The sequence below is a fragment of the Streptomyces sp. NPDC037290 genome (assembly GCF_055603245.1).
In genome coordinates this window covers 581,435-636,352 of record NZ_JBVJVZ010000002.1, presented here as the reverse complement: position 1 = coordinate 636,352, position 54,918 = coordinate 581,435, and the positions used below count along the sequence as shown (strand labels likewise).

The 54,918-nt window shown below is 71.3% G+C and carries 54 protein-coding genes and 3 pseudogenes (1 of these 57 running past the window's edge); 25 read left to right on the top strand and 32 right to left on the bottom strand.

Going from position 1 to position 54,918, the window contains the following annotated elements; all coding sequences use genetic code 11:
* Window positions 1-839: the 5' portion of a Y4yA family PLP-dependent enzyme gene (locus ACZ7HQ_RS08535; protein ID WP_470986482.1), read on the bottom strand. 649 nt of this gene lie to the left of the window's left edge; only the first 839 of its 1,488 coding nucleotides appear in the window; its start codon is at window positions 837-839; the stop codon falls past the left edge of the window.
* A gap of 253 nt (window positions 840-1,092) precedes the next feature.
* On the opposite strand from ACZ7HQ_RS08535, the gene ACZ7HQ_RS08530 reads away from it, so the two are divergent.
* The 5 genes from ACZ7HQ_RS08530 to ACZ7HQ_RS08510 all read left to right on the top strand — a co-directional run bounded on the left by ACZ7HQ_RS08530 (window position 1,093) and on the right by ACZ7HQ_RS08510 (window position 5,257).
* Window positions 1,093-2,070, top strand: coding sequence for a metal ABC transporter solute-binding protein, Zn/Mn family (locus ACZ7HQ_RS08530; protein ID WP_470986481.1), 978 nt, complete (start codon window positions 1,093-1,095; stop codon window positions 2,068-2,070).
* Between the two features lie 120 nt (window positions 2,071-2,190).
* Window positions 2,191-3,021 carry a metal ABC transporter ATP-binding protein gene (locus tag ACZ7HQ_RS08525; protein ID WP_470986480.1) on the top strand — a complete coding sequence of 277 codons (831 nt, stop codon included), beginning with the start codon at window positions 2,191-2,193 and terminating at the stop codon, window positions 3,019-3,021.
* Complete coding sequence (locus tag ACZ7HQ_RS08520) at window positions 3,008-3,919, top strand: metal ABC transporter permease (protein WP_470986478.1); 912 nt, start codon at window positions 3,008-3,010, stop codon at window positions 3,917-3,919. Before ACZ7HQ_RS08525 ends, ACZ7HQ_RS08520 begins: the two co-directional genes overlap by 14 nt.
* Complete coding sequence (locus tag ACZ7HQ_RS08515) at window positions 3,916-4,785, top strand: metal ABC transporter permease (protein ID WP_470986476.1); 870 nt, start codon at window positions 3,916-3,918, stop codon at window positions 4,783-4,785. The genes ACZ7HQ_RS08520 and ACZ7HQ_RS08515 overlap by 4 nt, the downstream gene beginning before the upstream one ends.
* 13 nt (window positions 4,786-4,798) lie before the next feature.
* The gene (locus ACZ7HQ_RS08510; protein WP_470986473.1) at window positions 4,799-5,257 is read left to right on the top strand and encodes a Fur family transcriptional regulator; all 459 of its coding nucleotides are present in this window, start codon (window positions 4,799-4,801) and stop codon (window positions 5,255-5,257) included.
* Window positions 5,258-5,292: 35 nt separating this feature from the next.
* On the opposite strand, the gene ACZ7HQ_RS08505 is transcribed toward ACZ7HQ_RS08510, so the two are convergent.
* Together ACZ7HQ_RS08505 and ACZ7HQ_RS08500 are read right to left on the bottom strand one after the other, a co-directional pair.
* Window positions 5,293-6,015: a cation efflux transmembrane domain-containing protein gene (locus ACZ7HQ_RS08505; RefSeq protein ID WP_470986471.1), complete on the bottom strand. Its 723-nt coding sequence runs from the start codon at window positions 6,013-6,015 to the stop codon at window positions 5,293-5,295.
* A 2-nt stretch (window positions 6,016-6,017) separates the two neighbouring features.
* Window positions 6,018-6,353 (bottom strand): ArsR/SmtB family transcription factor, encoded by a 336-nt coding sequence (locus ACZ7HQ_RS08500; protein WP_470986468.1) that lies wholly within the window; start codon window positions 6,351-6,353, stop codon window positions 6,018-6,020.
* Between the two features lie 113 nt (window positions 6,354-6,466).
* Here ACZ7HQ_RS08500 and rpmF point away from each other — a divergent pair, with 113 nt between their 5' ends.
* From rpmF to infA, 4 genes are all read left to right on the top strand, one after another.
* Entirely contained in the window at window positions 6,467-6,637 is a 171-nt protein-coding gene (rpmF, locus tag ACZ7HQ_RS08495; RefSeq protein WP_470986465.1) for a 50S ribosomal protein L32, read from the top strand.
* Window positions 6,638-6,640: 3 nt separating this feature from the next.
* Complete coding sequence (locus ACZ7HQ_RS08490) at window positions 6,641-7,825, top strand: GTP-binding protein (RefSeq protein WP_470986462.1); 1,185 nt, start codon at window positions 6,641-6,643, stop codon at window positions 7,823-7,825.
* 251 nt (window positions 7,826-8,076) lie between these two features.
* Window positions 8,077-8,874 carry a GNAT family N-acetyltransferase gene (locus tag ACZ7HQ_RS08485; RefSeq protein WP_470986459.1) on the top strand — a complete coding sequence of 266 codons (798 nt, stop codon included), beginning with the start codon at window positions 8,077-8,079 and terminating at the stop codon, window positions 8,872-8,874.
* Between the two features lie 73 nt (window positions 8,875-8,947).
* Window positions 8,948-9,172 (top strand): translation initiation factor IF-1, encoded by a 225-nt coding sequence (gene infA, locus ACZ7HQ_RS08480; RefSeq protein WP_470986456.1) that lies wholly within the window; start codon window positions 8,948-8,950, stop codon window positions 9,170-9,172.
* An 86-nt stretch (window positions 9,173-9,258) separates the two neighbouring features.
* Here the strand turns inward: infA and rpsR are convergent, their stop codons facing one another.
* From rpsR to rpmG, 4 genes are read right to left on the bottom strand one after another with little or no spacing between them, the layout of a single operon-like run.
* Window positions 9,259-9,501 carry a 30S ribosomal protein S18 gene (gene rpsR / locus ACZ7HQ_RS08475; protein ID WP_470986453.1) on the bottom strand — a complete coding sequence of 81 codons (243 nt, stop codon included), beginning with the start codon at window positions 9,499-9,501 and terminating at the stop codon, window positions 9,259-9,261.
* Window positions 9,502-9,521: 20 nt separating this feature from the next.
* Window positions 9,522-10,691: a CobW family GTP-binding protein gene (locus ACZ7HQ_RS08470; protein ID WP_470986450.1), complete on the bottom strand. Its 1,170-nt coding sequence runs from the start codon at window positions 10,689-10,691 to the stop codon at window positions 9,522-9,524.
* The gene (locus tag ACZ7HQ_RS08465; protein WP_470986447.1) at window positions 10,688-10,945 is read right to left on the bottom strand and encodes a type B 50S ribosomal protein L31; all 258 of its coding nucleotides are present in this window, start codon (window positions 10,943-10,945) and stop codon (window positions 10,688-10,690) included. Before ACZ7HQ_RS08465 ends, ACZ7HQ_RS08470 begins: the two co-directional genes overlap by 4 nt.
* A gap of 5 nt (window positions 10,946-10,950) precedes the next feature.
* Window positions 10,951-11,115: a 50S ribosomal protein L33 gene (gene rpmG, locus ACZ7HQ_RS08460; RefSeq protein ID WP_014150502.1), complete on the bottom strand. Its 165-nt coding sequence runs from the start codon at window positions 11,113-11,115 to the stop codon at window positions 10,951-10,953.
* 80 nt (window positions 11,116-11,195) lie between these two features.
* On the opposite strand from rpmG, the gene rpmB reads away from it, so the two are divergent.
* Both rpmB and rpsN read left to right on the top strand, forming a co-directional pair.
* Window positions 11,196-11,432, top strand: coding sequence for a 50S ribosomal protein L28 (gene rpmB, locus ACZ7HQ_RS08455; RefSeq protein ID WP_470986444.1), 237 nt, complete (start codon window positions 11,196-11,198; stop codon window positions 11,430-11,432).
* Window positions 11,432-11,737, top strand: coding sequence for a 30S ribosomal protein S14 (gene rpsN, locus ACZ7HQ_RS08450; RefSeq protein WP_470986442.1), 306 nt, complete (start codon window positions 11,432-11,434; stop codon window positions 11,735-11,737). The genes rpmB and rpsN overlap by 1 nt, the downstream gene beginning before the upstream one ends.
* 201 nt (window positions 11,738-11,938) lie before the next feature.
* On the opposite strand, the gene ACZ7HQ_RS08445 is transcribed toward rpsN, so the two are convergent.
* On the bottom strand, window positions 11,939-14,008 hold the full coding sequence (locus ACZ7HQ_RS08445; RefSeq protein WP_470986439.1) for a putative Ig domain-containing protein: 2,070 nt from the start codon (window positions 14,006-14,008) through the stop codon (window positions 11,939-11,941).
* A gap of 466 nt (window positions 14,009-14,474) precedes the next feature.
* Here ACZ7HQ_RS08445 and ACZ7HQ_RS08440 point away from each other — a divergent pair, with 466 nt between their 5' ends.
* Both ACZ7HQ_RS08440 and ACZ7HQ_RS08435 read left to right on the top strand, forming a co-directional pair.
* Window positions 14,475-16,052 (top strand): YibE/F family protein, encoded by a 1,578-nt coding sequence (locus ACZ7HQ_RS08440; protein ID WP_470986436.1) that lies wholly within the window; start codon window positions 14,475-14,477, stop codon window positions 16,050-16,052.
* A gap of 108 nt (window positions 16,053-16,160) precedes the next feature.
* Window positions 16,161-16,259 (top strand): annotated as a pseudogene (locus tag ACZ7HQ_RS08435) (enoyl-CoA hydratase/isomerase family protein); the annotation flags it as partial.
* A 101-nt stretch (window positions 16,260-16,360) separates the two neighbouring features.
* Here ACZ7HQ_RS08435 and ACZ7HQ_RS08430 read toward each other — a convergent pair.
* Window positions 16,361-16,978, bottom strand: a complete 618-nt coding sequence (locus tag ACZ7HQ_RS08430; protein WP_470986433.1) for a TetR/AcrR family transcriptional regulator — start codon at window positions 16,976-16,978, stop codon at window positions 16,361-16,363.
* A gap of 125 nt (window positions 16,979-17,103) precedes the next feature.
* Here ACZ7HQ_RS08430 and ACZ7HQ_RS08425 point away from each other — a divergent pair, with 125 nt between their 5' ends.
* Together ACZ7HQ_RS08425 and ACZ7HQ_RS08420 are read left to right on the top strand one after the other, a co-directional pair.
* Window positions 17,104-18,096, top strand: coding sequence for a substrate-binding domain-containing protein (locus tag ACZ7HQ_RS08425; RefSeq protein WP_470986431.1), 993 nt, complete (start codon window positions 17,104-17,106; stop codon window positions 18,094-18,096).
* 114 nt (window positions 18,097-18,210) lie between these two features.
* Window positions 18,211-18,384, top strand: a pseudogene (locus ACZ7HQ_RS08420) (helix-turn-helix domain-containing protein); the annotation flags it as partial.
* Window positions 18,385-18,447: 63 nt separating this feature from the next.
* Here the strand turns inward: ACZ7HQ_RS08420 and ACZ7HQ_RS08415 are convergent.
* Together ACZ7HQ_RS08415 and ACZ7HQ_RS08410 are read right to left on the bottom strand one after the other, a co-directional pair.
* Complete coding sequence (locus ACZ7HQ_RS08415; protein ID WP_470986428.1) at window positions 18,448-18,654, bottom strand: three-helix bundle dimerization domain-containing protein; 207 nt, start codon at window positions 18,652-18,654, stop codon at window positions 18,448-18,450.
* Between the two features lie 49 nt (window positions 18,655-18,703).
* Window positions 18,704-19,078 (bottom strand): annotated as a pseudogene (locus tag ACZ7HQ_RS08410) (luciferase domain-containing protein); the annotation flags it as partial.
* 282 nt (window positions 19,079-19,360) lie between these two features.
* Here ACZ7HQ_RS08410 and ACZ7HQ_RS08405 point away from each other — a divergent pair.
* Window positions 19,361-19,513 (top strand): transposase, encoded by a 153-nt coding sequence (locus ACZ7HQ_RS08405; RefSeq protein ID WP_470987131.1) that lies wholly within the window; start codon window positions 19,361-19,363, stop codon window positions 19,511-19,513.
* A gap of 93 nt (window positions 19,514-19,606) precedes the next feature.
* Window positions 19,607-20,599, top strand: coding sequence for an immunity 49 family protein (locus ACZ7HQ_RS08400; RefSeq protein WP_470986425.1), 993 nt, complete (start codon window positions 19,607-19,609; stop codon window positions 20,597-20,599).
* Between the two features lie 281 nt (window positions 20,600-20,880).
* Here ACZ7HQ_RS08400 and ACZ7HQ_RS08395 read toward each other — a convergent pair whose 3' ends face one another.
* From ACZ7HQ_RS08395 to ACZ7HQ_RS08380, 4 genes are all read right to left on the bottom strand, one after another.
* Window positions 20,881-21,405, bottom strand: coding sequence for a hypothetical protein (locus ACZ7HQ_RS08395; RefSeq protein ID WP_470986422.1), 525 nt, complete (start codon window positions 21,403-21,405; stop codon window positions 20,881-20,883).
* 710 nt (window positions 21,406-22,115) lie between these two features.
* Window positions 22,116-22,841: a peptidylprolyl isomerase gene (locus ACZ7HQ_RS08390; protein WP_470986419.1), complete on the bottom strand. Its 726-nt coding sequence runs from the start codon at window positions 22,839-22,841 to the stop codon at window positions 22,116-22,118.
* Between the two features lie 298 nt (window positions 22,842-23,139).
* Window positions 23,140-24,120: a helix-turn-helix transcriptional regulator gene (locus ACZ7HQ_RS08385; protein WP_470986416.1), complete on the bottom strand. Its 981-nt coding sequence runs from the start codon at window positions 24,118-24,120 to the stop codon at window positions 23,140-23,142.
* A 182-nt stretch (window positions 24,121-24,302) separates the two neighbouring features.
* A complete protein-coding gene (locus ACZ7HQ_RS08380; protein WP_470986413.1) occupies window positions 24,303-24,587 on the bottom strand; it encodes a hypothetical protein in 285 nt (94 codons plus the stop codon).
* Between the two features lie 458 nt (window positions 24,588-25,045).
* On the opposite strand from ACZ7HQ_RS08380, the gene ACZ7HQ_RS08375 reads away from it, so the two are divergent.
* The 4 genes from ACZ7HQ_RS08375 to ACZ7HQ_RS08360 all read left to right on the top strand — a co-directional run bounded on the left by ACZ7HQ_RS08375 (window position 25,046) and on the right by ACZ7HQ_RS08360 (window position 32,663).
* Window positions 25,046-26,701 carry a C40 family peptidase gene (locus tag ACZ7HQ_RS08375; RefSeq protein WP_470986410.1) on the top strand — a complete coding sequence of 552 codons (1,656 nt, stop codon included), beginning with the start codon at window positions 25,046-25,048 and terminating at the stop codon, window positions 26,699-26,701.
* Window positions 26,702-26,793: 92 nt separating this feature from the next.
* On the top strand, window positions 26,794-29,127 hold the full coding sequence (locus tag ACZ7HQ_RS08370) for a glycoside hydrolase domain-containing protein (RefSeq protein ID WP_470986407.1): 2,334 nt from the start codon (window positions 26,794-26,796) through the stop codon (window positions 29,125-29,127).
* Window positions 29,128-29,154: 27 nt separating this feature from the next.
* A complete protein-coding gene (locus ACZ7HQ_RS08365) occupies window positions 29,155-30,666 on the top strand; it encodes a transglycosylase family protein (protein ID WP_470986405.1) in 1,512 nt (503 codons plus the stop codon).
* A 122-nt stretch (window positions 30,667-30,788) separates the two neighbouring features.
* Window positions 30,789-32,663: a bifunctional metallophosphatase/5'-nucleotidase gene (locus tag ACZ7HQ_RS08360; protein WP_470986403.1), complete on the top strand. Its 1,875-nt coding sequence runs from the start codon at window positions 30,789-30,791 to the stop codon at window positions 32,661-32,663.
* A 37-nt stretch (window positions 32,664-32,700) separates the two neighbouring features.
* On the opposite strand, the gene ACZ7HQ_RS08355 is transcribed toward ACZ7HQ_RS08360, so the two are convergent.
* The 8 genes from ACZ7HQ_RS08355 to ACZ7HQ_RS08320 all read right to left on the bottom strand — a co-directional run bounded on the left by ACZ7HQ_RS08355 (window position 32,701) and on the right by ACZ7HQ_RS08320 (window position 43,205).
* Window positions 32,701-34,719: an SWIM zinc finger family protein gene (locus ACZ7HQ_RS08355; RefSeq protein WP_470986400.1), complete on the bottom strand. Its 2,019-nt coding sequence runs from the start codon at window positions 34,717-34,719 to the stop codon at window positions 32,701-32,703.
* Window positions 34,716-37,568: an SNF2-related protein gene (locus tag ACZ7HQ_RS08350; RefSeq protein ID WP_470986398.1), complete on the bottom strand. Its 2,853-nt coding sequence runs from the start codon at window positions 37,566-37,568 to the stop codon at window positions 34,716-34,718. The genes ACZ7HQ_RS08355 and ACZ7HQ_RS08350 overlap by 4 nt, the downstream gene beginning before the upstream one ends.
* A 97-nt stretch (window positions 37,569-37,665) precedes the next feature.
* The gene (locus ACZ7HQ_RS08345; RefSeq protein WP_470986395.1) at window positions 37,666-38,247 is read right to left on the bottom strand and encodes a sugar kinase; all 582 of its coding nucleotides are present in this window, start codon (window positions 38,245-38,247) and stop codon (window positions 37,666-37,668) included.
* Window positions 38,244-39,389, bottom strand: a complete 1,146-nt coding sequence (locus ACZ7HQ_RS08340; protein ID WP_470986393.1) for an ROK family glucokinase — start codon at window positions 39,387-39,389, stop codon at window positions 38,244-38,246. The genes ACZ7HQ_RS08345 and ACZ7HQ_RS08340 overlap by 4 nt, the downstream gene beginning before the upstream one ends.
* A 117-nt stretch (window positions 39,390-39,506) precedes the next feature.
* Complete coding sequence (locus tag ACZ7HQ_RS08335) at window positions 39,507-40,277, bottom strand: ATP-binding cassette domain-containing protein (RefSeq protein ID WP_470986390.1); 771 nt, start codon at window positions 40,275-40,277, stop codon at window positions 39,507-39,509.
* A complete protein-coding gene (locus tag ACZ7HQ_RS08330) occupies window positions 40,274-41,302 on the bottom strand; it encodes an ABC transporter permease (RefSeq protein ID WP_470986388.1) in 1,029 nt (342 codons plus the stop codon). Before ACZ7HQ_RS08330 ends, ACZ7HQ_RS08335 begins: the two co-directional genes overlap by 4 nt.
* Complete coding sequence (locus ACZ7HQ_RS08325; protein WP_470986385.1) at window positions 41,299-42,303, bottom strand: sugar ABC transporter substrate-binding protein; 1,005 nt, start codon at window positions 42,301-42,303, stop codon at window positions 41,299-41,301. Before ACZ7HQ_RS08325 ends, ACZ7HQ_RS08330 begins: the two co-directional genes overlap by 4 nt.
* Before the next feature lie 164 nt (window positions 42,304-42,467).
* Window positions 42,468-43,205, bottom strand: a complete 738-nt coding sequence (locus tag ACZ7HQ_RS08320) for a GntR family transcriptional regulator (RefSeq protein WP_470987129.1) — start codon at window positions 43,203-43,205, stop codon at window positions 42,468-42,470.
* A gap of 130 nt (window positions 43,206-43,335) precedes the next feature.
* Here ACZ7HQ_RS08320 and ACZ7HQ_RS08315 point away from each other — a divergent pair, with 130 nt between their 5' ends.
* Entirely contained in the window at window positions 43,336-44,352 is a 1,017-nt protein-coding gene (locus ACZ7HQ_RS08315) for a Gfo/Idh/MocA family protein (protein WP_470986383.1), read from the top strand.
* Window positions 44,353-44,634: 282 nt separating this feature from the next.
* Here ACZ7HQ_RS08315 and ACZ7HQ_RS08310 read toward each other — a convergent pair whose 3' ends face one another.
* The 3 genes from ACZ7HQ_RS08310 to ACZ7HQ_RS08300 all read right to left on the bottom strand — a co-directional run bounded on the left by ACZ7HQ_RS08310 (window position 44,635) and on the right by ACZ7HQ_RS08300 (window position 47,843).
* Window positions 44,635-45,819 (bottom strand): cytochrome P450 family protein, encoded by a 1,185-nt coding sequence (locus ACZ7HQ_RS08310; RefSeq protein ID WP_470986380.1) that lies wholly within the window; start codon window positions 45,817-45,819, stop codon window positions 44,635-44,637.
* A gap of 72 nt (window positions 45,820-45,891) precedes the next feature.
* A complete protein-coding gene (locus ACZ7HQ_RS08305; protein WP_470986378.1) occupies window positions 45,892-46,563 on the bottom strand; it encodes a response regulator in 672 nt (223 codons plus the stop codon).
* A 62-nt stretch (window positions 46,564-46,625) separates the two neighbouring features.
* A complete protein-coding gene (locus ACZ7HQ_RS08300) occupies window positions 46,626-47,843 on the bottom strand; it encodes a sensor histidine kinase (RefSeq protein WP_470987128.1) in 1,218 nt (405 codons plus the stop codon).
* Between the two features lie 236 nt (window positions 47,844-48,079).
* On the opposite strand from ACZ7HQ_RS08300, the gene ACZ7HQ_RS08295 reads away from it, so the two are divergent.
* Window positions 48,080-48,280 (top strand): hypothetical protein, encoded by a 201-nt coding sequence (locus ACZ7HQ_RS08295; protein WP_470986375.1) that lies wholly within the window; start codon window positions 48,080-48,082, stop codon window positions 48,278-48,280.
* Window positions 48,281-48,331: 51 nt separating this feature from the next.
* Here ACZ7HQ_RS08295 and ACZ7HQ_RS08290 read toward each other — a convergent pair whose 3' ends face one another.
* The 5 genes from ACZ7HQ_RS08290 to allB all read right to left on the bottom strand — a co-directional run bounded on the left by ACZ7HQ_RS08290 (window position 48,332) and on the right by allB (window position 53,030).
* Window positions 48,332-48,745 (bottom strand): guanyl-specific ribonuclease, encoded by a 414-nt coding sequence (locus ACZ7HQ_RS08290; protein WP_470986373.1) that lies wholly within the window; start codon window positions 48,743-48,745, stop codon window positions 48,332-48,334.
* A gap of 138 nt (window positions 48,746-48,883) precedes the next feature.
* The gene (locus tag ACZ7HQ_RS08285) at window positions 48,884-49,510 is read right to left on the bottom strand and encodes a dihydrofolate reductase family protein (protein ID WP_470986371.1); all 627 of its coding nucleotides are present in this window, start codon (window positions 49,508-49,510) and stop codon (window positions 48,884-48,886) included.
* A gap of 74 nt (window positions 49,511-49,584) precedes the next feature.
* Window positions 49,585-50,394 (bottom strand): AIM24 family protein, encoded by an 810-nt coding sequence (locus ACZ7HQ_RS08280; protein WP_470986368.1) that lies wholly within the window; start codon window positions 50,392-50,394, stop codon window positions 49,585-49,587.
* Between the two features lie 122 nt (window positions 50,395-50,516).
* Window positions 50,517-51,632: an allantoicase gene (gene alc, locus ACZ7HQ_RS08275; RefSeq protein ID WP_470986367.1), complete on the bottom strand. Its 1,116-nt coding sequence runs from the start codon at window positions 51,630-51,632 to the stop codon at window positions 50,517-50,519.
* 57 nt (window positions 51,633-51,689) lie between these two features.
* Window positions 51,690-53,030 (bottom strand): allantoinase AllB, encoded by a 1,341-nt coding sequence (gene allB, locus ACZ7HQ_RS08270; protein ID WP_470986365.1) that lies wholly within the window; start codon window positions 53,028-53,030, stop codon window positions 51,690-51,692.
* Between the two features lie 273 nt (window positions 53,031-53,303).
* Between allB and ACZ7HQ_RS08265 the strand changes: the two genes are divergently transcribed.
* The gene (locus ACZ7HQ_RS08265; protein WP_470986362.1) at window positions 53,304-54,095 is read left to right on the top strand and encodes an IclR family transcriptional regulator; all 792 of its coding nucleotides are present in this window, start codon (window positions 53,304-53,306) and stop codon (window positions 54,093-54,095) included.
* A 48-nt stretch (window positions 54,096-54,143) separates the two neighbouring features.
* Here the strand turns inward: ACZ7HQ_RS08265 and ACZ7HQ_RS08260 are convergent, their stop codons facing one another.
* Window positions 54,144-54,458 (bottom strand): DUF5955 family protein, encoded by a 315-nt coding sequence (locus ACZ7HQ_RS08260; protein ID WP_470986360.1) that lies wholly within the window; start codon window positions 54,456-54,458, stop codon window positions 54,144-54,146.
* A gap of 130 nt (window positions 54,459-54,588) precedes the next feature.
* Here ACZ7HQ_RS08260 and ACZ7HQ_RS08255 point away from each other — a divergent pair.
* Window positions 54,589-54,918, top strand: a 330-nt coding sequence (locus ACZ7HQ_RS08255) for an NTP transferase domain-containing protein (RefSeq protein ID WP_470986357.1), incomplete at its 3' end; no start/stop codon positions are given.

The following is a 54,918-nucleotide window of genomic DNA, read 5'->3' as shown; positions in this document are numbered from 1 at the left end:
TAGCCGTACCCGCCCCAGGTCAGCGGAGGCCGGGTGCCCAGAACCGCGCCGGTCAGCTCGGTCGTGTACCGCTCCCACTGCTCACCGTCGTCCAGGTAGTCGACGCCGAATCCACCACCGACGTCCACGATCGACGGTCGCAGGCCCCGGCTCCGGCACTCCTCCAGAACCCGCAGGCAGCCCTCCAACGCCGTCGCCTTCTCCGTGACGCTCGTCGTGTCCAGGTGATAGGCCACACCCGTCAACTCGACTTCATCGCCGTATCGTTCGACCGCTTCCAGCAGCCCCTGCCGCTCCTTCAGCGGCGTTCCGAAACGGCTGCGTCGGCTCAGCACCCGCACGCCGGACGCCTCGAACCCCGACAGCCGGAGCAGGACACGACTGCGGGGGAGTGCGAACTTGCCGATGAGCAGGGCGAGTTGATCCAGCTCGTCCCGGCTGTCGACAGCGACGGTGACCGAGCTGCGCGCGGCCAGCCACAGGAACTCCGGGTTCTTCGGGCCGGTGGCCGTGATGCGGTCGGGGGTGAAGCCGGCGCCGAGCGCGTGCTGGAGCTCCCCCAGTGACGAGACGTCCACGCCGGCATCGGTGGCCGCCAACCGCCGCAGCAGGGCACTGGACCCATTGGCCTTGTGAGCGAAGAACACCTGCCCCGGCAGACGACGTCTGCCGTACACCGACCGGAACTGCTGCAGATTGGCGGCGAGCTGTTCGGGCACGACCATGTTCAGCGGAGAGCCGAGAGCGTCGGCGAGGGTGTGCAGCAACTCGCGGGACTCCAGCAGCGAGCGCAGCCCTTCCCCCAACCGTGGTGCGAGATACAAGGGCTGCCCGCCCATACCCGGCCCTCCCCCAGCACGGTCGGGCCCGGCTCTTCCGGGCACGGCCTCCCAGTCCCCGCGGCGCGCCGTAGAGCACCCTTCCCGCCCTCAGGTCGGTTTACCCGCGACCGCAGTCGTACAGCCGGTCAAGAGATGGCAACGGTTTTCATTTACCGTTGATCTGAAAATCGTTTCTATCTAGCGTGGAAGTGTCGCCCCGCCGCCGGCCCGTGCCTGCCGCGCGCCCGGCATCGCCCGAAGGAGCTCCCGCATGTCCACCGCCCCCGCCACCCGTTCCGCCCGGCCGACCGCGAGGATCGCACTGGTCACCGCGACGGCCGCCCTGACGGCCGTGACGGCGACCGCCTGCTCGACGTCCTCCCCGCATACCACTGGCACCGCCACGACCGGCAGCGGCCGCGGCTCGGGCAAGACGATCCAAGTCGTGGCGGCGGAGAACTTCTGGGGCAGCATCGCCTCCCAGCTCGGCGGCAGCCACGCGAAGGTGACCAGCATCATCAACAACCCGGCCGCCGACCCCCACGACTACGAGCCGACCGCCGCAGACGCCCGCACCGTGGCCGGCGCCCAGTACACGATCGTCAACGGCATCGGCTACGACGCCTGGGCCGACAAGCTGCTGGCCGCCAACCCCGGCAGCGGACGCACCGATCTGAAGGTCGGCGACCTGGTCGGCATCAAGCCGGGCGGCAACCCGCACCGCTGGTACTCCCCGGACAACGTCCGCCAGGTCATCGAGAAGATCACCGCCGACTACAAGAAGATCGACCCGGCTGACGCGGCCTACTTCGACCAGCAGAAGAAGACCTTCGAGACGAAGACGCTCGGCGATTACAACAAGGTCATCGCCGACATCAAGGCGAAGTACGCCGGCACCCCGATCGGCGCTTCCGAGTCCATCGTCACGCCGCTCGCCGAGGGCCTGGGGCTGAAGATGCTCACCCCGGAGACGTTCCTGGACGCGATGAGCGAGGGCTCCGACCCCACGGCCAAGGACAAGGCCACCATCGACCAGCAGATCAAGAACAAGAAGATCAAGATCTACGTCTACAACTCCCAGAACTCCACGCCGGACGTGCAGGCGCAGGTCAAGGAGGCCAAGGCCCAGGGCATCCCGGTCGCCACGGTGACCGAGACCCTCACCCCCGCCGGGGCCTCCTTCCAGCAGTGGCAGACCACCCAGCTGCAGGGCATCGAGCAGGCCCTGGCCAAGGCCACCGGGAAGTGAGCTGAAGCCATGAACCCGATAGCGAAGGCCCGAGAAGCCGTCACACACACCAGCGGCCACACCGTCCCCAGCCGTCGAAGCGGAGGGCACGACACGGCCACAGGAACAGGAAGCGATCCGGTGGTCGCCCTGCACGGTGCCGCCGTGCGGGTCGGTGGCCGTACGTTGTGGTCGGGGGTGGACCTTCGCATCGGGGCCGGCGAGTTCACCGCCGTGCTCGGCGCCAACGGCGTCGGCAAGTCCACCATGATCAAGGTCCTGCTCGGCGCCCTGCCCGCGGCGGCCGGCGAGGTTCGGGTGCTCGGCGCCCGGCCCGGGCAGGCCAACGAGCGCATCGGCTATCTGCCGCAGCGCCGCAGCTTCGACGCCAATCTGCGGATCCGCGGCGTGGACGTGGTGCGCATGGGCCTGGACGGCGACCGCTGGGGGGTTCCGCTGCCGTTCCCGAGTGCGCGTCGGCGGGCCGCCCGCGCGCGGGTGGACGAGGTGATCGAGCTGGTCGGGGCGTCGGCGTACGCGCACCGGCCGATCGGGCAGTGTTCCGGCGGCGAGCAGCAGCGGCTGCTGATCGCCCAGGCGCTGGTCCGCAGGCCCGAACTACTGCTGCTGGACGAGCCGTTGGACAGTCTCGACCTGCCCAACCAGAGCGCCGTCGCGGCGCTGATCGGGCGGATCTGCCACCAGGAAGGCGTCTCGGTGGTCATGGTCGCCCATGACGTGAACCCGATACTCCACCACCTGGACCGGGTCGTGTACCTGGCCAGGGGCGGCGCCGCCACCGGCACACCGACCGAGGTCATCACCTCCGAGACCCTGACCCGGCTGTACAGCACACCGGTCGAGGTACTGCGGACCTCGGACGGGCGGCTGGTCGTGGTGGGCCAGCCGGAGGCACCGGCCGTGCACACCGACCGCCACGACACCCCGGGGAGCGGTCATGCTGCTGGCTGAGACAGGGGCACCCACCTGGTCGTGGAACCTCCTGACCGACTTCCAGGACATGTGGTCCTACCCCTTCATGGTCAACGCGTTCCGCGCCGGCGGGGTCGTGGCCGTGGTCTCCGCGGTCGTGGGGTGGTTCGTGGTACTGCGGCGGCAGACGTTCGCCGCACACACCGTCTCCGCCGTCGCCTTCCCCGGCGCCGCCGGGACGCTCCTGCTCGGGTTCAGCGCGGTCTACGGCTACTTCACGCTGTGCGTGGCCGCCGCGCTGGTCATCGCCGCCCTGCGGGGCGGCGGTGAGCACGAGGAGTCGGCGCTGACCGGGACCGTGCAGGCGTTCCTGCTCGCGTCCGGGTTCCTGTTCACCGCCCTGTACCGGGGGCTGCTGGAGGGGCCGCAGACCATCCTCTTCGGCACCTTCCTGGGGATCACCTCCTCCCAGGTGACGGTGCTGACGGTGGTCGGCGCGGTGGTGCTCGCGGTGCTGGCGCTGATCGGTCGGCCGCTGCTGTTCGCGTCCGTCGATCCGCAGGTGGCCGCCGGGCGCGGGGTGCCGGTCCGCGCCCTGTCGGTGGTCTTCCTCGTCCTGCTCGGTGCGGCCACCGCCGAGGCGAGCCAGATCACCGGGACCCTCCTGGTCTTCGCCCTCATGGTGATCCCGGCCGCCACCGCGCAAGTCCTCACCGCCCGCCCGGCGTTGAGCCTCGTGCTGGCCGTCCTGCTGGCCTTCGCCGCGACCTGGCTCGGGCTGACCGCCGCCTACTACTCGCCCTACCCCCTGGGCTTCTTCGTGACGACCATCGCCTTCGCCGGATACCTGCTCGCGCTGGGCCAGCGCTCGCTGCGCGAGGCACTCGGTCGCACCCGGGCCGGGGCCACGCCCACCGCCAAGGAGGTGATCGCATGACCGTCCTGCTCGCCGCCTCCCCGCTGTCCCACCCGTTCTTCCTGCACGCCTTCCTCGCCGGTACCGCCATCGCCGCGGCCTGCGGACTGGTCGGCTACTTCCTGGTGCTGCGGGCCCAGGTCTTCACCGGCGACGCGCTCAGCCATGTCGCCTTCACCGGCGCGATGGCCGCCCTCGCCTTCGGCGCCGACCTTCGCCTCGGCCTGTTCGCCGCCACCATCGCCATGGCGCTGCTCTTCGGCACCCTCGGCCGCAAGGCCCGGCCCGACGACGTGGTCATAGGGAGCGTCTTCTCCTGGATCCTGGGCCTGGGCGCCTTCTTCATCACGCTCTACACCACCTCCCGCAGCACCACCAACGGCACCGCCGGGGTGAGTGTGCTGTTCGGCTCCGTCTTCGGCATCTCCTCCAGTAGCGCAGTCGTCGCCGCTCTGGTGGCGGCCGGGGTCGGCCTGCTGGTGGTCCTCATCGCCCGACCACTGCTGTTCGCCACGCTCGACGAGGCCGTGGCCGCGGCCCGTGGAGTACCGGTCCGCCTGCTCGGATACGGCTTCCTCGCCCTGGCCGGGATCAGCGCCGCCGAGGCCACCCAAGCGGTCGGCTCCCTCCTCCTGCTCGGCCTGCTCGCCGCCCCCGCGGGCGCCGCGATCCGCCTCACCGACCGCCCCTACCGTGCGCTGGCACTCTCCGCCGGCCTGGCGGTGCTGGAGATGTGGGCGGGGCTGTTCGCGTCGTACGCGGTGCCGAAGATGCCGCCCAGCTTCGCCATCATGGCCGCCGCCACGGCCGTATACGCCGCCACCTTCCTGATACGACACCCGGTTCCCGGTCCCCGTATGCACACCGCCGCCCCCACCGGCACATGAGCGAAGGCACCCGATGGCACCCGACCGCCAGTGCACCCCCACCCCGTCGCACGACGTCACGCTGATCGGCCGCCTCACCCAGCAACGCACCGCCGTGGTCGAGGCACTCATCCGGGCCGACGGCTTCGTCGGCGCCCAAACCCTCCACAACCAGCTCGCCGCCGACGGCTCACCGGTCGGCCTCTCCACGGTCTACCGCACACTGGCCGGCCTGGCCGGCGTCGGCCGGGCCGACATGGTCCGCGACACCAGCGGTGAACGCCTCTTCCGCTACCGCCCGGGACCCGAACACCGCCACTACCTCATCTGCACCGAATGCGGCCTGAGCCGCCCCGTCGACTCCGGCCCGGTGGAAGACTGGGCCGACACCATCGCGCAGACCTCCGGGTTCGCGAACGTCCGGCACACGGTGGAGTTGTCCGGGGTGTGCCCGGACTGCGGCCGACGACAGGCGGCGGACGAGCCCCGGTGAACCCCGGCACCACTCCCCCTCCGGTGTGGTCTCCGTCAAGGGCAGCAGCCGCACCCCGCAGCACAGCCGCAGGCATCCGCCTCCCGCCGGCCCGCACCCGGCGCTACGGCCGCCGGCGTCGCACAACACCCCTCCCCACGCCAGGCGCCGCGCCCCTCCTTCACCGCGACCGCGGCGATGACCAGGGCCGCCAGCGGATCGGCCCACGACCAGCCGAACACGGCGCCCGCGACCAGACCCGCCAGCAGCACCGCCGACAAATAGGTGCACAGCAGGGTCTGCTTGGAGTCGGCCACGGCCGACGCGGAGCCGAGTTCCCGTCCGGCGCGGCGCTGGGCCGCCGACAGGACCGGCATGACCACGAGCGAGAGGGCAGCCAGCACGATCCCGGGCAGGGAGCGCGTGGCCTCACCCGTGCCGGTCAGGGCCCGCACGGCATCGACGGTGACGTAGGCGGCGAGCGCGAAGAACGACAGCGCGATGACCCGCAACGCGGTCTTCTCCCGGGCCTCGCGCACCGCGTGCTCGCGGGCGGAGAACTGCCAGGCGACGGTGGCGGCCGAGGAGACCTCGATGACGGAGTCGAGGCCGAAGCCGACCAGCGCGGTGGACGAAGCCAGGGTCCCCGCCGTAAGGGCGACGGCCGCCTCGACGGCGTTGTAGCTGATCGTCGCGGCGACCAGCAGCCGTATCCGCCGGGCAAGCACGCCGCGTCTGGCCGGGTCGGGGCCGAGGGACAGGGATGTCTCCGTGCTCATGGTCAGCAGCACCCCTTGTCGTCGGCATCGACGCACGTGCGGTCGCCCTCGACGGCGACCACCGCTCTCCGCAGATCGTCGAGCGCGTGGCCGAGGCGCTCGTCGGCGAGTTCGTAGCGGGTTCGTCGGCCGTCGGGGACGGTGACGACCAGGCCGCAGTCACGCAGGCATGCCAGGTGGTTCGACAGCCTGGTGCGCGAGACGTCCAGCGCGTCGGCCAAGTCGGCGGGGTACGCGGGTGCCTCCCGCAGGGTGAGCAGGATGCGGCAGCGGATCGGATCGGCGAGCGCCCGGCCGAACCGAACCAGGACCTCGATGTCGGAAGCGACAGTCAGCACACCACCAACGGTACACAGTTTTCTGAATTCAGGAGAGCGTGAACCGTAGGCATTTAGCAATGGTGTTCATTTTCATGTAGCCTCTACTCGCCATCCCAACCAGGAGGACTCCCATGGCTGTTCCCAAGCGGAAGATGTCCCGCAGCAACACCCGCCACCGCCGCGCCCAGTGGAAGGCGAGCACGCCGGCACTCGTGCCGGTCACCGTCGACGGAGTGTCATACCTGGTACCGCAGCGGCTGGTGAAGGCGTACGAGCGCGGGCTGCTGAGCCCCGAGGGCTGAGCGTTGACGACGTCCGATCCCCTTGGCCGACTGCCCGTCACGGTCCTGTCCGGATTCCTCGGCGCGGGCAAGACCACTCTCCTCAACCACGTCCTCGGCAACCGCGAGGGACTGCGCGTCGCGGTCATCGTCAACGACATGAGCGAGGTCAACATCGACGCGGCCCTGGTGCGGGGCGGCGAGGCGGCCCTGTCGCGTACCGAGGAACGCCTGGTCGAGATGACCAACGGCTGCATCTGCTGCACCCTGCGCGACGACCTGCTTGAGGAGGTCGACCGGCTGGCCCGCGAGGGCCGCTTCGACCACCTGCTCATCGAGTCGTCCGGCATCTCCGAACCCATGCCGGTCGCCGCGACGTTCGCCTTCGCCCGCGACGACGGCGCCACCCTCGGCGACGTCGCCCGCCTGGACACCATGGTCACGGTCGTGGACGCCGCGAACTTCCTGCCCGGGCTGGCAAGCGGTGACGAACTCGCCGAGCGCGGCCTGGACCAGTACGAGGACGACGAACGCACCGTCAGCGACCTGCTGATGGACCAGATCGAGTTCGCCGACGTCATCGTCCTGAACAAGCTCGACCTCGTCGACGAGGAGTCCGCCGACCGGCTGCGGGCCACGCTCACCCGCCTCAACCCGGCCGCGCGTCTCGTCCCGGCCGTCCACGGCCGCGTGAAGGTGAGCGACGTACTGGGCACCCGGCTGTTCGACCTGGAACGCGCCCAACAGGCCCCCGGCTGGGTGCGGGAGCTCAACGGCGACCACGTCCCCGAGACGGAGGAGTACGGCATCTCCTCCACCGTCTTCCGCTCCGGACTGCCGTTCCATCCGGGCCGGTTGTGGAGGTTCGTGACCGAGGAACTCGACAGCGGCCCATACGGACAGATCCTGCGCTCCAAGGGCTTCTTCACCCTCGCCAGCCGCCCGCACGTGACGGGCCTGTGGTCACAGGCCGGCTCCGTCGCGCGCTTCGAGCCCTCAGCCACACGCGACACCGACAGCCCCGAGTGCCAGGAACTGGTCTTCATCGGCACGCACCTGCACGCGGACGCACTGCATGCGGCACTGACCGGCTGCCTCATGGCCGACGGCGAGAGCCTGCCGCCAACGGACCCGTTCCCCGTCTGGGACACCTACGGCATCGACGACACCTGCGACCACGAGCATCCCGAACTCGTGGCCGGCCCCTGAAGACACCGGGTCGGGCGGCGAACACGGCCACGGCGCCGACCGGCCCGGTAGGGACCCCAAGAGCTCCGGATAAATGCGTTGGACTGACCGGCCCCCGCTGATAGCGTCTGGGCAGCCGTGAGAGAACGCGAGGAGGTGACACCCATGAAGGCTGTATCCATGTGGGTGCTCCCCCATGTCGTCACGGTGGGCGATTGACGCAGGTGTCGCCGGGAGCGCCTCGGACAAGGCACTCCTGAAGGGCAACACCTATGAACTCTGTGCATTCCACTCCGGGCACGGACAACCATCCGGTCGTGGTCACGCGGGTCTCGGACACGCAGTGGCACGCCGTGGAGGACGACCTGACGGTCGGCCGCGGCGTCGCTTCGCGTCGGCCCGACGGGCGGCTCTTCGTCAGCATCGACGCGTGGCACGGCGCGGTCTTCGACCGCATCGCCGACGCGATGCTGACGGACCTGCCGACACCGCTGTACACCGTCGTCGACGAGACCGACCACGACACGAGGTCCGCCTGGGAGCGGGCCGGCTTCGCCACCGCACGCCGCGAGTGGGGCCATCTCGTGCCCACCGACCCGCACATCACCGGTCTCGGCTCGGTGCGGCCCCCGTCCGGAGTGACGATCGTGCCCGCCGGCGAGGCGGAGGAGGGCCCGCTGCGCGCCCTGGACCGCCTCATCCGCGACGAGGTCGAGGCCACCGTCGGATGGCACACGATGCCGGCCGAGGTGCTGCCACGCCCGGCGGGCACCACCTTGCTCGACCCATCGAAGTACGCCGTGGCACGGCACGGGGACCAGTACGTGGGACTCATCCGGGTGGCACCTCTGACCCGCCAGCCCCGGATCGGGTTGATCGCCGTCCGGGCCGACAGACACCGCCGCGGCATCGCCCGGACGCTGCTGGCCCACGCGCTGGATTCGCTGCACCACTCCGGGACCGATTCGGCATGGGCCGAGGCGGACGAGTCCAACGCGGCGGCCACCGCCCTGTTCGAGAGCATCGGTGCCCGGCGCATGGCCGGCACCCTGGAGCTCGTCAACCGCTGACGCTCCGCCACATCGCACCGGGCGACCGTTTCCTACCGTGTTCGCCGTCACAGAACGGGAGAAGTGAGAGACCATGACCAAAACATCAGGGGGCGTAGAAGCCGAAGGCACCGTCGTCGAGTGCCTGCGCAACGCCACCTTCAAGGTGGAGCTCCAGAACGGGCACACAGTGCTCGCCCACATCAGCGGGAAGATCCGGAAGAACCGCATCAAGATCCTCCCGTACGACCGGGTGCTCGTGGAACTCAGCCCCTACGACCTCACCCGCGGCCGGATCCGCTACCGGTACCGGGCGTAGCGGAAGGAGCCGGCGCCTCCGAGACCACCCGGTAGGACCATCAAAAGCCGCAGTGGTCCGGCTGCCTCCCGCACGTTGCCATCGCCCTATCGGGAGCTGTAGGGCAGGAGCGCCATCTCGCGTGCGTTCTTGACGGCCTGCGCTATCTGCCGCTGCTGCTGACGCGTCACGTGGGTCACCCGGCGGCTGCGGATCTTGCCGCGGTCGGAGATGAACTTCCGCAGCACGTCGGTGTCCTTGTAGTCGATGCAGGTGATTCCGGCGGCGTCCAGCGGGTTGGTGCGCTGACGCTTGGCGGTCTGACGCCGGATGCTTGTGCGTCGGGTCATGGTGGGGTCGGTCCTCTCTTTCAGGTCACGGGGTCGAGCAAGTCGTCAAAGGCGTGCGGGAGTTGTTTCCAGCGGTCCCTGCCCGCCGCGTACTCGTCGTCGGTGAGCAGGCACGAGTCGAGCAGGGCCCGTAGGCCGTCGCGGTCCAGGCCGGGCGAGGTGAAGGTGAGGTACTGGCAGCGGTCGCCGTGTTCCGGGTGCCAGTCCACGGAGGCGGCGAGGCGGCGCTCGGCGGGCACCATCTCCCAGGCGGCGTCGGGCAGAGCTGCCAGCCAGGGCCCGGCCGACTCCACGCACAGCGCGCCGCCGGCGGCGTCCCACGACAGCAGGGTGTCGGGGCGGTCCGCCAGCCAGAACCGCCCCCGGCTGCGCGCGGCGGCGCAGGTCAGGTCCTCCAGCGCCGCGTACAGGCGCTGCGGATGGAAGGGCCTTTCGCGCCGCCAGACGAAGGTGCTCACACCGTGCTCGTCGCACGACTGCGGCAGCAGCGCGCACGCGGGATGCACACGGGCGGCGGCCGCTGCCACGTCGAAGCCCGCCGACAGCGCTGCCCCCAGGGCACCGTCGCTCTCCACCCGTACGCTTCGTGCGCCTGGTGTGAGCTGGGCGAGCAGCGCGTGGTCGGTGTCGTCGGCGACCTCGTCGCAAGAATCGTCGTCGCCGAGGGCGATCACCGTGGGGTACTCCAGCTGCCGGGCGAAGGTGTCGGCGACCGTGCGCTGGTCGGTCGGCGCGGCGGCGAGGCCGACGTCGGCCAGGTCGTCGCCGTTGGACAGGTACGGCAGCACGAGTGCCGGATCGACCGCGGTGGCGACCCCGGTCAGGGCCAGCGGTGCGCCCGCGGCGGCGATGACTCCGGCCATGGCCTGGGGCTCGACGGAGTCCCACAGTTCCACGACGGCCAGCCGGTACCTCCCCTCCCCCGCGAGTCGCAGCAGTTCGGGGACGAGATCCTCGCGCAGCGCGCAGCACGCGCAGTCATTCACCAGGGGTGCCTCGCCACTGCCCAGCAGGCCGTGGGCGTCGCGCACCGTCCGGTGCACCGCGCTGTCGACGGCGGACGTCAGGTCGTGGTGCAGTGCGACCGAGCCGGGGACCGTACGCAGGATCTGGTCTACGGCGGCCCTGCGGGCGTCGGCGTGCAACCCGGCGACGACCGCGACCGGCAGCCGTGCCTCGTCCCGGTTCACCGCTTGCTCCGTCCGCGTCCGTAGCGCCGCTCGAAGCGCTCGACCCGCCCCGCGGTGTCCAGGACCCGCTGGGTGCCGGTGTAGAAGGGGTGGCTCGCCGAGGAGATCTCGACGTCGATGACCGGGTAGGTGTTGCCGTCCTCCCACACGATGGTCTTGTCGCTCGTGGCCGTGGACCGGGTGAGGAAGGCGTAGTCGGCGGCCCGGTCACGGAAGACGACCGGGCGGTACTCGGGGTGGATTCCGGGTTTCACGGCGCTCAGCGCTCCTCACGGAAGTCGACGTGGCGGCCGGCGACCGGGTCGTACTTGCGCAGCGTCAGCCGGTCGGGGTTGTTACGGCGGTTCTTGCGGGTCACGTAGGTGTAGCCGGTACCGGCGGTGGACCTCAGCTTGATGATCGGGCGCAGTTCGTTACGGGCCATGGACAGCACCATACAAGAGATTGGTTTTCATTTTCATCTGGCGCTAGTGTGCTGCTGCATCCACCCAAGGAGGAACAGCCATGTCCGCCCACTGCCAACTCACCGGCCGACAGCCCGGCTTCGGCCATCGCATCTCCCACTCCCACCGGCGCAGCAAGCGCCGCTTCGACCCGAACGTCCAGAGCAAGCGCTACTGGCTGCCGAGCGAAGGCCGCCACGTCCGGCTCGTGCTTTCCGCCAAGGGCATCAAGACGGTCGACACCATCGGTATCGAGGCCGCGGTGGCCCGCATCCGCGCCCGGGGAGGGAAGGTCTGATGGCGAAGAAGAGCAAGATCGCGAAGAACGAGCAGCGGCGCCTCATCGTGGCCCGCTACGCCGCGCGCCGCGCCGCATTGAAGGCGATCATCGCGTTCCCCGGAAGCTCCGACGAGGACCGCGCCGCCGCCCAGCGGGAACTACGCCGGCAGCCGCGCGACGCCAGCGCCACCCGCCTGCGCAATCGCGACGCCGTGGACGGCCGCCCCCGCGGCTACCTGCGCGCCTTCGGCCTGTCCCGCATCCGCGTACGCGAGATGGCCCACGCGGGCGAGCTCCCTGGCGTGACCAACAGCAGTTGGTAACCCGGCACGCCAGGGGCTCACAACGGGCGCGCCGGCGACGCAGCCCGAGTCTGTGTCCGGTTCCGAACGCGCCTTCCGCCACTCCGAACGGCGGGCGGCCGGCGGCGCCTGCTCGTGGCGTTCAGCCACGAGCAGGTGGGTACGGCGTACCCCGCACGCGGACGGTTTCCGCGTGCGGGACCGGTCGTTCGGGTGCGGGGATCAGCTGGTCGTCAGGGCGGTGTCGTCCACGACGAAGCTGGTCTGCAGCGAGGAGTCCTCCACGCCGTTGAACTTCAGGGTGACCGTCGAGCCCGCGAAGGACGACAGGTCGAAGGTCTTCTGCGCGTACCCGGAGTTGTGGTTGAGGTTCGAGTACGACGCCAGCGTCTTCGAACCCGCGGTCACCGTCAGCTTGTCGTACTGCGTGCCGGTGGTGGTCTCCGCGGTGTCGATGTGCAGGTAGAAGGTGAGCGTGGCCTTGCAGCCGGCCGGGATCGTCACCGACTGGGACAGCGTGTCGGTGTGGCTGGAGCCGTAGCCGTCGAGCCAGGCGTAGTACGAGCCGCCGTGGGCCGCCTCACCGGTGTCGTTGGTGATGACACCGCTGGTCGCGGTCCAGCCGGTGCTGCCGGACTCGAAGCCGGGGTTGGCCAGCAGCTGGGCCGAGGTGCAGCCGCCACCACCGCCACCGACGGTCCAGGTGAAGGAGGTCGAGCCGGAGGCGCCGGTGGAGTCCTTCGCGGTGACCGTGACCTGGTAGGTGCCCGCGGTGGAGGCCGTACCGGAGATCAGCCCGGTGGAGCTGTTGATGGACAGGCCGGTCGGCAGACCGGAGGCGCTGTAGGTCAGGGCCGCACCGCCACTGTCGGTGGCCTTGATCTGCAGGCTGACCGAGCTGCCGGTGGTGGTCGACTGGCTGCCCGGGTTGGTGACGGTCACCGTGTTGCCGCCGGTGGAGCCGGCGGTGAAGGCCGCGGTGCCGTTCGGGGTGCCCCAGCCGGTCGGGCCGTCGTAGCCGGTGCCGGCGGTGCAGAAGTACGACGGGGAGCAGCTGCCGTTGTTGCCGCTGGTCACGTCGTACAGGTTGCCGGTGTGCTGGTAGGGGTACTTCGCCGGGTAGTCGCTCGCGCCTGGGGCACCCGCGAGGGCGTAGACCGAGGCGATGATCGGCGAGCTGGCGCTGGTGCCGCCGTAGACCGCCCAGCCGGAGCCGCCGTAGGTGTCGTAGACCGCCACGCCGGTGGCCGGGTCGGCGACCGCGGAGACGTCGGCCTCCATGCGCTTGGAGCAGCCGGAGTCGGTCTGCCAGCTCGGCTTCGGGTCGTAGGCCGAGCAGCCGGAGCCGGTGCCCTCGGTGGAGTTGGTGTGCCACACCGACTCGGACCAGCCGCGGGAGTTGGAGGCGGTGGTGAGCGCGGTGCCGCCGACGGCGGTCACGTACTGGGAGGTCGCCGGGTACTCGGCGCCGTAGGCGGAGTCACCCGAGGAGACGGTGATCGCGACGCCCGGGTGCTTGAAGTACGAGATGTCGTCGCCGGTCTGTGAGGAGTCCTCGGAGCCGCCCCAGCTGTTGGAGACGAACTTGGCGCCGAGGGAGACGGCCTCGTTCTCGGCCGTGCCGAGGTCGGCCATGCTCGCGGAGTTGGCCTCCACCAGGATGATGCTGCAGTTCGGGCAGACCGCGCTGACCATGTCGATGTCAAGCATCTCTTCACCGGCCCAGCCGCTGTCGTTGGTCGGCAGCGAGGTGGTGGAGCCGGTCTGGCTGACCTGCTTGAAGCAGCCGTTGGCCTTGGTGCAGGCGGACAGGCCGTAGGTGGAGCGGTAGGTGCCCAGGTCCGACTCGGCGTTCGGGTCGTTGTAGGCGTCCACGATGCCGACCGTCATGCCCGAACCGGCCGCGGTGGGCAGGTTGTAGGCGCTGTGCAGGTTGGCCGGGGAGAGGCCGGAGGGTGCCGCGGCGGCGAGGGCGGCGGCGAGCCGCTGCTTGATGTCGGTGCGGCGCTGGGCGAAACAGGACGCATGGCCCGGCCCGGCGGTGGCGCACAGGTGCTGGGTCGGCACCTTCTGGCCGGCCTTGCCGGTGGAGTGGTAGGTCTGCCGCCCGGGGGCGGTCAGTGCCTTGTTGTTCTGTGTGACCTTGGAGGTGTGCGGGTGGGCCGCTACGGGCTGGGCGCCGGCCGTCGGTGCGGCGGTGAAACCGGCGATGATCAGAGTGAGGGCGGGGAAGGCGACGGTGAGGAGTCTTCGCATACTCCGTCTCCGCCGGCTCGGGTGTGACTCACGCATGGGGTACTGCCTCCGGTTGACGTGGGGTATCGCACTGGATGGGCAGGCCCGTGATTGCGCGTGGCGGCGGTGGAACCGCGCAGTCATGAGCATGGCACTCACAGCGCCCTGCCACGCCGGGTGAGCGTGACATGACAGGGTGCGGGGGGAACGTAGACCGGAACGGGTCGTACCGGGCAGTACCCGGTCGCATTCTTTGCTTCTCCATAGAGTGCGATTGGCCCTCCCATGGGGGCCGGTACGCGCAGGGCAGGTCCCTGGACGAGCCACATGACGTCAGCCGGCCGCGCACCGCCGCGCCGCCTCCGGCCAAAGAGGTTCATGATCCCGGCACAGGGAGCGGAACGCTCGATCTTCCGGCGCTGCTCGGACTGAGACCACGGGACAGCTGTTCCCGTACTCTTCCTCAGAGCCGCCGAGCAGGACCGGCTCCGGAGGGGGCACGGACAACCGCGAGGGAGACGGCATGGGAACCGCTGACCAGCAGAGTGCCGGAGACTGGAACCGGGTCGGCGACCCGCCCCGCCCCAGAGACGGTCGTGCGAGCGAGTACGGCCACGACTACGGGTACGGGCATCCTCCCGAACCGATACCTCACCCCGGCCACGGTCCCGTTGCCGGCGCGGGCTACCTCCCCTCCGAAGAGAGTGGCCACGGGCACACACCAGTGACCGGTGCCGGACACGGCTCCGGTCACGGCCCCGGAGCGAGCGCCGACCGTCACGGACAGGCGCACACCCACGGACACAGCCACAGCCACGGCCCCGCCGCCCCCGTCTCCCGGCACCTGCGCAAAGTCATCGCGGCAATCCTGATCCCCTTCACCGCCGCCGTCGTGGTCGGGCTCGTCGTGCTCTGGCCCGGCGGCGCCCCGCCCCACAAACGCACCGGTGTCGGCTTTGACCAGCAGACCCAGCAGGCCACGGTCACCAAGGTCCTCGAGGTGAGCTGCAAGTCGCTGAACGCCTCCGGCGAGACCCCGACCGGTGACACCTCCACCGCCGAGGGCACCTCTGCGCAGCAGGAGGCGAACGGCACCTGTCACAAGGCCACGATCCGGATCGACACCGGCAAGGACAAGGGACGTACGTTCACCGAGATCGTGCAGCCCGACCAGGCGCGGCAGCTGCACCAGGGCGAGAAGGTCGTCACCGCCTACGAGCCCTCCGCGCCCAAGGACCTGCAGTACTCGGTGACCGACGTCAACCGCCGCTTTCCCATGGGCCTGCTGGCCGGCATCTTCGCGCTCGCCGTCGTGCTGGTGGGCCGGCTGCGCGGCGTGATGGCGCTGGTCGCGCTGGCCATCAGCTTCCTGGTGCTGAACTTCTTCGTCCTGCCGGCGGTCCTGCAGGGCTCGAATCCACTGCTCGTGGCGGTGGTCGGCTCGAGCGCCATCATGCTGATCGCGCTGTACATGTGCCACGGCCTGTCGGCCCGTACATCGGTGGCGGTGCTCGGCACCCTGCTCTCGCTGGCGCTGATCGGCCTCCTGGGCTCAGCGTTCATCGGCTGGGCCGCCCTCACCGGCAACACGGACGACAGCACCGGCCTGATCCACGGCCTCTATCCGAAGCTCGACATGAGCGGTCTGCTGCTCGCCGGCGTCATCATCGGCTCCCTCGGCGTGCTCGACGACGTCACCGTGACCCAGACATCGGCCGTCTGGGAACTGCACGAAGCCAACCCGACGATGGGCCGGCGCGGACTGTACCGGGCGGGCATCCGCATCGGCCGCGACCACATCGCCTCCGTCGTCAACACCCTCGTCCTCGCCTACGCCGGCGCCGCACTGCCCCTGCTGCTCCTCTTCTCCATCGCCCAGAGCGGCGTGGCCACGGTCGCCAACAGCGAGCTGGTCGCCGAGGAGATCGTCCGCACACTGGTCGGCTCGATCGGACTGGTCGCCTCCGTACCGGTCACCACGCTCCTCGCCGCCCTGGTCGTCTCGGCGGACCGGCCCGGTCCGCAGACGGACACGACCACGGCGGCCGGGCTGGCTGCCGGCCGAGCACCTGTCAAGGGTGGGCGTCGACGGAAGCGTTAGGAGCCAACTCCCCACGGTGCGCCCACCACCGCACTCCTCCAGTCTCCGCCCTCGAAGCCAGGAGCTCCCTGGCCCACGACTTCCGTCTCATGCTTCCGTCTCATGCTTCGTCTCATGCGCGCCGACCGGGGCTTCTGGTGCCTGCCCGAGGCAGAGATCAACATCCCCTTCACTCCCGGCATGTCCGCCCTCATCCAGTCCCGGCTGACGCAGTGAGCTACCGCGACGCGCGCGGCGCGGGGATCAATGCGTCAGTGTCCGTCCGCCGTGATGCCGGTGTCGCGCCGCCTTGGCGCAGTCGTGGCCCATCACAAGATCAGCCCGACGTGCAGGTCGTCTGCGAGGCCAGCCGTGTCCGTGAGACCGAAGGCCACGCGCTGGAGCAGGAGTCCGTGCAGCAGCCCCATCACCACGCGGGCTGCGCGGTCCGGGTCCATGGCGGCGGGCACCGTGCCCGCGGCCCGGCCGCGGCGCAGAGCGTCGGCGACAGTGGCGCGGACCTTTTCGAAGCCCTCCGCGGCCGGGCCGCGTACCTCGTCGTTGCGCAGCACCTCCGCCCACGTCTGCACGACGCAGCGCAGCAGTTCCTCCACTGCGACCTCGTGCCCCGCCGCGTCCCGCACCGTCTCGCCGCTGATCGTGCCGAGCGCGGCGGCCACCAGTTCCGCGACGGACGGGGCGTCCGCGCTCTCGGCCAGCCGCTCAACCGGTTCGAAGATCAGCCGGAACGCGTCGCCCGCGATAGCGAGGATGATCTCCTCCTTGCTGGTGAAGTAGCGGTAAGGCGCGCCGGCCGAGACGCCTGCCTCCGCGGCGATGTCCGGCATGGAGGTCTGGTGGAACCCGTCGCGGGCGAAGCAACGACGGGCCGCAGCGACGATCTCCGCACGCTTCGCCTCGCGGCGCTCGGCTGTGATGCGCGGCATGGTCGCCTCCTTCATCGTGAATGAACATTCATCTTGACAGCTCCACTGCTCCGGGACCACCCTAAAGTGAACGACCATTTACGGAAGCGGGCCACTCCACGGACTCCCGGAGAGGAGATCCACTGATGAGCACCAAGCTGAGCATCGGCGTCTACGCCTACGAGCACACCGAAGCACTGTTCGACGGCCGGGTCACGGTCGACGGGGTGGATGCGACGTTCGAGACGGCACCGCTCGTGTCGGACATCTTCCGCCGCGCCGTCGAGGGACACTACGACCTCGCCGAGTTCGGTCTCACCTACTTCCTGCGCACCTTCGACCTCGACGACGCACCGTTCCTGGCGTTGCCGATTCTGCCGAACCGCAACTTCCGCCACTCGGCGATCTTCGTGAACACCGCGAGCGGGATCGAGAAGCCTCAGGACCTCGCCGGCAGGACGGTCGGCGAGTTCGCGCTCTACGGCCACGACCCCGGGGTCTGGTCGAAGGGCATCCTGGCGGACGAGTACGGCGTGACGCCCGACCGGTGCCGTTGGGTCATCGGCGGCACCAACCACCCCGTCCCCGCCTTCGACTGGGTCCCGCAGCCCGTCCCGGACGGCGTCGACGTCCGCCGCGCGGAGGACGGCCAGACCCTGGGCGCCATGCTCGAATCCGGCGAGATCGACGCGCTGATCTCCGTCGACGTACCGCAGGCGGTGCTGGACGGCTCCCCGAAGGTCGCCCGCCTGTTCCCCGACTACGAGGCCGTGGAGCGCGACTACTACCGCCGCACCGGGATCTTCCCCCCGATGCACATCATCGCGATCCGCAGGGAACTGGCGCATCGGCCGCGCCTCGCACGGGCCGTGTACGACGCCTTCACGCAAGCCAAGGAACTCGCCGAGCGCAAGTACCTCGACGACGCCGCGAAGCAGCACATGAGCCTCATCACGCCGTGGTTCAGCACGCTGTTCGAGGAGAACCGTCGGCTGCTCGGCGACGACTGGTGGCCCTACGGCGTCGCCGCGAACCGCAAGGCCATCGACACCTTCCTGCGCTACCACCACGAGCAGGGCCTGTCGAAGCGAAAGCTGACGTGCGAGGACATCTTCGTGCCGGAACTCCTCGACACCTGAGCCGAGCGGCAACGGCGATTCGGGCTCATCGATCCGAGAAGGCGAGACTGGTCGTCGTCATGGCCACCTGCCGATTGGCTATGACCAGCACGGTCACAACAGGCCCTGCGGTAGCCCGATGGCGGTGGGCCGACAGCCGAGGAGCGGGCTCGGCGTGAGCAAGTCCCGGCTCGCAGCCGCCGATCCGATCGAGGCCGGAGCCGGCGACCGGAGGTGGCCCGACGGTTCAGGGCGGCGCGGATGTCGGCGAACCGCCGGCGGCAGGCGTTGGCGCGACGTTCTCGCCGGCCATCCCGAAGTTGGGTGAGGTTGGCCGGCGACTACCGTCGGCGCCTGACAGAGCCGTGGCCATCACGTGGAAGCCCCGTCCAGGATCCGCCGCGCCCTGCGCTCGACGAGGATCGGAATGAAGTCTCGTACAGGCCGGGCCCTGAACGCGGCACAGGCCCCCGCCACGACCGCCGTGATCTCGTCAGGGCTGTGCGTCTCGCCGTAGGCGGCCTTCAGTCGCTCGTTGACGCCACGAATGGCCTCCTCCTCGCGGGGGTCGGTCGCCACGGCTCCCCCTCGCGTCAGCTGGTGGTGCTGTGTGGTCCAGATCATTGTCGCGGTCCAGCACCGTGACGCGGCGGAAGTTGCACACCGCGGGCGGTGCGTCCACGGGCGGGCACACCGCCTGATGGGCCTGCAGCGCGATGCTGACCAGGCTCATCAGCAGGTCGACGTCACCGTCACAGTCGAGGTGTACGGTCACCCACCGCGAACCGGGCACGAGCCGAACAGCCGTCGTCACTTTGAGGTCTTCCGAGAAGCGCTGGATGACACGCGTCGTGAGGTGCAGGTCCACGTCGCGATCCGAGTGGAAGTGCACTATCTCGTCGTACGGGGAGCGCAGTGCCCGGCCTGTGCCGCAACTGGCCGGAGCCGCCGTGAGGTCGGGCCAGGTCACCAGTTGCTCCAGGGCACGCTGGGCCAGAGTCATGGTCCCATACTCGTCCCCTCACCTGACCGCCACCAGAGGCTGAGCGATCCGTAACCGGAGAGTGGGGCGGACCGTACGCGGTGCGCGACGCCGACTTGTACGAGCGGCGCAAACTGGTCCGAGCCTGCACGACACGGCACAGTTCTGCGGCCGGCACGGCCACGGCGGCCGCGGTCTTCACCCTGCGACTGCTCGCCCGTCGAGTCGAGGAACTCGATGATGAGATCGCCGCTCTCAAGCAGCAGATCACCGACGTGATCAGGCAGCACATTCCGCGGCTGCCTGACTGCCACGGCGTGGGTCCGGACACCGCCGCGGCGCTACTCATCAGGCAAGGCACAGCGCAGAAGGCTCAATAGATGTGGCGACCGTCAGGCCGACTCGGCTCTCCACAGAGCCCATGCTCGGCCCCGCGACCCGGCCCCGGCAGCTTGACCTCCACAGCGGCATCAAGGCCGCCGCCATGCTGTCAATGCCCGTTGATAACGTGCTTCGTCCAGTCGTGGAGTTCATGAAGGGACGGGGTACGTGCGGAATGTGACATGCCATCGGGTCGCCGAGCAGCGGTTGGCCGAGGCGCTCGACGACATCGAGGGGCGGGCCTACACGCGGTGGCACTCGCTGCGGTACGGCAGCATCTCGCCGACGCTGATCCGGGCCATGGCGGACGAACTGCTCGACCATGTCGCCGCGCGATCGGTGACGGAGCCCGGGCTCGACGCTGCGGCCGGCACGGTCGCCGTCACCGCCGCGGAGTGTGTGCACGGAGTGCTGAGCATCATGTGCTTCCCGAACGGGGACCAGGAACTCCGGTTCCCCCTCGTCGGGGAGCGGATCACCACGGACCCGGACGACGACGAGTTCGGGGACGGGCCCATCACCTTCCGGGACGTCGTCAAGGAGGCGCCCACCGCGCGGACCTGGCTCGACACGTTCGAGATGTGTGTCGTCAGCGGGCATGTGTGGGACTGGGAGCGGGTCACCGGGCTGCTGCTGCGCGACGACTACGCGCCCGCTATCCGTGACGGCGTGCCCTACAACCGGTACACCTCCGTCTCCGACCCCGCCGACCTCGCCGCCATGGACGCCCTGTGCCCCTATCTCACCGAGGCGGCCGGGGATCTGCCCCGCGACTGGCCTACGGTTCCGCTGCGCAAGCCGGACGCCGGGGAGCGCGCGGAGGCCGCCCGGCGGCTGGACGAGGTCGGCTACGCGCTGAGCGCGGACCAGCGGCTGCTCCGCGTACTCCTCGACGACGACCAGCATGCCTTCGAGGACGCCCTCGTCGCCCGGCTGGTCGCGTACCGGGAGAGCGTCGAGGCCGATGCCGGTGATCCCGCGCCCCGGTCCCTCCTCCCCCTCGGCACCCTCGCCCTGGCCTGCCTCGCCGTCCAGGTCCATGGGTGGGAACTCGGTGTCCGGTCCGGGTATCTGCCGTACGGTCTGCTGGGATCGCCGGACGCGCCGCGCCGGGCGGCGGAGGAGAACCGGAACAACTTGGGCTGCTGGGCCGCCAAGTAGGCCACCCGGGGTGCGGAGTGGGCCTGGCCCGACATCCAGGACATCGTCGTGGAGACGGACTCGGCCCCACCGAGGCAGCGCGTACGGCTGTGCGACAGCCGAGGACGGAAGACGTCCGTGTCTTTCGCGATGATCCGAAAGACACGGCCTGGCTCATCCTCGGCGCGGAGCCGCGCAGCGGCGGAGTTCTCTGCGCTGTCAGTGGCGTGCACTACGTTGATCACACCAGCGGAAGGGGGATGTTCTCATGCCGCTGACGGCCCCAGTACGAACCAGACGCCTTACCCGGCGGCATCGACGCAAACCGCGTACGCGAAGTATCTGGACACCCCGGAGCCGGCCGGGTTCTCGTTATCAGCGTTGACCACCCATTGGGTCGGGGGTTCGTCGGGGTTCCCCAGGGGGAGGGGGAACGAGGAGGTGTAGCGGACGGGAGGGCCTTCAGCCCTGCCGAAGCCTCCGCCTGTGGCGACTTTGCCTTGTGGGCAGGTCGCGATGGCAGTTCCGGATGTGCCGGGGGCAACGCGAGTGTCACCGATGGCGACTTCGGCCCCCGCCACGCCACCACCATTGCCGTTCGTGGGTGCCGTCACCTCGGCGTTCTGGCCGCAGTTGATGTTCTGGGTACCCGTGAAGGAGTTTCCCTGCCCGACCTGCCCCATCGGGTAGCAGATCTGGATGAGAGGCGAGTTGCCCAGGAGCGGGAGGAGTCCCCCGTCGCCTTTGGCCTGGGCGCCGCCGGCGCTGAGGAGCACCGCTGCCGTTGCAGCGATGCTGATCGCGGCGAACCGCTTGCTGACCTTCACTCGACCAACCTTTCGTCCCTGGTGCCGAAGCTGATGCGTCTACGGACAGGGTTGCGGCGCAGGCATTGGACGATCACGAGGCACGCGGCGGTGTCCACTATTTCCCTCGTACGGCCCCCGAGCCGCCACGGAGAACGGAAAGGGCGCCCCGGACGTGCCCGGCAGGCCGGGAGCTCACGGGGAACCGCGAGCTCCGCCTCGTCGCCGAACCTCCAGATGCGGCAGCGGCTCACAAAGCCGACGTTGATGAACGCCGGGGCCAGGCCAAGGTTGACGGCGCGGGCGGGGCGGCCTGGCAGAGACTGCGTTGGTGCCGCGCCGGTCGCCGAGCAGCGCGGTGCAGTCGGTCAGGCTGGACACCCGACGGACGGAACGCGCCACTGCTCCTGGAGGAGGAGGAACCCCACGGTCTCGACGAGATCGAAGCGGCACGCCAGAAGCGCGTCCGCTGGGAAGCTGCAGCGGACACCGTGGAGCGTCTCGGCCTGCTGGAAACTCCGCCCCGGTTGCCCGACATCCCCGAGCCGCGAGCCGGCGGCCTGAGGCCCTTGCCCGGGCACTGGAGCCCCTGCGGCCCCTGACGCGCCACCCGCCCGACGGTCCGCCCCGCGTCACAGCGAATTGCAGCACGAGGCGTTCAGCAACGGCTACTTCACATCACCGTGAGACCAGGCACACAGCTGGACCCACGGTGACCGCACCACAGTCCATCAGGGCCGGCAGGACGACCGGACGCTGAGCAGCTCGGTCCGCAGCACGGGCGTGCCGTCGACAGGCGCCGGGTCCTGCGAAGTTGGCTCGATACCGCCAGCAGCGATCTTGTCGAGCGTCTCCAGGCCGGCGGCACCGACCGTGCCGAACACCGTGTAGTTCGGCCGCAGCGCAGAGTCGCCGTAGACGACGAAGAACTGCGAACCGTTCGTGTTCGGCCCGGCGTTGGCCATCGCCAGCAAACCGCGCCCGTAAAGGCGACGGACACCGGTCGGATCGCTCGGTGCCGGCGGCAGGTCCACCGGCAGCTCGTCCTTGTACTCGTACCCCGGCCCGCCCTCGCCGGTGCCGGTCGGGTCGCCGCACTGCAGGACCTTCAGCGTCGGATACGCCGTCAGCCGATGGCACACCGTACGGTCGTAGAACCGGTGCCGCGCCAGGTGCACGAAGCTCTGGACCGTGCACGGCGCCTTCGCCCGGTCAAGACGCAGCGGGAGCGGGCCCTGGCTGGTCGGGACAGCCATGTCGACCGTGCCGTGACTGGGGGTGTGCCGCGGGTCGGGCGGCAGGGGAACCGGCCGCGCCGCCGGCTCGTCCGGGGTCTGGGTGTACTGGCAAGGACCGTGCGTGGTTCGCGGCGGGGCATCGGCAGCGGAGGCGGTGGTGCTGCCCCCGGACACGACCAACGCTGCTGCCACCCATGCGGTCATGAGAGCTCGGTTCATCCTGCACACCCTCCAAAAGATCGTAAGATTTCGGAGCGGTCGCAGTCTAAAGCGCGGCCCGGTGGGCGAGTATCCGTCCGCAAGCCACATCCGCACTCGCCCGACCCTCTCACGGGCCAGGAGACCTCCGTCGCCGGGGATGCGGGTCGGTGTGCCGGGCCGACGGCCGGCCGGACCGGGTGTGCGCTCGGGGCCGGTCCCTGCGGGACCTCCCGTCGGGCCCTGCTGCCCGGGTGCCCGATGCGGCGGCCGGCGGCCGCCGCATCGGGCTCGTTTGTCGTCCGTCGCGGTGAGCTCGTCAGATCCATCCGCGCTGGGCGGCCTTGAAACCGGCCTCGAAGCGGCTGGAGGCACCGAGTCGTTCCATCAGGGCGGACATCTGACGGCGGACCGTGCGCAGCGAAACCCCGAGCCGCTTGGCGGCCGCCTCGTCGGTGATGCCCGTGGCCAGCAGGTTCAGCAGCCCGGTGTCGGAGGCCGTCGGCTCGGCGTCGCACGCGGGACGCGTGGCGTCCAGTGGTGCGGCGGTGGCCCACGCGGCCTCGAAGACGGCGGCGAGCGTCCCGACGATGCCCCGTTCCCGCACGCACAGGGCCCCGACCACCGTGGCGGGATCGATCGGCACCAGCGCCGTCTCCCAGTCGATCACCAGCAGCCAGGGTGGCGACACCACCGCCGTGCGCGCCTCGTCCTGCGGGCGGACCAGGCGCTGGACGTACCGCCGGACGGCGCGGTTGCGGCGGACGCTCTCCTGGACCAGCAGCCGGACCCGGACCCCGTCGGACGGCAGTTGCCGCTCCAGCACCTCGGATCCCGTCAGTTCCATCTGCTCGTGGGACCGGCCGGGCAGCACCACGAGGCACTCCTCCCGGGAGCCCTTGAGCAGCACCTCCAGCCGGTCGTGCACGGCGTCGGCCCCGACGAGGGTCTCGACGTTCGCGGACAGCGCCCCGTGGTGGTACCGGCCCAACTCCGTGATGGCCTTCGCGGCGGCCGATCTGCTGATCGCCAACCGCAGTTGCTGCTCGGCCAGTTCGCGCTCCTGCCGGGCGACGATGGCCTCCAGGCCCACCTGGGGGCTCACCGGGCGCAGCCGCCCCGGCGCCTCATGGGACTGCCGGAGCAGGTCGAGGTCGAGGAGTCGGTCGAGCGCCTCCCTGACCTGGGTCTCCGGCAGGGCGAGTCTCTCTCCCAGCGCCCGCACTCCGATGTCCGCATCCACGAGCAGTGCCTGGTACACCTGCTCGGCGACCGTGTCCAGCCCTAACGTTTCAAGCACAGCTTCCCCCGCTGTATCACCACTTGCCCCGTGTTTGGTCACTTGATCTTCACAGCGTCGAACAGGTGAACGCAACGTTTCTTTGCCGGTACTTGGCCGTGTTCATACCGAGACAGGCAAGGCCGCCGAGTAAGGCTCCCGCTCGCCCCGCACCACCGGGCAGACCTGCGCACGGGGCACGGTCAGGATGCGCCGACCATCTCCCACGTGCGGAAACGGGGTGAGCGGGCCAGTGAGCGGTTCCATATCTCCCGGGTCGTGAAACGCGAGCCCAGCAAGCGCCCGGGGTGCCACACGGGACCGGCCCGCAGGAGCACCGCGACGTCGACGTGGCCGGCTTCCGCTCGCGTCCGCACATGCTCCAGCCCCCACCAGGGCCGGGCGTGCGCCCACAGCACATCGCAGATCGCGTGCGCGTCCGCCGCGGCGGGCGGTACCGGGCCGGGCCCTCGGACCGCGAACCGCATCACGTACACGGCACTCGGCCGACACCCGTCCCGGGCGCCTGCGGGCGCACCGCACCCGCGCCTTGCCCACCGTACGCCCCGCACACCACGTCCCCCGATGCCTTCGGCATTCCGCCGCCTTTCCGTTCACGCTGCCGGCTGACGACGTCCACGAAACCCGTGGGCGCCGCCACGGAATTCTGCCCAAGGCGCCCGTTCCGGATGACCGGCGGATCGCGGCAGCAATGGGACTGGCACCAAGGTGCCACGCCCAACTCATTGGCACCAGGCGTCACTTCCGCCAATGTTGCCGACTGTTGTCCGGCGCTGCGCCAGAGCCGAGACCGACCTGGCACTCATTTCGGCGCGCCGGTACCGAACTTGGGGGTTTCGTGTTCCATCACCGAAGAAAACTCGCTTCTGCGGCGTCCGTCGTCGCTCTGGCGGTCGCCACGGCGGGATTTGTGGCGCCCACGGCGATGGCCGCCACGCAGTCCGGCCACAAGGCCGGCGGGGCGGCCACTGCCACCGGAAAGGGCCACGGCCACGACAAGGGCAGCGGTGGACAGGGGCCCGTCAAACCGGTGCCGAACTTCAAGGCGCCGCACAACTCGCATGCGGCAGGCGTCACTTCGCCCGCGATCACGCGCAGCGAGGTCATCGCACGCGCGAAGGGCTGGGTCGGAAAGGGCCTGGATTACGACTGGAACGGCTCGTACCAGGGCTATCGCACCGACTGCTCGGGATACGTCTCGATGGCATGGAATCTCAGTGATTCCGAGACGACCGACACCTTCATCCCCAACGGGGTGGCCGAATGGATCTCCAAGGACGATCTGAAGCCGGGTGACGCCCTCCTGAACGACGCCTCCGGCGCGCACGGGCACGTCGTGCTGTTCGAGTCGTGGACGAGTTCCGCCCACGACGAGTACACCGGCTTCGAGTTCACGCCGTCGGGCGTCCACCACCGCACGATTCCGTATCCCTATTCTCCTGGCTACGGCACCTTCAAGCCGGCCCGGCTGAAGAACATCCAGGACGATGCCGTCACCCCCGAAATCGACCGTCGTGACGTGGCGACGCGTATTCACGGTGACTTCGACGGTGACGGTCATGACGACGTCGCCGCGTTCTACGGCTATCACGACGGCAGCACCGCCCTTTTCACCTTCAAGGGCGACGGAAAGGGCGGCTTCTCGGCCCCTCAGAAGTCATGGGCGGTCGCGCCGGGCCAGTGGACGTACGACAACGCGAAGTTCGTCGCGGGTGACTTCAACGGTGACGGCCGCAGCGACATCGCCGCGTTCTACGGCTATGCGAACGGCTCGTCGGCCATGTTCACCTTCCTCTCCAAGGCGGACGGCGGCTTCTCGGCGCCGGTGAAGTCCTGGACGGCCGGTCCGGGCCAGTGGGTCTTCGACCATGTCCAGCTCGCGTCGGGCAAGTTCGACAAGAGCGGCCGCGACTCCGTGGCCGCGCTGTACGGCTACTCCGACGGCAGCGCGGCGGCGTTCACGTTCAAGACCAACGCCGACGGCACCTTCCAGGCCCCGGCGAAGTCCTGGAACACCGGCGCGGGGCAGTGGTACGGAAGCAGCTCGCAGCTGGTGTCGGGTGACTTCGACGGCGACGGCACCACCGACCTGGCCGCCTTCTACGGCTACGCCGACGGCCGCGCCGCGATGTTCACCTTCAAGGCCGACGGGACCGGCGGCTTCAAGGCCCCGGTCAAGTCCTGGAACGTGCCCGCGAACAACTGGTGGGGCAACAACGTCCAGGTGACCTCGGGCGACTTCAACGGTGACGGCCGCGACGACGTCGCCGCGGTCTACAGCTACTCCGACGGCAAGGTGGCCCTGTTCACCTTCCAGGCCAACACCGACGGCGGCTTCGCGGCGCCGGTGAAGTCCTGGAACGTGCCCGACGGCCAGTGGTACACCGACCACGCCCAGTTCGTCGGCGGCAAGTTCGACGCCAGCGGACGGGACAGCATCGCCGCCTTCTACGGCTACAGCGACGGCCGCGCCGCGATGTTCAACTTCCCCACCGACACCAAGGGCAACTTCGGCGACCCGGTCAGGTCCTGGAACGTCGGCCCCGACCAGTGGTGGGGCGACAACGTGAAGCTCATCTGACCGGTCGACCGCCCGGACCGGCAACGGGCCCCAGGGGCGGCGGAGCCACGCCTCCGCCGCCCCTTCCGTTCGATGGAAGGAATCACCCGCCCATGCTCTCCCACACCGCGCGGGCGCTCGCGGCGACCGGGATGGCCGTGCTGTGCTCGGTCGCCCTGCCCGGCCTCGCCCATGCGGAAACGCCGGCGTCCCCGGCGCCGAAGCGCGTCACCGTCAGCTACCACGGTCTCTCGGTCAAGGTGCCCGCCTCGTGGCCGGTCGTCCGCCTGGACGACCACCCGCACACCTGCGTGCGCCTCGACCGCCCCGCCGTCTACCTCGGTCACCCGGGCAAGCAGCAGAACTGCCCGGCGCACGCCGTCGCCCCGGCGACCGACGCCCTCCTGCTCGAACCCTCCGCCGGCGCCGCGGTGGCCGACCCGGCAGCCGTAGTCCACGTGCCCGCCCATCACAGGATGCCCGGCCACGTCGACCCCACCGCCGGACGTCAGACGGTCGTGGACATCCAGGGGGCCGGCGTACTCGCCACCGCCACCTACGGCACCAGCACGTCCACGATCACCTCCGTCCTCCGCTCGGCGACCGTCTCGCCCACGGCGAAGGCCGCACCGCCCGTCAAGGCCCCCAAGGCCATCCGCGGCGCCGCCGCCGCGGACACCACCTTCACCGGCAAGGCGTTCGACACCTGCGAGGCCCCCTCCTCCTCGGCCATGGACGCCTGGCAGAAGTCCTCGCCGTACTCGGCCGTCGGCATCTACATCGGTGGCCCCGACCGGGGCTGCCGCGGCCAGGCGAACCTGACCCCCGACTGGGTCGGTCACCAGGCGGCCAACGGCTGGCACATGCTGCCCGTCTACGTCGGGCTGCAGGCCAGGGAGATATCCGGCACCAACGGCGAGTCGCAGGGCGCGGCCGCCGCGGACGACGCCGTCTCGGAGATGAAGGCCCTCGGCTTCCCCGCCGGCAGTGTCGTCTACGAGGACATGGAGGAGTACTCGCGCGGCTCCTTGAGCGGGAAGGTCCTGGACTACCTCTCCGGCTGGAGCGACGAGCTCCGCGCCAAGGGCTACCGCGCCGGCGCCTACGTGTCCGGCTCCAGCGGCGTCCCCGACCTCGTCTCCATGTACAACAAGGCCGACTACGCCGACCCCGACGTGATCTGGACCGCCGACTGGAACGGTGCCGGGGACGTGTCCGACTCCGCGATGGACCTGCCCTCCAGCTCCTACTGGCCGGACCACCAGCGCGTGCACCAGTACCGCGGCAACGTGTCCGAGACGTACGGCGGCGTCAACCTCAACATCGACGTCAACTACATGGACGTCAAGGCCGAGGCGACCCCGCAGCCGCCCGTCCACCGGGATGTGGCCACGCGTGTGCACGGTGACTTCAACGGTGACGGTCACGACGACGTCGCCGCGTTCTACGGCTACTCCGACGGCAGCACCGCCCTTTTCACCTTCAAGGGCGACGGAAAGGGCGGCTTCTCGGCACCCGAGAAGTCCTGGTCCGCGGCCGCCGGCCAGTGGACGTACAAGAACGCGAAGTTCGTCGCGGGTGACTTCAACGGCGACGGCCGCAGCGACCTGGCCGCCTTCTACGGCTACGCCGACGGCTCCTCGGCCATGTTCACCTTCCTGGCCAAGGCCGACGGCGGCTTCTCCGCCCCGGTGAAGTCCTGGTCGGTGGGTTCGGGCCAGTGGGTCTTCGACCATGTCCAGCTCGCGTCGGGCAAGTTCGACAAGAGCGGCCGCGACTCCGTGGCGGCCCTGTACGGCTACTCCGACGGCAGCGCGGCGACCTTCACGTTCAAGACCAACGCCGACGGCACCTTCCAGGCCCCGGTCAAGTCCTGGAACACCGGCGAGGGCCAGTGGTACGGAAGCAGCTCCCAGCTGGTCTCCGGTGACTTCGACGGTGACGGCACCACCGACCTGGCCGCCTTCTACGGCTACGCCGACGGCCGCGCCGCCATGTTCACCTTCAAGGCCGACGGGACCGGCGGCTTCGGTGCCCCGGTCAGGTCCTGGAACGTGCCCGCGAACAACTGGTGGGGCCACAACGTCCAGGTCACGTCGGGTGACTTCAACGGTGACGGCCGCGACGACGTCGCCGCGGTCTACAGCTACTCCGACGGTTCGGTCGCGCTGTTCACGTTCGCGAGCGACGCACAGGGCAACTTCAAGGACCCCGTGAAGTCGTGGAACGTCCCGGCCGGCCAGTGGTACACCGACCGCGCCCAGTTCGTCGGCGGCAGGTTCGACGCCAGCGGACGGGACAGCATCGCCGCCTTCTACGGCTACAGCGACGGCCGCGCCGCGATGTTCAGCTTCCCCACCGACGCCAAGGGCAACTTCGGCGACCCGGTCAAGTCCTGGAACGTCGGCCCCGACCAGTGGTGGGGCGACCACGTGAAGCTCGCCTGAGGGGTGATCACCATGAAAGGAGCTCTCATGCCTGCGTCACGGGCCGACGCCGACCTGCTCGACCCCGCACCGCGCGCCGCCGGGAGGCGACGAGCGAGACTCGCCGCGCTGGCGACCGCCTCACTGCTCGGCGCCGCCGTCTCCCTGACCGCCGGGCAACAGCCCGCAGCGGCCGCTTCCGTGAGCACCTGGGAGAAGGTGGCCGACTGCGAGAGCGGCGGTAACTGGAGCATCAACACCGGTAACGGGTACTACGGCGGCCTGCAGTTCTCGCTGTCGACCTGGAAGGCCTACGGGGGCGACGAGTTCGCGGCCTACCCCCATCAGGCGACCGAGAATGAGCAGATCCTCGTCGGTGAGCGCGTCCTCGCCGGTCAGGGTGAGGGGGCGTGGCCGGTATGCGGTCCGCGCGCCGGGCTCGGCGACGACCACGCTGACCCCTACCCGGCCGAACAGCCGACGATCTTCCGCAACGACGTGGCGACCCGTGTCCACGGCGACTTCAACGGTGACGGTCACGACGACGTCGCCGCGTTCTACGGCTACTCCGACGGCAGCACCGCCCTTTTCACCTTCAAGGGCGACGGAAAGGGCGGCTTCTCGGCACCCGAGAAGTCCTGGTCCGCGGCCGCCGGCCAGTGGACCTTCAAGAACGCGAAGTTCGTCGCGGGTGACTTCAACGGCGACGGCCGCAGCGACCTGGCCGCCTTCTACGGCTACGCCGACGGCTCCTCGGCCATGTTCACCTTCCTGGCCAAGGCCGACGGCGGCTTCTCCGCCCCGGTGAAGTCCTGGTCGGCCGGGCCCGGCCAGTGGGTCTTCAACCACGTGCAGCTCGCCTCCGGCAAGTTCGACAAGAGCGGCCGCGACTCCGTGGCCGCGCTGTACGGCTACTCCGACGGCAGCGCCGCGGCGTTCACCTTCAAGACCAACGCCGACGGCACCTTCCAGGCCCCGGCGAAGTCCTGGAACACCGGCGCGGGGCAGTGGTACGGAAGCAGCTCGCAGCTGGTGTCGGGCGACTTCGACGGCGACGGCACCACCGACCTGGCCGCCTTCTACGGCTACAGCGACGGCCGCGCCGCCATGTTCACCTTCAAGGCCGACGGGACCGGCGGCTTCAAGGCCCCGGTCAAGTCCTGGAACGTGCCCGCGAACAACTGGTGGAAGGGCAATGTCCAGGTAGCCGCCGGTGACTTCAACGGCGACGGCCACGACGACGTCGCCGCGGTCTACAGCTACTCCGACGGCAAGGTGGCCCTGTTCACCTTCGCCGGCGACGCACAGGGCAACTTCAAGGACCCCGTGAAGTCCTGGAACGTGCCCGAAGGCCAGTGGTACACCGACCACGCCCAGTTCGTCGGCGGCAGGTTCGACGCCAGCGGACGGGACAGCATCGCCGCCTTCTACGGCTACAGCGACGGCCGCGCCGCGATGTTCAGCTTCCCGACCGACACCAAGGGCAACTTCGGCGACCCGGTCAAGTCCTGGAACGTCGGCCCCGACCAGTGGTGGGGCGACCACGTGAAGCTCGCCTGACGCCCGGGCGGTGAAGACGCCCTCGCCGCGCCCCGTGCCCCGTCCGGGGCGCGGCGGGGGTCACGCCCCGCAGGGGACTCCTCGCGACCCACGCAGGGATCCCCCCTTCCCTGATCCCCCTCATGCGAAAGGCAGGCCCTGCCGTGCACGACTGCCGGCACACCGGACCGGGCATCTCCCGCCGCGCGCTGCTCCTCGGCGGAGCCGTCACGGCGACCCTCGCCCTCGGCGTTCCCGCCTACGCCTCGATGAAGGACGCCCCGAGGCGCCGCTCCGACGCGGCGAACACCGTGGAGGTCCAACTCCTCAGCATCACCGACCTGCACGGCAACCTGCGCACGCCGACCAACGACGACGGTCTGCTGCCGGACGACAACGGCAACAAGACCGTGCACGTGGGCGGCGCCGCCTATGTGGCGGCGCACGCGGCCCGGCTGAGATCCGGGCACCCGAACTCCATATTCTTCTCGATCGGCGACAACTTCTGCGGCGGCGAGCCGACCGACAACAAGATGCTCTCCGACGAGGGCCCCGCCGAGGTCCTCAACAGCCTCGGGCTGAGGTTCTCCACCCTCGGCAACCATGAACTCGACTACGGCACCGACTACTTCCTCTCCCACATGGTGCAGGGAAAGCCCGTCGGCACCGCGGGCCGCGACTCGTCGTTCACCGACTCGACGGGCAAGCCGTACGGCGGTCTGAAGGTCCCGTACTACTCCGCCAACATCGTCCGCAGGGACACCGGCGCGACGATCCTGCCGCCGTACAACATCGAGCACGTCAAGGGCTCGGACGGAACCTCGTACCCCATCGGGTTCATCCACCTCACCCTCCAGCACACGCCCACCGGGTCCAGCTCCTACAACCCGGACCTCGACGGCCTGGACGTCGTCGAGACGGCCAACAAGTACGCCAAGACGCTGAAGGACCAGGGTGTCAACGCGCTGGTGCTGTGCATCCACGACGGTGCGATGCAGCAGGACAACGCCACGGCGCCCATCAACAGCGGAACGGCGGTCGACGGTCCCGCGCTCGACCTGGCGAAGAAGGCGGACCCCGACATCTGCGCCATCATCACCGGGCACTGGCACTGGTGGTTCAACGCCATGGTCCCCGACCCCAGGGGCGTGCCGCGTCCCTTCGTCGAGGCGGGTCACGCCGGGCAGATCATCAACGAGATCAACCTCCACATCGACCCGGCCACCGGCAAAGTCGTACGGGACCTGACGACCTCGACCAATCACGCCGTCACCCTGGACGTGACCCCCGATCCGGCCGTCCAGCGCATCGTGGACTACTGGACCGACCAGGGGAAGAAGCGGTACGCGACGGTCGCCGGCAAGCTGACCGGCGACTTCACCCCGGCCCCCGACGCCGACGGGGAGTCGACGATGGGCAACCTCGGCGCGGACCTGATGCTGTGGTCCGCGAACCGGCACTCCGGCGGGGCGGCGGACTTCGGCCTGGTCACCGCGTCACCGCATACGGGTTCCAACGCCTTCGACGGCACCCTGCGCTATGCCAAGGGTGACAACCCGGCCGACGCGGACGGTGTGCTCCTGTACGGGGAGGCGTACGCGAACCTCGGCTACGAGAACCCCATCCTGACCGTGTCCCTGACCGGCGACCAGATCCGCCAGGCCCTGGAACAGCAGTGGCAGGACGCGGACAGCGCCATGGCGCCCCTGTCGTTCTCGGCGAACGTGAAGGCGTCCTTCGACGTCGGCAAGCCGGTCGGTCAACGCGTGAGTCCGGACGCCTTCCTGATCAACGGGACCCCGCTGGATCCGGCGAAGACCTATCGCGTCGCCGGGCTCGGCTACACCCTGATCGGAGCCGACGGCTACCCCGCGCTGGCGGGCTTCACCAACCCCTTCCGCAACGGGCGGGACCACGAGGAGTTCATCGCCTATCTCCGGGCCGTGTCCCCCCTCACTCCCTCCAAGCTGGACCGGGTGACGCTGCTCGGCGGTTCCGCCGTCTGCCCGAAGACGTGACGGCGGGGGCCGGACCGGCGGCGCGCCGGGCTGCGTCCTAGACGTCGTCCGGTGTGCCGAGGCCGGTCAGGGCGCCCACCGGGTCCAGGTCGGGCGTGCCGCGGGGCCACCAGTCGTCCTTCCCGGCTTCCGACTCGTAGGCGTACCACAGGCCGTCCCGGCCGAGGCGGAGCTGGACGTGACCGCGCGGGTGGGTGAGGCGGTTGCGCCAGGGCCGGAACGCGGGCAGGTCGGCGGCGAGCAGCAGCGGACGGGCCCGGTCGAAGCGGCCGGCCGGCGGGTCCCAGGGCTCCTCCAGGACGGCCAGCCCCGCGAGGCCGCCCTGCCGCCAGGCGGCGACGGCACGCGCGAGGTCGGCCGGGGTGCGGTCCGTGGCCGTGGCGAGTGCGGCGTAGAGGGTGCGGGTGGTGGCCGTGAGCCCGGAGCCGGGACGGCCGGCGGCCAGCCGCACCGCGTCCTGCCACAGCGTCAGCTCGCCCACCGGGTCGCGTCCGGTGCCGAGCAGCGCGTGGGCGCGGGCGGCCGCGTCCGTCGCCAGCTGGTCCAGCGCGAAGGGGTCCGGGCCGCCGGGCGCCGCCGGATACACCGGGGGCTGCTCGGGGTGCGGGAGTGCCGGCAACGGCGGTGGGAGCGGCGGGAGCCCGCGCGGGGCGAGGACGTCGGTGGCGCGCACGCCGGGCAGGGACGCCGGCCGTCGCTCCTGGGCGGCGCGGGCGGCGCTGCGCCGGGACAGGGCGTCGAGCAGGTTCTTCTCGCCCCGGCCGCGCAGCAGGAGCAGCACGAACGGGTCGGCGTCGAGCAGCCGTGCCGTCTGGTAGCAGAGCGCGGCCGCGTGCTTGCAGGGGTGCCCGGAGTCGGGACAGCTGCAGCGTGCGTCGAGGTCTCCGGGGCCGGGCAGCAGGGGCACACCGCAGTCGGCGAGGGACGGGGGCAGTTCCTTGTCGAGCAGTGCGGCGATGTGCCCGGGCCGGTCGGCGGCCGCGTCCAGGATGCGCGCCCAGTCCTCGTCCTCCAGCGTGCGCACCCGCACCTGGACCCGGTACGGCCGGGGCCGGCTCCCGCGCACGTACGCCAGCACGAGCCCCGGAGTCACGGTGATCGCGTCGACGTGCCCCTGGTCGGCGTAACCGCGGCCGCGCGCCACCCTCTTGGCGTCCAGCGCACCCCGCTCCAGCGCCTCGACCCAGGCGTTGCCCCACCAGGTCCCGGCGAACGGCGTCCCCTCGTCGGTGGTCCCGCGGGGCGCGAACTCGGGGAAGGTGCGGCGCAGTTCGGAGTCGCGGTGCGGGGTGGCCATGGTGGCGGGCAGGTGCGGGGACGCCGGCTCGTCCCGCGCCGGCCCCGGCCCGGCGGCAGCGGTGCCGGGGGGCGGCTCGGTGGTGCCGGTCCCGGGGGTCTCGTCCTTCGGGGTGTCGGTCCACTCCGGCATCCGGAAGGCGTTGGACAGGTAGTGCCGCATGTCCTGGGCGGCCTTGACGCGGGCGGCCGGGGACTCCGGCCCGGGGACGGAAGCGGTACGCGGCGGCGGGGAGCCGGAGCCGCCGGTCGCGCGCGGCCCGCGTCGGGTACGCGGCTCCCGCGAGCGCCGGCCACGCGCGGCGGCCTCGTCCGCCTCGGCCTCGGCACGCAGCGCCTCCCGGCGGGCGGACCGCAGGGCCTCCCTGGCCGCGTCGGCGGGGCGCATCCCGGGCCGCTCCCCACGGGCGGGCGCGGGCACGTCGCGGTCGCCCGCACCTGCTGTGTGCGCCGGGGCTCCGGGCCCGGGGCCGTCCGCGGAGCGCGTCATGCCGGCGAGCGCCTCCGCGTCATCAGACCGTGCGGCGGGGCCTGTTGTCGTGCTGCCGTCAGACGCGGCCGGGTCGCCGGGCAGGGCCGACCGGAGGGCCGCCCGCGCGACGTCCGCGGGCCTCGGCCCCACGGTGCCGGGCCGGCCGGCCGCGTGCCCGGACGCCGCCTGCTCCTCCAGGGCCTCCTCCCGCCCTGCTTCCGCCCGCTGCCTCGCCTCCCGCAGAGCACGGCGGGCGGCGTCGCCGGGACGCTGTTCCCCGCTCGTCACGACGGCCTCCGCAGGGAGACGAGGTCGGACAGCTCGCGGTCGGTGAGTTCGGTGAGGGCCGCCTCGCCGGAGCCGAGGACGGCGTCGGCCAGGGCGCGCTTGGCGGCGAGCATCTCGGCGATGCGGTCCTCGACCGTGCCCTCGGTGACCAGGCGGTGGACCTGGACCGGCTGGGTCTGGCCGATGCGGTAGGCACGGTCGGTGGCCTGTTCCTCGACGGCGGGGTTCCACCAGCGGTCGAAGTGGACGACGTGGCCCGCGCGGGTGAGGTTCAGGCCGGTGCCCGCCGCCTTCAGGGACAGGACGAGCACCGGGGTCCGGCCGTCCTGGAAGCGGTCCACCATGCGCTCGCGCTCCGGGACCGGGGTGCCGCCGTGCAGCAGGTCCACGGGGATCGCACGGGCGGCCAGGTGGGCCGTGATGAGACGGGCCATGCCGACGTACTGGGTGAAGACGAGCGCCGAGCCGTCCTCGGCGAGCAGGGTGTCCAACAGCTCGTCCAGGAGGGCGAGTTTGCCGGAGCGGGCGGCGAGCCGGTCGGGGTGTGCCTCCTCCTTCAGATACAGCGCCGGGTGGTCGCAGATCTGCTTCAGCGCGCCCAGCAGCTTCAGGACCAGGCCGCGGCGGGCGATGCCCTCGGCGGTCTCGATGGCCAGCATCGACTCGCGCACCACCGCCTCGTACAGCGCGGTCTGTTCGCGGGTGAGCGGCACGGGATGGTCCGTCTCGGTCTTGGGCGGCAGTTCGGGGACGATGCCGGGGTCGGACTTCTTGCGGCGCAGCAGGAACGGGCGTACCAGGCGGGCGAGGCGCTCGACCGCCTGCTCGTCCTCGCCATTCTCCACCGCTCGCGCGTGCCGGGCGCGGAAGGACTTGAGGGGGCCGAGGAGTCCCGGGGTGGTCCAGTCGAGCAGGGCCCACAGTTCGGAGAGGTTGTTCTCCACCGGGGTGCCGGTGAGGGCCACGCGCGCGGGGGCCGGGATGGTGCGCAGGGCCTTGGCGGTGGCCGAGTAGGGGTTCTTCACGTGCTGGGCCTCGTCGGCGACGACCATGCCCCAGGGCTGTTCGGCCAGGCGGGCCGCGGTGGAGCGCATGGTGCCGTAGGTGGTGAGGACGAAGCCGCCGTCCAGAGAGTCCAGGGTGCGGTCGGGGCCGTGGAAGCGGCGGACGGGGACCTGGGGGGCGAACCGGATGATCTCCCGCTGCCAGTTGCCGAGCAGGGAGGCCGGGCAGACCACGAGGGTCGGCTCGGGGCGGGCGCGCCTGAGGTGCAGGGCGATGAGGGTGACGGTCTTGCCGAGGCCCATGTCGTCGGCGAGGCAGCCGCCGAGGCCCAGGGACGTCATGAGGTCGAGCCAGGCCAGGCCGCGCAGTTGGTAGTCGCGGAGGGTCGCGGCGAGGCCCGGGGGCGGGTCGGCGGGGCCCAGGCCCCCGGTGAGCCGGTCGCGGAGGGCGGCCAGCGCGCCGACCGGGACGGCCTCGACCCTCTCGCCGTCGACGTCGGCGGTGCCGGTGAGCGCGACGGACAGCGCGTCGACCGGGTCGAGCAGGCCCAGTTCGCGCTTGCGGGCCTTGCGGACGAGCGCCGGGTCGACCAGCACCCAGCGGTCCCGCAGCCGCACGACCGGACGGTGGGCCTCCGCGAGGGCGTCCATCTCGGTTTCGCTGAGCGGATCCCCGCCGAGCGCCAACTGCCAGCGGAACTGCAGCAGTTCCTCGCTCGCGAAGAAGCCGGTGCCGTCGGTCGCCGAGCCGGGCGCCGGGCGGACCACGGCTGCGGCCGTGAGGTCGCGGGCGAGGTCCCGCGGCCAGTGCACGGCGACCCCGGCGGCGGCCAGCCGGGTGGCCCCGACACCGAGCAGTTCGCCCAGCTCCTCCTCGGACAGGGCGAGCACGTCGGGCACGTCCTGTGCGGCGAGCCGGTCCAGGGGTGGCCACACGCGTGCGGCGCGCCGCACGGCGAGGGCGGCGTCCACCCGCGCGCGCGGCCCGAACGCGGTGTCGGCCTCGCCCGCCCACAGGGCCGCCGCGTCCGCCACCAGGGTGGGGTCGGCGAGGCTGTGCACCTGTACGACGGCCGCGCCCGCGGCACGGGTGCCGTCGTGCTCGCCGGCGTCGAAGACGTCGTACGCCGACAGGTCCAGGCGGAGCGAGATCCGCACCCCGGCGTCCATGCCGGCGGCGACCTCGGCCGCCCACTCATGGGCCTGCGGCAGCGCCACCGGTTCGTGGGCGGCGAAGGGCCGGCCGCAGGTGTAGGGGGCAGCCGGGGTGCGGGGCAGGGTGTCGGCGACCGCGTCCAGGAAGGAGCGGATCAGGGCCTCGGGCGCGGGCAGCCGAAGCGGCCCGGGGCCCGCGAGCGGCACGGCGTGGCCCTCCGGGGGCAGGGCCGCCGCCACCGCGCGCAGGTGGGCGATGTCGTCGGGCTCCAGCGGGCCGGCCCGCCAGGCGTCGTGCCCGGCCGGGGTCAGGCCCGGCAACAGGCGGCCGCGGGCGACCAGCCGCAGCGCGTGCAGCGCGGCGGCACCCCAGCAGGCCGTGGCCGGATGGGCGGCCGGGTCGCGGCGGGCCCGGACCAGCAGCGGGAGGGCCTCGGCGAGCGGCAGGGTCAGCGCGGGCACCTGCCGGCGGCGCACCCCGGCACCGTGCCGTCGGACGACCGTGAGCTCGGTGGTGCCGCCCTCGACGGAGCCGCCGTCGGGGTCCCAGAAGGCGATGCGGCCCTCGCGCGGGAGGGGCGCGGGCAGGTAGACGGAGGCGAGGCGCACCGGGGCCGGATCCCCGGCCGGGACGGCGCCTCCCGTGCGCTCGGCCACCGCGGCCGCTGCACCGGTCAGCCTTTCCGCCATACGTCCTGCCACCTCCCGCCCGTGCGTCCGATCAGACGTCTTCGACTGTACGGGCGGGGTCTGACAATCGGCCCCGGGGACCGGCCGGGGCCGGTGCTCACGGCACTGTGCGGGAGACGACGTAGACCACCGGGTCCTTCGGGTCGGACAGGTTCACGACCACGTCCTGGGTCGGCGCCGGGTTCTTCTGCTCGTGGGTGAGTCCCCACCAAGGGCCGGGCCCGGTGAAGTGCCAGCCGCTGACCTTCTGGTCGCGGGTGCCGATGGCGATGTCGCCCTTCTTCAGCTCGTCCCGGCGGGCGCCCATGGTCTGCAGGAAGCCGTCCAGGCCGGCGGCGTTGGTGCGGAACCGCACGTAGAGCCGGCTGGTCTTCCAGTTGTTGGTCTCGTAGGAGGCGACCGAGTCGGCGGGGTGCGGGACGCTCACCTGGTAGAGGCGGCGCTGCACCTTCGACGGCCAGCCCGGGGTCAGGCCGGTCGCCGAGTACCTGGCCTCCTTGTCCTTGCCGCTGTCCCGGCTCTGGTTCGCGGAGATCACCAGGTAGCCCGCCGGGACGCCGATCAGCAGGCCGATGATCAGCAGGGTGAGCGCGCGGCGCCTGGCCTTGTGCCCGGGGTTCTCGGCAAGGCGGTCGGGCCCGTCCGGCGGGGCGGCCTGGCGGGGCAGGGAGGCGGTCATGCGGTGTCCTGGTCGCGGCGGGCCTGGGCGTACCGCTCGTAGCGCTCGTACCGCTCCACCCGGCGGCGCTTGGCGCGGCGGAACCGGCGGGCGACCAGCCGGGCCAGGTCGGCGGCGCCGACCATGCCGGCCTCGGGGCCGAGCTGGGCGCGGGTGATGCGGGCCTCGGGGCGGTAGCCGCGGCCGGTGAGGTGGCGTTTGAAGGCGTCCCGGGCGGGGCCGATGAGCAGGTCGTCGGCGGCCGAGACGCCACCGCCGATGACGAAGCAGGAGGGGTCGAGGGCGGCGGCGAGGTTGGCGATGCCGACGCCGAGCCACTGGCCGATGTCCTGGAGCAGTTCGACGCACATGGCGTCGCCCTCACGGGCCAGCTCGGTGATCATCGGGCCGCTGATGTCGTCGATGTTGCCCTTGACGTGCTCGATGATCCCGTAGGCCACCGGCGAGTCGGCGGCGGCCAGCTCCTTGGCCTCGCGGACCAGCGCGTTGCCGGAGCTGTACTGCTCCCAGCAGCCGCGGTTGCCGCAGGGGCAGCGGTGCCCGCCGGGGACGACCTGCATATGGCCGAACTCACCGGCGACGCCGAACTTGCCCCGCTTGACCTGACCGTCCTCCAGGATGGCGCCGCCGATGCCGGTACCGAGCGTGATCATGACGAGGTGGTCCTCGCCACGCCCCGCGCCGAAGCGCCACTCCGCCCAGGCGGCGGTGTTGGCGTCGTTGTCCACGAGGACCGGCACGGAGAGGCGGCCGCTGAGGCGGTCGCGCAGGGGCTCGTTGCGCCAGGACAGGTGGGGCGCGAACAGGACGCGGTTGCGGTCGGCGTCGACCCAGCCGGCCGCGCCGATGCCGACCGCGTGCACGTCGTGCCGGTCGGACAGGTCCAGGACCAGTTCGACGATGGTGTCCTCGACGACCTTCGGGCTCTTGGACTTGTCCGGGGTCTCCGTGCGGAGCTTCTCCAGGATGTTGCCGTCGGCGTCCACGACGCCCGCCATGACCTTGGTGCCGCCGATGTCGATGCCGACCGTCGGCACACGGGGTGCGGTCAGGTGTGACCGGCGCTCTCTCGTGCCGACGGTGCGCAGGACCGGGGCTCGGCGGGAGCCGATGGGGGCGGTGAGGTCGCGGTAGGTGCTCATCGGCGTCGATTGTGCCGCACGCTCTCGCCGAGTGCTGCGCGCGGGCGGGGGGACGGGGTGCGCGATCGTTGCCGCGTGCGGGTGCGTCGTGGCCTCTCGCGCAGGTCCCCGCGCCCCTCAACTCCGCTGCAGTTCGTGGCGCAGAGCGTCCAGGTCGGAGCCGCCGGCCATCTGCCGGGTCAGTTCGTCCAGCGTTGTTTCGTCCCGTGTGTAATTGCCCACCATCGTGCCGCGCCGGAGCAGGACGAAACGGTCGCCCACCAGGTACGCGTGGTGCGGGTTGTGGGTGATCAGAACAACGCCCAGGCCCTCGTCGCGTGCCGCTGCCACATACTTCAGCACCATCCCGGACTGCTTCACCCCCAGTGCCGCCGTCGGCTCGTCCAGGACCAGGACCTTCGCGCCGAAGTGGACCGCGCGGGCGATCGCCACGCACTGGCGTTCGCCGCCGGAGAGGGTGCCGATGGGCTGGTCGACGTCCCGGAGGTCGATGCCCATGCGGAGCAGTGCCTCGCGGGTGGTGCGGCGCATGAGGCCGATGTCGAGGCGCTTGAAGGGGCCGACGCCCTTGCGGGGCTCGGAGCCCAGGAAGAAGTTGCGCCAGACCGGCATCAGCGGGACGACGGCCAGGTCCTGGTAGACCGTGGCGATGCCCCGGTCGAGGGCCTCGCGCGGGGAGGCGAGGTGGGTCTCCTCGCCCTCGATGCGCAGGGTGCCGCCGTCGTGGCGGTGCAGCCCCGCGATCATCTTGATCAGGGTCGACTTGCCCGCGCCGTTGTCGCCCAGGACGCAGGTGACCTCACCGGCGTGGACCTCCAGGGAGACGCCTTCCAGGGCGCGGACGGTGCCGTAGTGCTTGCTGACGCCGGTCAGCTCCACGAGTGTCACTTGGTCGCCTCCGCGCGCCGTCGGACCCAGGCGTTGAGCAGGGTCGCGAGGAGCAGCATCGCTCCGAGGAAGAACTTGAACCAGTCGGGGTTCCACTCGGCGAAGACGATGCCCTTGCTGGTCATGCCGAAGAGGAGGGCGCCCACGGCGGAGCCGATCGCGCTGCCGTAGCCGCCGGTGATCAGGCAGCCGCCGATGACCGCCGCGATGATGTAGATCAGCTCGTTGCCGACGCCCTCGCCGGACTGGACGGCGTCGAAGGAGAAGAGCAGGTGCTGGCCGCAGACCCAGGCGCCGAAGGCCACGCCCATGTAGAGGCCGGTCTTGGTCCGGGCGACCGGGACGCCGAGCGCGCGGGCCGCGTCCTGGCTGCCGCCGACGGCGAAGATCCAGTTGCCGGCGCGGGTGCGCAGCAGGATCCAGGAGGCGAGGGCGACCAGGCCCAGCCACCACAGGATCGTGACCTTGAAGTCGACCCCGCCGACGGTGAGGGTCGAGGCGAAGACGGCGTGGGCGCTCGGGAAGCCCTCCATGTCGGCGATGGTCTTGGTGGAGACCGTGCCGTCGATCAGCTTGGTGAAGCCGAGGTTCATGCCGGTCAGCATGAGGAAGGTGCCCAGCGTGACGATGAAGCTGGGCAGCTTGGTGCGAGTGAGCACGAACCCGTTGAAGGCGCCGATGGCCAGCGTGGTCAGCAGGGACACGCCGACGCCGACCCAGGTGTTCGCCGTCATCTGGTAGCTGAACATCGAGGAGACCAGCGCGGACGACGTCACCAGGACGCCGGCCGACAGGTCGAACTCGCCGCCGATCATCAGCAGGGCGACGGGTACGGCCATGATGCCGATGGTCGAGGACGCGTACAGGACCGTGCTGAGGCTGGAGGCGCGCAGGAAGCCGTCGGCGGCGAAGGCGAAGAAGACGAGGACGGCGAGCGCGCCGACGACCGAGCCCAGTTCCGGGCGGGTGAGCAGCTTCCGCAGCGGGGAGGCCTGCAGAATCCTTTCATCAGAAGCCGTGCTCATCGGGTGCCCCGCTCGGTGTACCCGGCCAGCGCGGAGGCCTGGTCCCTGGTGACGATCTGCGGGCCGGTCAGGACCGGCCTGCCGCCGCCGAGGACGTCGCCGTTGTACCTGTAGGCCCACAGCAGGTCGACCGCCTCGTAGCCCTGGAGGTACGGCTGCTGGTCCACGGCGAAGCCGAGGGTGCCCGCCTTCAGCGAGGCCGCGACCTTGGCGTTGAGGTCGAAGGTGTCGATCTCGGCCTTGCTGCCCGCGTCCGTCCTGGCCTTCACGGCGGTGTCCGCGTAGGGCGCGCCGAGGGTGACGACGGAGTCGATGGAGCTGTCGGCCTGGAGCTTTGCCTCGATGGCGGACTGGACGTCGGGCATGTCGGTGCCGTTGACGTAGAGCTTCTGCAGCGTGCCGTGGAAGGCCTTGGCGACGCCGTCGCAGCGCTGCTCGTGGCCGACGTTGCCCTGCTCGTGCAGCACGCACAGGGCCTTCTTCCTCCCGCGCTTGTTCAGCTCGTCGCCGACGGCCTCGCCCGCGACCGTCTCGTCCTGGCCGATGTGGGTGAGGGCGCCGAAGGCCTTGGACTCCGCGGAGCCGGAGTTCACGGTGATGACCGGGATGCCGGCCTTCTCGGCGCGGGCCACGGCGGCCTTCATGGCCTCCGGCTTGGCGAGGGTGACGATGATGCCGTCGACCTTCTTGTCGACGGCCGCGTCCACCAGCTGGGCCTGCTGCTGGGCCTGGTCGTCGTGCGAGTAGAGGAAGTTGATGTTGTCCTTGACGGCGGCCTGCTTGGCGCCGCTCTGCACGATGTCCCAGAAGGTGTCGCCGTCTCCCGAGTGGGTGATCATCGCGAAGGTCCAGCGGGGGGTGTTCACCGCGGCCCTCCCCTGGGCGGCGGCGGCCCTGCGGGCGTCCTCCGCCCGTTTGCCGCCCGTGCTGCTGCACCCCGCCAGGGACACGGAGAGTGTCCCCGCCAGCGCTATGCCTACCCAGGTCCGAAACCGTGCCACGAGGCCGTGCCCTTCTTGGTGTGTCCGTCCGTACAGAAGGGGCCGGTGATCAGCTCAGCGGCCCCAAATACTTCAGTATCGAACACCATGAACACTCGTGACATGACCGGGGGGCGACAACCCCTCCTATTGTCCGGACATTGTGGCGAATCCGGCGGCGTCCGTCACGGCCGGACGAGCAGCTGGAACTCGAAGGAGTAGCGCGTCGGACGGTAGATGTGGTCGCCGAACTCGACCGCTCGGCCGGTGTCGTCGAAGGTGGTGCGCTGCATGGTGAGCAACGGGGCGCCCTCGGTCTCGCCGAGCCGCTCGGCCTCGGCGGCGGTCGCGCCGCGGGCGCCGATCGACTGGCGGGCACTGTGCAGGGTGATCCCGGCGGAACGCATCAGCCGGTACAGGCCGGTGGCCTCCAGCTGGTCGGTGTCCAGGTCGAGCAGGCCGGGCGGGAGGTGGTTGATCAGGTACGCCATCGGCTCGCCGTGCGCGAGGCGCAGCCGTTCGACGCGGTGCACGTCACTGCCCTCGGGGACACCGAGCGCCGCGGCGACGGCGGCGGACGCCGGCAGCACGGTGTTGACCAGGACCTTGGTCGCGGGGCGCTGGCCGGCCGCCTCCAGGTCGTCGTAGAGGCTGCTCAGCTCCAGCGGGCGCTTGACCTGGCTGTGCACCACCTGCGTACCGACGCCGCGGCGGCGCACGAGGAGCCCCTTGTCGACGAGCGACTGGATGGCCTGGCGGACGGTCGGCCGGGACAGGCCGAGCCGCGCGGCCAGCTCGATCTCGTTGCCCAGCAGGCTGCCCGGGGTGAGGGTGCCGTGCTCGATGGCGGCCTCCAGCTGCTGGGAGAGCTGGAAGTACAGCGGCACCGGGGAGCTACGGTCCACGCGGAGGTCGAGCGACACGGTCGGGTCCACATCTGGTTTCGGCACGGGCCCGAGCGTAGTCCCGTGATCGGTTGACGGGAAGTTGTGAAGTCCGATTGTCCGGACATACACATTGACAGGGTACGGGCTCCGCCCTCACTTTGTTTCCATGCGCATCGGGGTCATCGGTACGGGCCGCATCGGCACCCTTCACGCGAGGACGCTCAGCCGTCACCGCGAGGTCGGTTCGCTGATCCTGACGGACGCGGAACCGGCGCGGGCGCAGGGGCTGGCCCAGCGGCTCGGCGAGACCGCGGCGCCGGGGGTGGACGAGATCTTCAAGTGGGGCGTGGACGCGGTGGTGATCACCGCGGCGACATCGGCCCATGCCGATCTGATCGGCCGGGCGGCACGCTCGGGCCTGCCGGTGTTCTGCGAGAAGCCGATCGCCCTCGACCTGCCGGGCACGCTGCAGGCGCTCGCCGAGGTGGAGACAGCTGGAACGGTTCTGCAGATGGGGTTCCAGCGGCGCTTCGACGCGGGATACGCCGGCGCCCGCGAGGCCGTCCGCGGGGGGCGGCTGGGCCGGCTGCACACCGTGCGCGCGATGACCTGCGACCAGTCGCCGCCCCCGGCCGAGTGGCTGCCGCTGTCCGGCGGGCTGTTCCGGGACACGCTGATCCACGACTTCGACGTGCTGCGCTGGGTGACGGGGCGTGAGGTGGCCGAGGTGTACGCCACCGGCACGGACGGCGGTCTCCCGCTGTTCCGCGACGCCGGTGACGTCGGTACGGGCGCGGCGCTGCTCACGCTGGACGACGGCACGCTCGCCACGGCGACGGCGACCCGGCTGAACGGCGCCGGCTACGACGTGCGCATGGAGCTGGCCGGGGAGCGGGACACCGTGGTGGTGGGCCTGGACGACCGTACGCCGCTCGCGTCCACCGAGCCGACCGGGCCGCCGCCCGCGGACAAGCCGTGGACGGGCTTCCTGGAACGGTTCGGGCCCGCGTACGAGGCGGAACTGAACGCCTTCGTGGACGTGATCCGCGGCGAGCGCCCCAATCCGTGCGACGGCCACGAAGCCCTCCAGGCCCTGCGGATCGCCGAGGCCTGCGAGGTCTCCCGACGGGAGCGGCGCCCGGTGCCCCTCACCGACATCCCGGACCGGGTGCGGGCGTCGTAGCGGGGCCGGTACGGCTGCGGTACGGCGGGCGGCGGGTCCGGCGGACCGTCGGCCGGGGCCGGCCGGGGGCCGGGCCGCTCACCGGCGCCGACAGGGTGCCGCCGCGCCCAACCGTGCCGCCCCGGCGGCACGACTGCCCGCGGCTGCGCGAGGACGACCACCACCGCCGGGCAGGCGCCGGCCCGGCGGCCCCACGGCCCACAGCCACGCCGGTACGACCACGACTCCCCGGCGGGCGCCGGCACCGGCGGCTCGGCGGGGCAGGGTGTCGGCCCCGGGGAACTACCAGCGCACTGGCAGGCTGCGTACGCCTCTCATCAGCAGGCCCGGGAGCCATTCGCCCGGGTCGCCGTCCAGGGCGAGGCCGGGGGCGCGGCGGAGGAGGGTGCCGATGGCCGTGGGGCCCTCCAGGCGGGCCAGGGGTGCGCCCAGGCAGTAGTGGATGCCGTGACCGAAGGCGAGGTGGCCGCGGGTGTCGCGGCGGATGTCGAAGCGGTGCGGGTCGTCGTAGCGCTCGCCGTCGCGCTGGGCGGCGGTGAGGCTGATCACCACATGGGCGCCCCGCTCGATGGCCGTACCGGCGATCTCCAGGGGCTCGGCGGCGAACCGGTAGGTGGCGCTCTGCACCGGGCCCTCGTAGCGCAGCGTCTCCTCGACGGCGCCGTCCAGGAGGCTCATGTCGGCGCGCAGGGCGGCGAGTTGGCCGGGGTGGGTCAGGAGGGCGTGGACGCCGTTGCCGATGAGGTTGACGGTGGTCTCGTGGCCGGCGATCAGCAGCAGGAAGGCCATGCCGCGCAGTTCCTGCGCGGAGAGCCGGTCGCCGTCCTCGGCGGTGGTGCGGATCAGATCGCTGAGCAGGTCGTCGGCGGAGCCCGAGCGGCGCTTGTCCTCGATCAGCTCGGTGAGGTACGCGCCGAGGCTGACGACCGCGTCGTACGCCGTCTGCTCGTTGGTCGGCGCGACCACCTCCGTGGACGTCTTGCGGAACTCCTCGCGGTCCATGTCCGGGACGCCGAGGAGTTCACAGATGACGGTGATGGGCAGCGGGTAGGCGAGGGAGGCGATGAGGTCGGCGCGGCCGGCCGGGAGCATCTCGTCCAGCAGTTCGTCGGTGATCTGCTGGATCCGCGGGCGCAGCTGTTCCACCCGGCGCATCGTGAACGCGCGCGTGACCAGGCCGCGCAGGCGGGTGTGCTGGGGCGGATCGGTGGCCAGCAGGTGCTGGCCGAGCATCTCCTGGTCCATGACGGTCACGCCGATCTTGGCGGTGTCCTTGGCCAGCCGGGTGTCGGCGAGGGCGGTCCGCGCCTCGTCGTACCCGACAACCAGCCAGGCCGGGTCCTCCCAGTCCGGCAGCCGGACGAGGTGGACGGGGCCCTGCTCGCGCAGCCGGGCGTACAGCGGATGAGGGTCCGCGCGCAGGGCGTCCCCGAACTCCCCCAGATCGACCACGTGTTGCCTGTCCATCGCTCCCCTTCCGGACTCCCCCGAGGCTCACCGGGTGCCTCCCGGTACAGGGACAACGGGCGGCGCACGGGCTTAGTGCCCGTCGTCCTCGAGGAGTCCGGCGTCGTAGGCGAGCAGCGCGATCTGCACCCGGTTGTCGAGGCCGAGTTTGGCGAGGATGCGGGAGACGTGCGTCTTGACGGTGGCCACGCTCATGAACAGCTCCGCGGCGATCCGGGCGTTGGCGAGGCCGCGGCCGACCGCTACGGCGACCTCGCGCTCGCGGTCGTTGAGGACGGTGAGCCGCTCACGCGCGCGTGCCTGGCGTGCGTCGGCGGCGCCGCCGGCCGCGTGCCGCATCAACTGCCGGGTGACCGCGGGCGACAGGACGGGGTCACCCGCCGCGACCCGGCGCACGGCGTCGACGATCTCGGCGGGCGGCGTGTCCTTCAGCACGAATCCGGCGGCGCCCGCGCGCAGGGCGTGCAGCACCTGCTCGTCGGCGTGGAAGGTGGTGAGCACCACGACCTGCGGGGCGTCCGCCCGTGCGCGCAGCCGCCCGGTCGCGGTGAGGCCGTCCACGGACGGCATCCGGATGTCCATGAGGACGACGTCCGGCCGGGTCCGCGCGACGAGTTCCTCGGCCTGGGCGCCGTCCGCGGCCTCCCCGACGATCTCGATGTCCTCGGCCCCACCGATCATCAGGGCCAGTCCGGCCCGTACGAGCGGGTCGTCGTCGACGAGGAGAAGTCTGATCGGCGTCATGGCCCTTACGTAATCACGGTGCGGGCGGCGCGCGCGGGCCGTACCGGCGTTCGACGGCATCGTCAGGCCGTCGGTGCGGTCTGTGCCCACGGCAGCCACGCCCGTACCGTGAACCCGCCGTCGGCCGTGGTCCCGTGCTCCAGCCGGCCGCCGGCCAGGCTCGCGCGTTCGGTGAGGCCGATCAGCCCCTGGCCGGAGCCGGGGACGGGCGCGGGCTCGGTGACGGGCGGCGAGTTGGTGACCGCGAGCGTGAGGCCGTCGCCGGGTGTGCCGGTGAGGCTCAGGGTGACCTCGGCGCCGGGGGCGTGTTTGCGGGCGTTGGTCAGGGCCTCCTGGGCGATGCGGTAGGCGGTGCGGCCGACGGAGGCGGGCACGGCGGCCGGGTCGGCCACGCGATGGTCCAGGTCGACCTTCATGCCCGCCTCGCGGCACTCGTCGACCAGGGCGTCCAGGGCGGCCAGCGTCGGGCGCCGCTCGCCGGCCGGTTCCCCGGACTCTCCGGCCCGCAGCACGCCGATGATCTCCCGCAGGTCCTGCAGCGCCTCGTGTGCGCTCTCCCGGATGACTCCGGCGGCCCGGGCGACCTCCTCGCGCGGTGCGTCCGGACGGAACTCCAGGGCACCCGCGTGCACGCTGAGCAGGGTGAGCCGGTGGGCGAGGACGTCGTGCATCTCGCGGGCGATGGCCTCGCGGGCCAGCCGCTGGGCCTGCTCGGCACGCAGCCGGGCCTCGCCCTCGGCGTGCCGGGCGCGGTCGCGCAGGCTGAGCATGAGCTGTCGCTTGGAGCGCACGAACATGCCCCAGCCGACGACGGAGACGGTGAGCAGCAGGGAGAAGACGACGGCGCCGAGGTACGGCAGGTCGGGTTCCGGGCGGAGCCAGTAGTAGAGCGGGAGGAGTGCGAGGTCGGCGCCCCCGATCCAGCCGACGTAGCGGAACGGCCGGTGCACGGCGAGGGAGAACAGCACGACCAGGGCGGCCGGGCCCGCGCTGTCGGAGAGGAAGCCGACGGGGATCATCACGACCGCGAGGCCGACCGGCCAGCGGCGGCGCACCCAGACGGTGGCGCAGGAGAGGGCGCCCAGGACCAGGTCGAGGTCGAGGAGGGGACCGGACACGTCCGGGTGGTCGAGCAGGTTCCCCGCCGTCACCGGGAACAGGACGCACAGCAGCAGGAAACAGCACACGTCGACGGCCCAGTCCCGCGCGGTGCGCCGGGGCCGCCGGCCCTCGGGTCCGGCGTCCGGGTCCAGTTCGTGCAGGACGGCGGACGGGAACATCCATCGGCGGACCCTGGCTGCGTGCCCGGCGGCCGGTCGGGGCCTGTCGTCTCTCACGTTCGTCAAATCTAGGCAATCGCGGTGCCGTTGACCGCACCGGCGGGGCGGATCGCCGACCAAAGTCGCACGGCCATGGACTTTCGGCGGTCCCGCCCGGGCGGGTCGCCTCCTTCGGAAGGGGCAGGCTCGCCCCGCGGCCGATGCGTGGGGGCACGCCGCGGGGCGAGGGTCGTGCCATGAAGAAGGTGATGGAGCTGACCGGGCTGCTCGCCCTGGCGGAGGGTGTACTGGGCCTGGTGCACGGGTTGGCCCACTGGCGTGTGGGTTTCCTCCGCCGGCTGGGCTTCCTCGACGGCTACGAGCTGTACACGAGCGTCACCCTGCTGGTGCTGGGGCTCGCGCTGTGCGCCGCCGCGGAGCGCCGGAGGTCCGGCTGAGCTCGGACCGGACCCCCGGCCGGACGCACCGTTCCCTCGGAACCGACCGGCTCAGCAGCCGAAGTCGACCAGCCTGAACGTGGCGTAGTGGTCGGAGGTGTAGTAGTCCTCCTGGGACTCCTCACCGGTGACGATGCGCCGGGCACCGCGCGTGGGGGAGCCCGGCGTGATCACCGTGTACTCGTGGTAGTAGCCGGACGGCTGGCTGGGCAGGACGCCTTCGCGGTTGGAGAAGACGGTGCCGTCCTGCGAGTACGGGAAGGGGCCGCCCTGGTCGATCAGGTCCAGGGTGTCGTGGGCCTGGGAGGGCAGGGCGCTGTAGCAGACGCTGCCGGCCGACGCGGCTGCGACGGCCGTCGTGGGGGCGGCGTCCGCCGTGGTGGCGGTGACGGTGCCGCCCACGAGGAGGGCGGACAGAAGGGCGACTGCGGCGCCGGTACGAGTGGCGCGTGGGGGGAATCTCATGCCCTCATGATGACGCGCGTAGATGTTGGCATGTCAACGACAAAGTTGAAGATTCTCCCGCCAAGTCCGATGAGTTTTCGGGGAGTTAACCTGACGCGCTCCGTCCCCACACGGTCCCCACAACCACCGGCTCTTCGGCTAGGCGTTTTCCGAGAGCTCGTACGAGCCGTACCGCGGCCTTCCTGCCAGGTCGTAGGACTGGATGGAGACACCGGTGGGGGTGACGTGCCCGGCGGTGTGCGTGAAGGCGGTCGGTACGGCGCCCTCGGCGAACAGGCGCAGGCCGGTGCCGAGCACCACCGGGAAGGTGACCAGGTGGATCGTGTCGATGAGGCCGAGGCCGAGCAGGGAGCGGACCAGGGCGCCGCTGCCGTGGACCTGGAGCTCGCCGTCGGTGCGCTCCTTGAGGGCGGTGACCTCCTTGGCGAGGTCGCCGCCGATGACGGTGGTGCCGGACCAGCCGGGGTCGGTGAGGGTGGACGAGGGGACGTACTTCGGCAGGGCGTTCAGCCTGGCGGCGATCGGGTCGGCGGGGTCGGTCACCTTCGGCCAGTACGACGCGAAGATCTCGTACGTCCGGCGGCCGAGCAGGAACGCGCCCGCGCGCCCGAAGACCTCGGTGACGAACCGGCCGAAGTCGTCGTCGCCGTAGGTGAAGCTCCAGCCGCCGTGCTCGAAGCCGCCCCGGGTGTCCTCCTGGGGGCCGCCGGGTGCCTGGTGGACGCCGTCGAGGGTGACGAAGACGGTGGAGACGAGCTTGCCCATGGCGGGTGCCTTCTTTCCGGGGGCGGGGTCCGTGTCATCGGCTCAGACCCCGCGCGCACCCGCAACTCATCGGTTCAGCCGGAGTGTGTCGAGAAGAGGCCACCCGTCGGGCCCTGCTTGTCGCCGCCCTGGGCCTTCTTCAGCGCGTTGGCGAGGCTCTCGATGGTGAGGGACTGCAGGATCACCCGGCCGTTGCCCTCCAGGGTGGCCAGGGACAGGCCCTCGCCGCCGAACACGGCGTTCATGATCCCCTGGCGGTTGAGGCCGCCGACGCGCTGGACGCCGTACTGGATGCCTTCCTCGAAGGCGACCACACAGCCGGTGTCGACCTCGATGCGGCCGCCGAAGTCCGCCGGGTTGAGGTCGATGAAGTTGCCGGCGCCGGCGATGATCACCGTGCCGTACCCGGTGAACTTCTCCAGGACGAAGCCCTCGCCGCCGCTCATGCCGGTGCGGGCGCCGGCGAAGGCGATGCCGAAGTCGACGGTGGACTCGGCGGCCACGAAGGCGTCCTTCTCGGCGAACCACGCGCGCGTGCCGTCAAGCTCCAGGGCGCGCATCTCGCCGGGGAGCACGCCGGCGAAGCCGACCGTGCCCTGGCCGCCCTGGGAGGTGAAGTACTGGAACGCCAGGGACTCGCCCGCGAGCATGCGCTGGCCCACCTGCATGGCGGTGCCCATGGCCTGGCGCAGCAGGCCGCCCATGCCGCCGCCCTGCCCCTGTTGGCCGCCGTTCGCGGAGGGGCCGGACAGGCGCGTCTCCATCGTGACGTTCGTCGTCTTGAACAGGAACTTTCCGGCCTCGCAGTACACGGTCTGGCCGGGCTGCAGGTTGACGACCGCCATCTGCATGGCGTTGCCGACGATCTCTTGCTGAAGGGTCACGTGGGAAGAACGCGAAAGACGCACCCCTGAGTTCCAGCGGGCCGTACCCGGGGTCCGTACGGGTGACGCGCGGGGGGCCCGGTGCTGTCCAGGCCAGGGCGCCCCGCGCGGGCCGGGGTGGCTCAGCCGCCCAGTTCCTGGTGCCGGGCGGCGAGGCCGGCCGCGCCCTGCTCGGTCAGGGAGCCGTACAGACGCAGGCGGGAGATGCCGCCGTCGGGGAAGATGTCCACGCGCGCGTGCGTGCCGACGGCCGGCTCGGGGAGCACGAAGCGGTGGTTGGTGTCGGGCTGGAGACGGGTGCGCGGCAGGATCTCCGTCCACTCGCCGCTCTCGCCGTCCTTCACCGACACCGACGCCCAGCCGGCGCTGTTGCCCTTCAGGTAGGCCGTGTCGATCTCGATCGCGCGGATCTGCGCCTGGGCGGCCAGCTGGTAGCGGATCCAGTCGTTGCCCTGGTCACGGCGGCGGCGGGTCTCCCAGCCGTCGTCCATCTTGCGGGAGCGGCCCGGCTGGATGGTGTTGGTGGCCGGGGAGTAGAAGAGGTTGGAGGCGTCCTCGACCCGGCCGCCGTTCTCCAGGGCGACCACGTCGAAGGTGCCCAGAACCGTCAGCCACTCGGGGTCGGGTACCACCCCGCCGTACACCCGCAGGCGGGCGATGCCGCCGTCGGGGTGCTGGTTGACGCGCAGGTGGGTGAAGCGCTGCTCGACGGCGACCTCGAAGCCGTTCGCCGCGTGGCCGCCGACGGCGGTGCGCGGGACGATCGTCGTCCACTTCACGTCGTCGCCCAGCAGTTCCTCGGGGGACGGCGAGCCGGGCACGGACGTGGCCTCGATCGAGACCGCCTGCGGGTAGTTGCCGCGGAAGTGGGCGGTGTCGACGACGATCCCGCGGATCACGCCGGGGGCGCCGAGGCGGACCAGGGCCCAGTCGTGGTCCTCGGCGGTGGGCCAGGGGTGCTCGGCGGAGGCGCCGCGCCGGCGGCGGGTCTCCCAGCCGTCCATGATCTTGCCCTTGTGCCCGAAGTGCTCGGGGTCGAACTCGGCCGCCTCGGGCACCAGCAGGTTCTCTCGCTGGGCGAAGAACTCGTCGTTGGCGGCGATGACACCGGCGCCGAGCTGCCGGTCGGCGAGGTTGGCGTACTGGGCGAAGGGGAAGTCGGCGGTGCGGTAGTCCGCGTACGGGTCGCCCCCTCCGTAGGGGTTCGCGTCGCCGGTGAAGCTGGGTATCGCCGTCACGGTGATCAGGGATTCCTTTCTGCAGGGCGTCCGCCGGTGCGGCACGGGGGTGGTGGCTTACTGGGGACGGGCGAGCAGCGTGCCCTTCGGACCGGTGAACTCGCCGTCCGCGACGATGCGTTCGCCGCGCAGCCAGGTGGACTTCACGACGCCGTGGAGGGTCTTGCCGGCGTAGGCGGTGACCCGGTTGCGGTGCTGGAGACCGGCCGGGTCGACGGTGAAGGTCTCGTCCGGGGCGAGGACGGCGAAGTCGGCGTCGCGGCCGGGCGCGATCGCGCCCTTGACGGCGTCCAGGCCGACCAGGGCGGCCGTCCGCGTGGACATCCAGCGCACGACGTCCTCCAGGCCGTGGCCGCGCCTGCGCGCCTCGGTCCATACGGCGGACAAGCTCAGCTGGAGGCCGGAGATACCGCCCCAGGCGGTGGCGAAGTCGCTCGTCTTCAGGTCGGCGGTGGAGGGCGAGTGGTCGGTGACGACACAGTCGATGGTGCCGTCGGCCAGCGCCTCCCAGAGCAGGTCCTGGTTGGCGGCCTCGCGGATGGGCGGGCAGCACTTGAACTCGCTGGCGCCGTCCGGGACTTCCTCGGCGGTCAGGGTGAGGTAGTGCGGGCAGGTCTCCACGGTGATCCGGACACCCTCGGCGCGCGCGGCGCGGATCAGCGGCAGCGCGTCGCTGGAGGACAGGTGCAGGACGTGCACGCGCGCGTTCAGGCGGCGGGCCTGCGCGATGAGGTTCGCGATGGCCGTGTCCTCGGCGTCGCGCGGGCGGGAGGCGAGGAAGTCGGCGTACCTGGGGCCGCCGTGCTGCGGGGCGTCGGCGAGGTGGTGCGGGTCCTCGGCGTGCACGATCAGCAGACCGCCGAAGCCGGCGATCTCCGCCAGGGACTGGGCGAGCTGGTCCTGGTCGAGGTGCGGGAACTCGTCCACGCCGGACGGGGACAGGAACGCCTTGAAGCCGAAGACACCGGCGTCGTGCAGCGTGCGCAGGTCCTTGACGTTGTCCGGCAGGGCGCCGCCCCAGAAGCCGACGTCGATGTGCGCCTTGTCGCGGGCCACGGCCTGCTTCACCCGCAGGTTCTCGGCGGTCGTGGTCGGCGGGAGGGAGTTGAGCGGCATGTCGATCAGCGTGGTGATGCCGCCGGCCGCCGCCGCGCGGGTGGCGGTCCAGAAGCCCTCCCACTCGGTGCGGCCGGGGTCGTTGACGTGCACGTGGGTGTCGACCAGGCCGGGCAGCAGGACGTGGTCGCCGAGGTCCTCCAGCCGCGCGCCGGCCGGCACCTCGGCGTCGTACGGCAGGACGGCCGTGATCGTCCCGGCGGACACGGTGACCGTGGCGGCCCGCGTCCCTTCCGGAGTGATGACGCGCGTCGAGCGCAGGACCAGTTCAGCGTCGGACACCCGAACCCCTCTCTGTACCGCCGTTTTACGCCCAGGAAACGGGATTTACACTCACGTAACGGATTTCAACGTTCTGTTGAAGGAGTCTTCACTCCCGCCTGTCCGCCGTCAAGGGGGGACGCTTCCGGGGGGCGCGCAGGCGCAGACACTCTGGACGTTTCCACAAAGTGGAATTAGAATTTCGCCAAGCAGAACGTAGCTACGCACAAGCGGGGAGTCAACCGGCCGCCGGGTAGGCTTCTGCCCTCCCGCCAGTCCCGAAAGGAACGCGCCGTGCCGACGTCCAGCGCCAGCACCACCGACTCCGCCAAGCCCTCCGCGGGCGGGGTCCAGTCCCTCGAGCGCGCCTTCGACCTGCTGGAGCGTATGGCCGACGCCGGCGGCGAGGTCGGCCTGAGCGAGCTGTCCGCGACCAGCGGGCTGCCGCTGCCGACCATCCACCGGCTGATGCGCACGCTGGTCGCGTGCGGATACGTCCGCCAGCAGCCGAACCGGCGGTACGCGCTCGGCCCCCGCCTGATCCGGCTCGGCGAGTCCGCCTCCCGGCTGCTCGGCACGTGGGCGCGGCCGTACCTCGCGCGGCTGGTCGAGGAGACCGGCGAGACGGCGAACATGGCACTGCTCGACGGCGACGAGATCGTGTACGTGGCGCAGGTGCCGTCGAAGCACTCGATGCGGATGTTCACCGAGGTGGGGCGCCGGGTGCTGCCCCACTCCACCGGCGTCGGCAAGGCGCTGCTCGCCGGAGTGCCGGACGACGAGGTGCGGGCGCTGCTGTCCCGTACGGGGATGCCGGCCGCGACGGAGAAGACGATCACCACGCCCGAGGGTTTCCTGGCGGCCCTTCAGGACGTACGGCGGACGGGGTACGCCGTCGACGACAACGAGCAGGAGATAGGGGTGCGGTGCTTGGCGGTGTCCGTGCCCCAGTCCCCGACGGCCGCGGCGATCTCGATCTCCGGGCCCGCCGGGCGGGTGACGGAAGCGGCCACCGAGAGGATCGTGCCGGTGCTCCAGGGGATCGCCCTCGAGCTGTCCCAGGCGCTCGCGAGCTCGGGAGCCTGAGAGCTCGGGGCCGCCTGCCGTTCGGGGGCGGGGCGGGCCGCCCCGCGTTCAGGCGCGCGGAGACTCCCCGAAGAGGTCCACCGCCTCCCGGACCTCCTTCAGGCCCCTGGCCAGCGCGCTGACCGAGCCGATCGCGCCCGCGATCAGTAACAGGGAGCTGCGCAGACGGGGGGTCTCCGGTCGGCCGCCCATGGCCATCGCCGCGAGGGCCGCCAGCTCGTCCTCGGCTATGGCGCGGTCGGGGAACTCGGCCGGGAGCGCGGCGAGTTCGCGGCGCAGCCGGGACACCGCGGTCCGCAGTTCCGCCACTCTCGGGTCCTCGCCACTGCCGGTCACTGGCCTCTGCCCCAAGCTCCGCAACACAGCCCTCCCCCTCACACTCCGTCGTGCGCGGGCCAGTAAACGCCACCGCGTCCGGGAGCGCCACAGCGCGGACCGAAATTCAGCCCCCGGGAAACGGGCCGCCGTCCGTCGCGTCAGGTATGCAGGACGCATGACGGACAACCCTCACGAGGTCGCCGGGCTGCTGCTCGCCGCCGGCGGGGGCAGGCGGCTCGGCGGGCGGCCCAAGGCGCTGCTGGAGCACCGGGGGCGCCTCCTGGTCGAGCACGCCGTGGAGGTACTGCGCGCGGCCGGGTGCGGCCGGATCCACGTGGTGCTGGGGGCGAGCGCGGACGACGTCCGCCGGCGCGCCGGTCTCAGTGGCTGCGTGCTCGTGGACAACCCCGACTGGGCCGAGGGCATGGGCTCCTCCCTGCGCGCCGGGCTGGGGGGGGGGGGGGCGCCTCCCGGGGGGAGGGGGGGGGGGTGGGGTGCCCCCCAA

Excerpts from the sequence above, each read along its gene's own strand:
- ACZ7HQ_RS08295 (WP_470986375.1), top strand. The coding sequence starts at position 48,080 with ATGAAGAAGGTGATGGAGCTGACCGGGCTGCTCGCCCTGGCGGAGGGT.
- ACZ7HQ_RS08485 (WP_470986459.1), top strand. The coding sequence starts at position 8,077 with ATGAACTCTGTGCATTCCACTCCGGGCACGGACAACCATCCGGTCGTG.
- ACZ7HQ_RS08345 (WP_470986395.1), bottom strand. The coding sequence starts at position 38,247 with ATGACCGCCTCCCTGCCCCGCCAGGCCGCCCCGCCGGACGGGCCCGAC.
- infA (WP_470986456.1), top strand. The coding sequence starts at position 8,948 with ATGACCAAAACATCAGGGGGCGTAGAAGCCGAAGGCACCGTCGTCGAG.
- ACZ7HQ_RS08350 (WP_470986398.1), bottom strand. The coding sequence starts at position 37,568 with ATGGCGGAAAGGCTGACCGGTGCAGCGGCCGCGGTGGCCGAGCGCACG.
- ACZ7HQ_RS08520 (WP_470986478.1), top strand. The coding sequence starts at position 3,008 with ATGCTGCTGGCTGAGACAGGGGCACCCACCTGGTCGTGGAACCTCCTG.
- rpsR (WP_470986453.1), bottom strand. The coding sequence starts at position 9,501 with ATGACCCGACGCACAAGCATCCGGCGTCAGACCGCCAAGCGTCAGCGC.
- ACZ7HQ_RS08430 (WP_470986433.1), bottom strand. The coding sequence starts at position 16,978 with ATGCCGCGCATCACAGCCGAGCGCCGCGAGGCGAAGCGTGCGGAGATC.
- ACZ7HQ_RS08445 (WP_470986439.1), bottom strand. The coding sequence starts at position 14,008 with ATGCGTGAGTCACACCCGAGCCGGCGGAGACGGAGTATGCGAAGACTC.
- ACZ7HQ_RS08370 (WP_470986407.1), top strand. The coding sequence starts at position 26,794 with ATGCTCTCCCACACCGCGCGGGCGCTCGCGGCGACCGGGATGGCCGTG.
- ACZ7HQ_RS08360 (WP_470986403.1), top strand. The coding sequence starts at position 30,789 with ATGCGAAAGGCAGGCCCTGCCGTGCACGACTGCCGGCACACCGGACCG.
- ACZ7HQ_RS08330 (WP_470986388.1), bottom strand. The coding sequence starts at position 41,302 with ATGAGCACGGCTTCTGATGAAAGGATTCTGCAGGCCTCCCCGCTGCGG.
- ACZ7HQ_RS08365 (WP_470986405.1), top strand. The coding sequence starts at position 29,155 with ATGCCTGCGTCACGGGCCGACGCCGACCTGCTCGACCCCGCACCGCGC.
- rpsN (WP_470986442.1), top strand. The coding sequence starts at position 11,432 with ATGGCGAAGAAGAGCAAGATCGCGAAGAACGAGCAGCGGCGCCTCATC.
- ACZ7HQ_RS08310 (WP_470986380.1), bottom strand. The coding sequence starts at position 45,819 with ATGGACAGGCAACACGTGGTCGATCTGGGGGAGTTCGGGGACGCCCTG.
- ACZ7HQ_RS08390 (WP_470986419.1), bottom strand. The coding sequence starts at position 22,841 with ATGAACCGAGCTCTCATGACCGCATGGGTGGCAGCAGCGTTGGTCGTG.
- ACZ7HQ_RS08315 (WP_470986383.1), top strand. The coding sequence starts at position 43,336 with ATGCGCATCGGGGTCATCGGTACGGGCCGCATCGGCACCCTTCACGCG.
- ACZ7HQ_RS08440 (WP_470986436.1), top strand. The coding sequence starts at position 14,475 with ATGGGAACCGCTGACCAGCAGAGTGCCGGAGACTGGAACCGGGTCGGC.
- ACZ7HQ_RS08340 (WP_470986393.1), bottom strand. The coding sequence starts at position 39,389 with ATGAGCACCTACCGCGACCTCACCGCCCCCATCGGCTCCCGCCGAGCC.
- ACZ7HQ_RS08515 (WP_470986476.1), top strand. The coding sequence starts at position 3,916 with ATGACCGTCCTGCTCGCCGCCTCCCCGCTGTCCCACCCGTTCTTCCTG.
- ACZ7HQ_RS08530 (WP_470986481.1), top strand. The coding sequence starts at position 1,093 with ATGTCCACCGCCCCCGCCACCCGTTCCGCCCGGCCGACCGCGAGGATC.
- rpmB (WP_470986444.1), top strand. The coding sequence starts at position 11,196 with ATGTCCGCCCACTGCCAACTCACCGGCCGACAGCCCGGCTTCGGCCAT.
- ACZ7HQ_RS08380 (WP_470986413.1), bottom strand. The coding sequence starts at position 24,587 with ATGCGGTTCGCGGTCCGAGGGCCCGGCCCGGTACCGCCCGCCGCGGCG.
- ACZ7HQ_RS08375 (WP_470986410.1), top strand. The coding sequence starts at position 25,046 with ATGGCCGCCACGCAGTCCGGCCACAAGGCCGGCGGGGCGGCCACTGCC.
- ACZ7HQ_RS08290 (WP_470986373.1), bottom strand. The coding sequence starts at position 48,745 with ATGAGATTCCCCCCACGCGCCACTCGTACCGGCGCCGCAGTCGCCCTT.
- rpmF (WP_470986465.1), top strand. The coding sequence starts at position 6,467 with ATGGCTGTTCCCAAGCGGAAGATGTCCCGCAGCAACACCCGCCACCGC.
- ACZ7HQ_RS08510 (WP_470986473.1), top strand. The coding sequence starts at position 4,799 with ATGGCACCCGACCGCCAGTGCACCCCCACCCCGTCGCACGACGTCACG.
- ACZ7HQ_RS08300 (WP_470987128.1), bottom strand. The coding sequence starts at position 47,843 with ATGTTCCCGTCCGCCGTCCTGCACGAACTGGACCCGGACGCCGGACCC.
- ACZ7HQ_RS08505 (WP_470986471.1), bottom strand. The coding sequence starts at position 6,015 with ATGAGCACGGAGACATCCCTGTCCCTCGGCCCCGACCCGGCCAGACGC.
- rpmG (WP_014150502.1), bottom strand. The coding sequence starts at position 11,115 with ATGGCCCGTAACGAACTGCGCCCGATCATCAAGCTGAGGTCCACCGCC.
- ACZ7HQ_RS08425 (WP_470986431.1), top strand. The coding sequence starts at position 17,104 with ATGAGCACCAAGCTGAGCATCGGCGTCTACGCCTACGAGCACACCGAA.
- ACZ7HQ_RS08305 (WP_470986378.1), bottom strand. The coding sequence starts at position 46,563 with ATGACGCCGATCAGACTTCTCCTCGTCGACGACGACCCGCTCGTACGG.
- ACZ7HQ_RS08285 (WP_470986371.1), bottom strand. The coding sequence starts at position 49,510 with ATGGGCAAGCTCGTCTCCACCGTCTTCGTCACCCTCGACGGCGTCCAC.